Origin of the sequence: Pseudomonas sp. P179 (genome assembly GCF_000478485.2) — a bacterium.
GTDB lineage: Bacteria > Pseudomonadota > Gammaproteobacteria > Pseudomonadales > Pseudomonadaceae > Pseudomonas > Pseudomonas aeruginosa.
On the sequence record NZ_KI517354.1, the window covers coordinates 3357693 to 3414227 of the forward strand.

Consider the following 56535-nt stretch of genomic DNA (forward strand, 5'->3'; position numbering starts at 1 on the left):
ATGACCTTCGCCGAAAGATTCTCGATCAGCTCGACGAAGCCGGTCAGGGCGCTGGCGGCGCGGCCGGGCAGGACCTTGTTGGCGATCATCAGGCGGATCGCCTCCCACATCGACACATCGTTGCCGCGGGCGAATTCGCGGATGCTCTCCACGGTCTTCTCGCCGATGCCGCGTGCCGGCACGTTGACCACCCGTTCCAGCGCCGCGTCGTTGCCGCGGCCGTCGAGCAGGCGCAGGTAGGCCATGGCGTTCTTGATCTCGGCACGCTCGAAGAAGCGCTGGCCGCCGTAGATGCGGTAGGGAATCTTCTCCCGCAGCAGGGCTTCCTCCAGCACCCGCGACTGGGCGTTGGAGCGGTAGAGGATGGCGATCTCGCTGCGCGCCAGGCCGCCCTTGAGCGCGCTCTCGATCGACTCGACCACGTAGCGCGCCTCGTCGTGCTCGTTGAACGCGGCGTACAGGCTCAGCGACTCACCGTCCTCGCCGTCGGTCCACAACTCCTTGCCCAGGCGTCCCTGGTTGTTGGCGATCAGGGCGTTGGCGGCCTTGAGGATCGACGCGGTGGAACGGTAGTTCTGCTCCAGGCGGATCACCTCGGCGTCGGCGAAGTCGTCGCTGAACTGCTGGATGTTCTCGATCCGTGCGCCACGCCAGCCGTAGATCGACTGGTCGTCGTCGCCGACCACCATCAGGCTGTCGCCGCCCTTGGCGAGAATCCGCAGCCAGGCGTACTGCACGGCGTTGGTGTCCTGGAACTCGTCCACCAGGATATGGCGGAAGCGCCGCTGGTAGTGCTCGAGCACGCCGGGATGGTCGCGCCAGAGGTCCAGGGCGCGCAGCAGCAGCTCGGAGAAGTCGATCACCCCGGCGCGGGCGCAGGCCGCCTCGTAGGCTTCGTAGATCTTCAGCATGGTGGCGAGGAACAGGTCGCCGCCGGGCTGGATGTGTTGCGGCCGCAGGCCCTCGTCCTTCTGCCCGTTGATGAACCACTGGGCCTGGCGCGCCGGCCAGCGCTGCTCGTCGAGGCCGAGTTCGCGGATCACCCGCTTGACCAGGCGTTGCTGGTCGTCGCTGTCGAGGATCTGGAAGTTCTCGCTCAGCCCGGCCTCGCGCCAGTGCGCGCGCAGCAGGCGATGGGCGAGGCCGTGGAAGGTGCCGACCCACATGCCCGCCGGATTGATCCCGAGCAACTGCTCGATGCGGTGGCGCATCTCCGCCGCCGCCTTGTTGGTGAAGGTCACCGACAGGATGCTGTAGGGCGAGGCGTGCTCGACCTGGATCAGCCAGGCGATCCGGTGCACCAGCACGCGGGTCTTGCCCGAGCCGGCGCCGGCGAGGACCAGTTGGCGGCCCAGCGGCGCGGCCACGGCCTGGCGCTGCGGGTCGTTGAGGGAGTTCAGCAGGAGGGAGAGGTCGTCGTTCATCGCGGCATTCTACCGGGGCGGGGAAAAGCCGGGCAAACCGGGCCGCCATTCGGCGCAGGCCGGCGCAGCGTCGGGCCTGGCCGCGGAAAAATGCTCTATCCCGGCCTTGGGCAGCCTGCCCCTGCTCGGTTATGCTCCGGCCACTTCAAGGCAAACCACTACAAGAACAAGCGCCTATGACCGTCCATGTCGAGCCCTTGGCGCTGCCGGGCGGCAGCACCGATGTACTGCGGCTCTACGCCCGCGAAATCGCCATCGAGCGTACCCGGCTCCTTTATCTCGGCTCGCGCACGCCGACCCTGCTCATGCTGCTCGGCGGCGTGACCAGCGCCTGCCTGGTGTGGGGCAAGGTCAGCAGTTGGCTGCTCGGCGGCTGGCTGGTCTGGCTGGTGTTGCTCGCCGTCCTGCGCCTGCTGCAGGTCGCCGCCTTCCAGCAGGCCGACAGCCGTCGCCAGGCCAGCCGCCACTGGCGGCGGACCTTCCTGTGCGGCGCCGGCGCCTCGGGCCTGACCCTGGCGTTCGCGGTGATCATGCTGGTCCCGGCCGATGCCTTCCTCCAGCAGGTGCTGGTGTTCGGCCTGGTGGCGGCGGCGATCCTCTCCGCCAGCGTCGCCTATGCGGTGAGCCTGCCGGCCTTCCTCACCTTCGCCTTGCCGGGCCTGCTGCCATCCATCGTTTTCCTGCTGTTGCAGCCGCATAGCCTGTTGCAGGGCTGGGGCGTGCTCGGCCTGATCCTGCTGGTGGCGCTGCTGGTGGTCGCCGGGCAGATCCACCGGCTGGTGCAGGGCGCGCTGCTGCGACGCTTCCAGACCCAGGCGCTGAACCTGCACCTGGAACGCGTCAATGCGGAGGCCGAAGCGCTCAATCGCAAGCTCGCCCAGGAGGTCGGCCAGCGGCGCCTGGTCGAACGCGAGCTGCGCGCCGCCCGCGACGCCTTGCAGCGCCGGGTGGAGGCGCGCACCGAGGAGCTTGGCGCGACCAGCCAGGCGCTCAGCCAGAGCGAGGCGCGCCTGGCCATGGCCCTGGAGGCCAGCGAACTGGGGTTGTGGGACTGGGACCTGGAGAGCGGCCGGGTCCAGCATTCCTATCTCGAGGCGGTCTTCAGCGACGCCGGGGACGGTCCCGAGGACTATCGCAGGCTGATCGAAAGCATCCACCCCGGCGACCTGCCGCGCATCCGTCGCGCCCTCGCCGAACATCTCAAGGGGCGCAGCGAGCTGTACCGGGTGGAGTACCGCGTGCGCGACCGGGAGGGCGGCTGGCGCTGGCTGGAGGATCGTGGCCGGGCCATGGCTCGCGACCCGCGGGGACGGGTGACGCGGATGCTCGGCACGCGCAGCGACATCAGCGCGCGCAAGCGCCTGGAAGAGCAGCAGCAACTGGCCGCGACAGTGTTCGAGGCGGCCAGCGAGAGCATCGTGATCCTCGATCCGGCCTACAACCTGCTGGCGGTCAACCAGGCCTTCAGTCGCATCACCGGCTATCGCCGCGAGGACGTGGTCGGGCGCAACGCCAGCCTGCTGGTGAATACCCCCGAGGCCCAGCGCCACTACCGGCAGATCCGCGCCGAGCTGCGCCAGCACGGGCAGTGGCAGGGCGAACTGGTGGATACGCGGAAGAATGGCGATCCCTATCCCCAATGGCTGCAGCTCAACCTGCTGCGCGACGGCAATGGCGAGGCGACCCACATCGTCGGTTTCTTCACCGATCTCAGTGCCCGCCGCGACGTCGAGGAGCGCCTGCGTCACCTGCTGCACTACGACGAACTGACCGGCCTGGCCAACCGCCGGTTGTTCCGCGAGCGGCTGCACGAGGCGGCCCAGCGGGCGCGCCAGGAGGAGGGCGGGCTGGCCCTGCTGCTGATCGACCTGGACCGCTTCAAGCTGCTCAACGACAGCCTCGGCCACGAGGTCGCCGACCAGTTGCTCAGGGAGATGGCCCAGCGCCTGCGGCGCACCGCGCCGGAAGCCAACACCCTGGCGCGTCTGGCCGGCGACGAGTTCGCCATTCTCCTCGATGGCGGCACCGGCACCGCGGCCCTGTCGCGCCTGGCCGAACGCCTGCTGGTCCAGTTGCGCCAGCCGGTGAGCGTGCTCGGCCACGAGCTGATCCTCGGCGCCTCGCTGGGGATCAGCCTGTTTTCCGAGCAGGCACGGGAAATCTCCGTGCTGATGAGCCAGGCGAACCTGGCGATGCAACATGCCAAGCAACTCGGCGGCAATACCTTCCAGTTCTTCCGCGACAACCTGCAGGACAGCACCCTCGAACGCCTGCGCCTGGAAACCCGGTTGCGCAAGGCGGTCGAGGAGGGCCAGCTGGACGTGCATTACCAGCCCAAGCTGTGCCTGGCCAGCGCCCGCCCGGACTCGGTCGAGGCGCTGGTGCGCTGGCACCATCCGGAGGAGGGCATGATCCCGCCGTCGACCTTCATCGGCCTCGCCGAGGAGTGCGGGTTGATCGGCGAGATCGGTGAATTCGTCCTGCGCCGGGCCTGCCTGCAGGCCGCCGAGTGGAGCCAGCGGGGCCTGAACCTGCGGGTCTCGGTGAACCTCTCGGTCCACCAGTTGCGCCAGGGCGACCTGCTCGACGTAGTGCGCTCGGCGCTTGCCGACAGCGGCCTGCCGGCGGCGCAACTGGAGCTGGAGTTGACCGAAAGCCAGTGGCTGGACGCCCTCGATAGTGTCCTGGCGACCTTCCGCCAGTTGCGCGAGATGGGGGTGAAGCTATCGGTCGACGACTTCGGCACCGGCTATTCCTCGCTCAGCTACCTGAAGCGCCTGCCGCTGGACTACCTGAAGATCGACCAGTCGTTCGTCCGCGACCTGACCCAGAACAGCGAGGATGCGGCGATCATCCGGGCGATCATCGCCATGGCCCACAGCCTCGACCTGAAGGTGGTCGCCGAAGGCGTGGAAACCATCGAACAGCGGGACTTCCTGGTGGCCCAGCGTTGCGACGAGCTGCAGGGCTACCTGATCGGCCGGCCGTTGCCGGCCCATGCCCTGGAGGAAGGTTTGCGCCAGGCTCGTTGAACGCGATCCGGCGGAGTATGCTGTAGCACTTTCGACTCCCACGAATTAAGGACGATTCATGCGCTCGAAGCCGCTTCTTCCCGCCCTCCTGCTGGTGGGCGCCGGTCTCTCCCCGCTGGCCCAGGCCAGCAGCGACGACTCCTGCTATCCCGATTGGTCGCTGGTCGGCGGCGGTGTCTGCGATACCCTGCCGTTCCTCGCCCCGGGCAACGACACCCGCGCCAACCTGCGCCTGCTGCTGGCCGACGCCGGCCACTGGCGGCTGGTGGAGGCGCCGCCGTCGGAGGAAGAGAAGCTCGAAGGCTACGGCCTGGTACCGTTCGGCCTGTTCCGCCTGCTGCCCGGCGACGGCAGCCAGCCGCCCGCGCCGCCGGCGGCGAGCGAGGCCGAGACACCGCCGCCTGCGCCAGCGCCCTCGCCGCTCGCCGAACTGGCCCGGCAGATGGGCGCCGAAGCGCTACCGGAAAAGATCGCCGGCGCCGAATTCTTCGAGGGCGAGGGCAGCCGCTGCCGCAGCAACGACCAGGACAGCGCGCTGGCGTTTCTTCGCCAGGTGCGTGACGCCGGGCTGGGCGAGGCGGAGACCAAGGCCCTGGCCAACAGCCGCCTGGACCTGCTCGGTGCCTGCGGCTGGGAACAAGAGGAACTGGGCGGTGTGCTCGCGCAAGGCGTCGAGTCGGCCGCAGGCAAGGCCTTCGCCACGTACCTGGAGGCTGCGGCCAACTTCTACAGCGGTCGCTTCGACGAAGCCGAACAGGGCTTCAAGGCGTTGCAGGACGTGTCGCAGCCCTGGCTGAAGGAAACCGCCCTGTACCTGCAGGCGCGCACCCTGCTCAACGCCGCCCAGCAGAACGCCTTCGACGACATGGGCTTCCCCGAGCTGCAGAATGTCGACAAGGCTCGCCTGGAACAGACCCGCAGCGCCCTCGAGGCCTACCTGCAGGCGTATCCGAAGGGGCTCTACGCCGCCTCGGCCAAGGGCTTGCAACGGCGCGTGCACTGGCTGGCCGGCGACCAGAAGCTGCTGGCCCAGGACTATGCCGCGCAATTCGCCGAAGCCGAGCAAGGGCAGCGCAACATGGCCCTGGAAGACCTGGTCCAGGAGGTCGACAACAAGCTCCTGACCGGTATCCAGCTCGGCGACATCCAGACTCCGCTGCTGCTGGCGGTGGCCGACCTGGTGCAGATGCGCGCCCACGATCCGTCGACCCCGCGCAGCTTCACCTGGGAAACGCTGCAGGCCCAACAGGCCAGCTTCGCCGCGCATCCCGAACTGTTCGCCTACCTGCAGGCGGCCTATCGCTTCTATGTCGACCAGGATCCGGCGAAGACCCTCGAAGCGCTGCCGCAAAAGGTCGGCAGCCTCGACTACGTCGGCTTCAGCCAGCAGACCCTGCGCGGGCTGGCGCTGGAGCAGCAGAAGGACTGGAAAGCCGCCGAGGCGCTCTGGCTGGAACTGTTGCCGCAGGCCGCGCAGCCGTACCAGAAGGGCCAGTTGCAGCTGGCCCTGGCGCTCAACTACGAGCGCAGCGGCCAGTTGGAAAAGGTCTTCGCCGAAGGTTCGCCGGTCCAGGAGCCGCTGCTGCGCAGCATCCTCCTGCGCAACGTCGCCGACGCCGCGCTGTTGCGCCGCCAGGCCAAGCAGGGCGCGACGGCGGAAGAGCGCGATACCGCGCTGTTCACTCTCCTTTACAAGGACCTGCGCCGCAGCCGCTTCGCCGACTTCGGCAAGGACTTCGCGCTGCTCGGCGAAACCCCCTCGCAGACCAAGCTGGGCACCAGCCTCGGCTATGTCTACGGCGCCGGTAACAGCCTGGAGCTGTTCCGCTGGAAGGGCGACAAGGCCGAGTCCGGCTACGTTTGCCCGGCCATCGCCGAGTCGGCTGCGGCGCTGGCCGCCGATGACAAGGACCCGAAGGGCCTGAACTGCCTGGGCGAATTCATCCTGCGCAACGGTCTCGACGGCATGCCGCTGGACAGCCAGCCCGAGGCCAACGAGCTGGGCGGCACCCCGAGCGGCTTCAAGGGCGAGGTGTACTCCCGGCTGGATGGCTATCGCCTGGTCATGGACAACCCCAAGGCTCCGCGCGAAGACAAGGCCTACGCGCTGTTCCGCGCGATCAACTGCTTCGCCCCGGCCGGCTACAACACCTGCGGCCAGCAGGACATCCCGCAGGCCGAGCGCAAGCAATGGTTCCGTACGCTCAAGTCGACCTACGCCGACAGCTCCTGGGCCAAGGAACTGAAGTACTACTGGTGAGGCGCTGGCGAGCCTGGCTGGCGGGCCTGTTGCTGGGCCTGCCGCTGTTGCCGTCCGTCGAGGCCGCGGTGCGCGCCGAGGACTACGGCGCCTTCTGGCTGTGGAGCGGCGTCGCGCCGCAGCCGGTGCTGGCGCGGGCCGAGACGCTGTACATCCTGCAGGGACAGATCAGCCAGTCGCGCCGGCGCCCCGGCGAGGGCGTGCGGCTGATCGCCCAGGGCATCTCGGTGCCGCGCCTGGCGCGGGGTGAGGTCTGGGTGGTGTACCGCGCCCATACCCTGCGCTGGACGCCGCAGATCTACCAGGCCGTGCTGAACCAGGTGCAGCGCTGGAAGCGTGCCGGCAACCCGGTGGTCGGCATCCAGATCGACTTCGATGCGCGTACCCGCTACCTCGACGAGTACGTCGATTTCCTCCGCGACCTGCGCCGGCGCCTGCCCCGCGAATACCGCTTGAGCATCACCGGGTTGCTCGACTGGGGCAGCAACGCCGAGCCGGCGGCGATCAACCGGCTCAAGGGCGTGGTCGACGAAGTGGTGGTGCAGACCTACCAGGGGCGCCACAGCATTCCCAACCACGCCGCCTACCTCCCGCGGGTCAGCCGCCTGCAACTGCCGTACCGGATCGGCCTGGTCCAGGGCGGCGACTGGCAAGCCCCCGACTACCTGGAAAAGAGCCCCTGGTTCAGGGGCTACGTGGTGTTCCTGCTCAACCCTCAGTGAGCGCAGCCGCAAGCGCCCTTGCCGGCACACCCGCCGCTGCGTTCGGCCTGCGGCTGGCGGGTATCCTGGCCGGGCTGGAGATCGCGCATCAGTAGCGCGTAGCACAGGTCCAGGCCTTCCGGCAGCGCCAGGTAGACCACGTGGCCATTGCCCGGCGCCACCTCGATGGCCTCGCCGGCGGCGTTGCGCAGGTCCTCCACGCGCAGGCTCAGGTTGCCTCGCGGAGTCATCAGTTCGACGCTGTCGCCGCGCTGGAAGCGGTTCTTCACCTCCACCTCGGCCAGTCCGTCGCGGCGTTCGCCGGTGAGTTCGCCGACGAACTGCTGGCGCTCGGACAACGAATGGCCGTGCTGGTAGTTCTGGTACTCGTCGTGCACGTGGCGGCGCAGGAAGCCCTCGGTGTAGCCGCGGTGGGCGAGGGACTCCAGGGTGTCCATCAGGCCGCGGTCGAACGGCTTGCCGGCCGCCGCGTCGTCGATCGCCTGGCGGTAGACCTGGGCGGTGCGCGCCACGTAGTAGTGGGATTTGGTGCGGCCCTCGATCTTCAGCGAGTGCACGCCGATCCGCGCCAGCCGCTCGACGTGCTGCACGGCGCGGAGGTCCTTGGAATTCATGATGTAGGTGCCGTGTTCGTCCTCGAAGGCGGCCATCGGTTCGCCGGGACGGTTGCCTTCCTCGAGGAGGAACACCTGCTCGGTCGGCGCGCCGCGTCCCAGGGTCGGCTCCCGCGCCACCACGTTGCCCAGCTCGTCCTCGCGGCCCTCCACCGCCTTGTATTCCCAGCGGCAGGCATTGGTGCAGGTGCCCTGGTTGGGGTCGCGGCGGTTGATGTAGCCGGACAGCAGGCAGCGCCCGGAATAGGCCATGCACAAGGCGCCGTGGACGAACACTTCCAGCTCCATGTCCGGCACCTGCTGGCGGATTTCCTCGATCTCCTCCAGCGACAGCTCGCGGGAAAGGATCACCCGGGTCAGGCCCTGCTGCCGCCAGAATTGCACCGCGGCCCAGTTCACCGCGTTGGCCTGCACCGACAGGTGGATGGGCATCTGCGGGAAATGCTGGCGAACCAGCATGATCAGGCCGGGATCGGACATGATCAGCGCATCCGGACCCATGGCGACCACCGGCTCCAGGTCGCGCAGGAAGGTTTTCAGCTTGGCGTTGTGCGGGGCGATGTTGACCACCACGTAGAAGCGCTTGCCAAGTGCGTGGGCCTCGGCGATGCCTTCGGCCAGTTGGGCGTGGTCGAAATCGTTGTTGCGCACCCGCAGGCTGTAGCGCGGCTGCCCGGCGTAGACGGCATCGGCGCCGTAGGCGAAGGCATAGCGCATGCTTTTCAGGGTGCCGGCGGGGCACAGCAGTTCGGGGCGGAGGGTGGTGGCGGTCATGGTTCGGGCTCGCAACGACGTGGGCGCGCGACTCTAGCCGAGCGCGCGCCGGGCGATCCTGAGCCGGATCAATGTCCGCGTCATTCCAGCCAGCGTCGACCCTGCAGTTCCAGCAGCAGTTGCGCCTGTTCCGGGCCGTTGCTGCCGGCCGGGTAGGGCCGCGGGCTCTGGTAGTGCTCGCGCCAGCCGGCGAGGATCGGGTCGACCCAGCCCCAGGCGGCCTCTACCTCGTCGCGGCGCATGAACAGCGTCGAGTCGCCCTCGATCACGTCCAGCAGCAGGCGCTCGTAGGCGTCCCAGCGCCGCTTGTTGCGGCTGAGGGCCTCGGCCAGGTTGAGGTCCAGCTCCACCGGTTCCAGTTGCATGCCCTTGCCCGGGGTCTTGGCCATCAGTTGCACGCTGATCCGCTCCTCCGGCTGCAACCTTATCCACAGGCGGTTGGCCGGCCCGCCGCCGCCGTCGATCAGGCTGTGCGGCACCGGCTTGAACTGGATGACGATTTCCGAGCACTTGCGCGCCATGCGCTTGCCGGTGCGCAGGTAGAACGGCACCCCGGCCCAGCGCCAGTTCTCGACCTCGGCCTGGAGCGCGACGAAGGTCTCGGTATCGCTGTCGTTGTCGACGTTCTTCTCGAAGTAGTACGCCGGCACCTCCTGGCCGCCGATCCTGCCGGCGGCGTACTGGCCGCGTACCGTCTTGTCCTGCACGTCGAGCCCGGAGATCGGCTTCAGCGCCTGCAGCACCTTGAGCTTCTCGTTGCGCACAGCCTCGGCGTCGAAACGCACCGGCGCCTCCATCGCCACCAGGCAGAGCAACTGGAGCAGATGGTTCTGCACCATGTCGCGCATCGCCCCGGCGTGGTCGTAGTAGCCGCCACGGTTCTCCACGCCAAGGGTCTCGTTGACGCTGATCTGCACATGGTCGATGTGCGCCGCGCGCCAGACCGGCTCGAACAACGCATTGGCGAAGCGCAGGGCCATCAGGTTCTGCACGGTTTCCTTGCCCAGGTAGTGGTCGATGCGGAACACCCGCGACTCGTCGAACACCCGGCCGATGGACTGGTTGATCGCCCTCGCCGAGTCCAGCGAATGGCCCAGCGGTTTTTCCAGCACGATGCGCGCTTGCGGCCCGGCGAGGCCGGCGATGGAGAGGTTCTGCGCGATCGGCGCGAACAGGCTCGGCGAGGTCGCCAGGTAGTGCACCAGCACCCGGCCCTCGCTGCTCTTCAGGTGCCGCGCGAGACGGCCGAAGTCGGCGCTCTGCGAGGCGTCCATGGCCAGGTAGTCGAGGCGCGCGGCGAAGCCTTTCCATTGTTCGGCGGCGAACTCGCTGCGCGCCACCACCGCGCGGACGTTGCGCTCGGCGAGGGCGAGGAAGGCGGCGTTGTCCAGCGCGCTGCGGGCGAGGGCGAAGATCCGTGTATCGGCCGGCAGGCGGTCCTCCCGGTGCAGGCGATAGAGCGCCGGCAGCAGCTTGTGCAGGGCCAGGTCGCCGGTACCGCCGAAGACCAGGATGTCGCAGGACGTTGGAGTGGCTGGTGTACTCAAGGCAAGCTCCCGACGGCGTTGGCTGGGCGTGGCTGACTGTTTGTAGTATAACTACAAGGTTACTACAGAGAATCGAGCCCAGCCTGTGAACCTGCTGCAGCACATAGCCCAGTCCCGCCAACAGCTCCGCAAGTCGGAACTCAAGGTCGCCGATCACGTTCTCAACGATCCGGCGTCGGTCATGCACAGCTCCATGGCCGAACTGGCCCATGGGGTCGGGGTCAGCGAGCCGACCATCGTGCGCTTCTGCCGCGCCATCGGCTGCAGCGGCTTCCAGGACCTCAAGCTGAAGCTGGCGCAGAGCCTGGCGGCCGGCGCCAGCTTCGGCCAGTTCTCGATCCATGAGAGCGACTCGGTGGCCGACTTCAGCCTGAAGATCTTCGACACCACGCTGCACAGCCTGATGGAAGTCCGCGAGCACCTGGACACCCACGCCCTGGAGCGCGCCATCGCCGCCATCGCCCACGCCCAGCGCGTGGAGTTCTACGGCTTCGGCGCTTCCGGCGCGGTGGCCTCGGATGCCCAGCACAAGTTCTTCCGCCTGCTGCTGTCGGCGGCGGCCTACTCCGACCCGCACATGCAGGCGATGTCGGCGGTGACCCTCAAGCCCAGCGACGTGGCCATCTGCATTTCCCAGTCGGGTCGCTCGAAGGACCTGCTGATCACCGCCAACCTGGTGCGCGAGGCCGGCGCCACGCTGATCACCCTGTGCCCGAGCCAGACCCCGCTGGCCGACCTGGCCACGGTCAACCTGGCGATCGACGTGCACGAGGACACCGACATCTACACCCCGCTGACCTCGCGCATCGCCCACCTGGTGGTGATCGACGTGCTGGCGATGGGCGTGGCCATGGCCCGCGGCCCGGACCTGGTCAACCACCTCAAGAGCGTCAAGCGCAGCCTGCGCAGCCTGCGCCTGTCGCCGAAGGTGATGAAGAACCAGGAAGAGCGCGGCGAGCCGTCCTGAGGCGCCGCCGGGAAGGCATAACGCAGTCTTCACCGGCTTGCCGCCAAACCGTCACATTGCTGCGCGATGCTCGCGACTCCAGCCAGTCGGCCATGGGAGACGCGAGATGCCCCGTCATAGCGATGCCAATGCCCAGCACGTGGATTCGAAAACCCGCCGCAAGCTCGAAGACCAGCGGCGCATGCAATTCCGCCGGGCGATCGAGGACCACTGCGAAGAACTGCGCCTGCGCCAGGAACTGGCCGACTACCCCGATCTGGTAGCCGCCGCCTACCTCAGCTCGAACCGCCAGGGCCGGCGAAGCGCCCAGCGAGCTGGCTGATCAGCGCCCGCTCCTCGCGGACGAAGGCGACGAACGCCTGGGCCACCGGGCTCAGGCGCTTGCCCTTGGCGTGCACCAGGCACCAGCTGCGATAGAGCGGCAATTCCTCCACCGGTAGTTCGCGCAGCAGGCCGTTGGCCAGTTCCTGGTGCGCCGCATGGCGCGGCAGCAGGGCCAGGCCGAGGCCGGCGATCACCCCTTCGCGCAGGGACTCCAGCGAGGCGATCTCCTGGATCTGCGAGAAGTGCGCGCGGCGTTGCTGGAAGAACTCCTCGCAAGCCTTGCGGGTGCCGGAGCCCGGTTCGCGGACCAGTAGCGGGAAGGGCTCCAGGTCCTTCAGGGCCAGCTTCGCGGCGTTGCACAGCGGATGGTCCGGCGGCGCCACGGCGATGATCGGGTTGTTCAGGAAGGGCAGGAACTCCAGGGCCATGTCCTGCGGTACCAGGGACATGATCACCAGGTCGTCGCGGTTGTCGGCCAGGCGCTTGATCACCTGGGTGCGGTTGACCACCGTCAGGCTCAGGCTGACTTCCGGATGCAGGTTCTGGAACGCCTTGAACAGGTGCGGGGTGATGTACTTGGCGCTGGACTCCACCGCCAGGCGCAACTGGCCCTGCAGCGAGCCCTTCAGGTCCGAGAGCTGCATGTCCAGGCTTTCCAGGCGCTGGAACAGGTCGGTGCTGGTCTTCAGCAGGGCTTCGGCGGCATCGGTCAGGTAGAGCTTCTTGCCGACGTACTCGAACAGCGGCTGGCCGACCAGCTCTTCCAGTTGGCGGATCTGCAGGCTGACCGCCGGCTGGGTCAGGGCCATTTCCTCCGCCGCCCGGCTGTAGGAGCGGCTCTCGCATACGGCACGAAAAACCTGAAGCTGCCGTAATGTCATACGCATCAACGACTTACGCATTCCAGTCACACTCTGACCGAGATCGGTCGGGCGACTATAAAGCTTTTCTAATGGCTATCCCAATAATTATTGATTTTTGTTAATCACCCTCACGGGGGTAGGGTAAAAGCGCGACCGGGAGCTGCCTGCCGGTCATGCAGCGACCGGAATATCCGGATCGACCGTACCAGGTTCCCAACCCCGAAGAGGGAGACCTCCGTGATCAAGAAGATCCTGATCGCCAACCGCGGCGAGATTGCCGTCCGCATCGTGCGCGCCTGCGCCGAGATGGGCATCCGCTCGGTGGCCGTCTACTCCGAGGCCGATCGCCACGCGCTGCACGTCAAGCGCGCCGACGAAGCCCACAGCATCGGCGCGGACCCGCTGGCCGGCTACCTCAACCCGCGCGCCCTGGTGAACCTGGCGGTGGAAAGTGGCTGCGACGCCCTGCACCCCGGCTATGGCTTCCTCTCGGAAAATGCCGAGCTGGCGGAAATCTGCGCCGAGCGCGGTATCAAGTTCATCGGCCCGTCGGCGCAAGTGATCCGCCGCATGGGCGACAAGACCGAAGCCCGCCGCAGCATGATCGCCGCCGGCGTGCCCTGCACCCCCGGCACCGAAGGCAACGTCGCCGATCTCGCTGAGGCCCTGCGCGAAGCCGAGCGGATCGGCTACCCGGTGATGCTCAAGGCCACCTCCGGCGGCGGCGGTCGCGGCATCCGTCGCTGCAACAGCCGCGAGGAGCTGGAACAGGCGTTCCCGCGGGTGATCTCCGAGGCGACCAAGGCCTTCGGCAGCGCCGAAGTATTCCTCGAGAAGTGCATCGTCAATCCCAAGCACATCGAGGCGCAGATCCTCGCCGATTCCTTCGGCAACACCGTGCACCTGTTCGAGCGCGACTGCTCGATCCAGCGCCGCAACCAGAAGCTCATCGAGATCGCCCCGAGCCCGCAGCTCACCCCCGAGCAGCGCGCCTACATCGGCGATCTGGCGGTGCGCGCGGCCAAGGCGGTGGGCTACGAGAACGCCGGCACCGTGGAGTTCCTGCTCGCCGACGGCGAGGTGTACTTCATGGAGATGAACACCCGGGTCCAGGTGGAGCACACCATCACCGAGGAGATCACCGGCATCGACGTGGTCCGCGAGCAGATCCGCATCGCTTCCGGGCTGGAGCTGTCGGTCAAGCAGGACGACATCGTCCATCGCGGCTACGCCCTGCAGTTCCGCATCAACGCCGAGGACCCGAAGAACAACTTCCTGCCCTCGTTCGGCAAGATCACCCGCTACTACGCCCCCGGCGGCCCCGGCGTGCGTACCGACACGGCGATCTACACCGGCTACACCATCCCGCCGTACTACGACTCGATGTGCCTGAAGCTGATCGTCTGGGCGCTGACCTGGGAAGAGGCCCTCGATCGCGGCCTGCGCGCCCTCGACGACATGCGCGTGCAGGGGGTCAAGACCACCGCGCCGTACTACCAGGAAATCCTCCGCAACCCGGAATTCCGCAGCGGCCAGTTCAACACCAGCTTCGTCGAAAGCCACCCGGAACTGACCCAGTACTCGATCAAGCGCAACCCGTCGCACCTGGCCATCGCCATCGCCACCGCCATCGCGGCCCACGCCGGCCTGTAAGGGAAGGAGCAGAACATGAGCAACACCATCCAAGCGAAGAAGACCGGCGTCACCGATACCATCCTGCGCGATGCCCACCAGTCGCTGCTGGCGACCCGCATGCGCACCGAGGACATGCTGCCGATTTGCGACAAGCTCGACCGCGTCGGCTACTGGTCGCTGGAAGTCTGGGGCGGCGCCACCTTCGACGCCTGCGTGCGCTTCCTCAAGGAAGACCCGTGGGAACGCCTGCGCAAGCTCAAGGCGGCGCTGCCCAACACCCGCCTGCAGATGCTCCTGCGCGGGCAGAACCTGCTCGGCTACCGCCACTACAGCGACGATGTGGTGCGCGCCTTCGTGGCCAAGGCGGCGGTCAACGGCATCGACGTGTTCCGCATCTTCGACGCGATGAACGACGTGCGTAACCTGCGCGTCTCCATCGAGGCGGTGAAGGCCGCCGGCAAGCACGCCCAGGGCACCATCTGCTACACCACCAGCCCGGTGCACACCATCGAGGCCTTCGTCGCCCAGGGCAAGGCGATGGCCGACATGGGCGTCGACTCCATCGCCATCAAGGACATGGCCGGCCTGCTCACCCCCTATGCCACCGGCGACCTGGTCAAGGCCCTGAAGGACGCCCTGCCGCTGGACGTGGTGGTGCATTCCCATGACACCGCCGGTGTCGCCAGCATGTGCCAGCTCAAGGCCGTGGAAAACGGCGCCGACCGTATCGACACGGCGATCTCCAGCATGGCCTGGGGCACCAGCCACCCGGGCACCGAGTCGATGGTCGCGGCGCTGCGCGGTACCCCCTACGACACCGGCCTGGACCTGGAGCTGATCCAGGAGATCGGCATGTACTTCCACGCGGTGCGCAAGAAGTACCACCAGTTCGAGAGCGAATTCACCGGCGTGGATACCCGCGTGCAGGTCAACCAGGTGCCGGGCGGGATGATTTCCAACCTGGCCAACCAGCTCAAGGAGCAGGGCGCGCTGAACCGTATGGGCGAGGTGCTCGAGGAAATCCCGCGGGTCCGCGCCGACCTCGGTTTCCCGCCGCTGGTGACGCCGACTTCGCAGATCGTCGGCACCCAGGCGTTCTTCAACGTGCTCGCCGGCGAGCGCTACAAGACCATCACCAACGAAGTGAAGCTGTACCTGCAGGGCCGTTATGGCAAGGCCCCCGGCGAGGTCAACGAGCAACTGCGGCGCCAGGCCATCGGCAGCGAGGAAGTCATCGACGTGCGCCCGGCCGACCTGATCAAGCCGGAGCTGAACAAGCTGCGCAGCGAGATCGGCAACCTGGCCAGGTCCGAGGAAGACGTACTCACCTACGCGATGTTCCCGGACATCGGGCGCAAGTTCCTCGAAGAGCGTGAGGCCGGCACCCTGAAGCCCGAGGAACTGCTGCCGATTCCCACCGGCAAGGGCGTCGCCGCCGCTGGCGCGGAAGGCACCCCGACCGAGTTCGTCATCGACGTGCACGGCGAGACCTACCGCGTCGACATCACCGGGGTCGGCGTGAAGAGCGACAACAAGCGGCACTTCTACCTGTCCATCGACGGCATGCCGGAAGAAGTGGTGTTCGAGCCGCTCAACGAATATGTCGCCGGCTCCGCCAGCGGCCGCAAGCATGCCAGCGAGCCGGGCCACGTCAGCACCACCATGCCGGGCAACATCGTCGACGTGCTGGTGAAGGAAGGCGATAGCGTCAAGGCCGGCCAGGCGGTGTTGATCACCGAGGCGATGAAGATGGAAACCGAGGTCCAGGCCGGCATCGCCGGTACGGTCAAGGCGATCCACGTGGCCAAGGGCGACCGGGTCAACCCGGGCGAGATCCTGATCGAGATTGCGGGCTGACCGCGACAGACGGTTAAAGTCCCTGGGGGAGCATGATGCTCCCCTTTTTTTATCGGCATCGGTTGCCGCGTCGGCCGGCTGTTCGCCCTGCCAGGGTGCGCCCGGCGCGCGCGCCGCCTAGAATGCCGCCTCTGCCCAACGGCGCGTCGCGCCGCAGGCGCTGACTATCGGGAAGTCCAGGTGTCGTCCTCTCCAGCTCAAACGCCCAGCCGCCGGCCCTCGCTGCTCGGCGGTTCGATGATCATCGCCGGCACCGCCGTCGGCGCCGGAATGTTCTCCCTGCCTATCGCCATGTCCGGCATCTGGTTCGGCTGGTCGGTGGCGGTGTTCCTGCTCACCTGGTTCTGCATGCTGCTGTCGGGGATGATGATCCTCGAGGCCAACCTCAACTACCCGGTGGGCTCGAGCTTCTCGACCATCACCCGCGACCTGCTCGGCCAGGGCTGGAATGTGGTCAACGGGCTGAGCATCGCCTTCGTCCTCTATATCCTCACCTATGCCTATATCTCCGGCGGCGGCTCGATCATCGGCTACACCCTGTCCAGCGGCCTCGGCGTGACCCTGCCGGAAAAGCTCGCCGGGCTGCTGTTCGCCCTGGCGGTGGCGCTGGTGGTGTGGTGGAGTACCCGCGCGGTGGACCGCATCACCACGCTGATGCTCGGCGGCATGATCATTACCTTCGGCCTCTCCATCAGCGGCCTGCTCGGGCGCATCCAGCCGGCGATCCTGTTCAACAGCGGCGAGCCGGACGCGGTCTACTGGCCCTACCTGCTGGCGACCCTGCCGTTCTGCCTGACTTCCTTCGGTTACCACGGCAACGTGCCGAGCCTGATGAAGTACTACGGCAAGGACCCGCAGCGGATCAGCCGTTCGCTGTGGATCGGCACCCTGATCGCCCTGGCCATCTACCTGCTGTGGCAGGCCAGCACCCTGGGCACCATCCCGCGCGAGCAGTTCAAGGGCATCATCGCCGGCGGCAGCAACGTCGGCACCCTGGTGGAATACCTGCACCGGATCACCGCGTCGGATTCGCTGAACGCGTTGCTCACCACCTTCTCCAACCTGGCGGTGGCCAGCTCCTTCCTCGGCGTGACCCTCGGCCTGTTCGACTACCTGGCCGACCTGTGCAGGTTCGACGACAGCCACTTCGGGCGCTTCAAGACCGCGTTGCTGACCTTCGTCCCACCGACCATCGGCGGGCTGCTGTTCCCCAACGGCTTCATCTACGCCATCGGTTTCGCCGGGCTGGCCGCGGCGTTCTGGGCGGTGATCGTTCCGGCGCTGATGGCGCGGGCCTCGCGCAAGCGCTTCGGCAGCCCGCTGTTCCGCGCCTGGGGCGGCACGCCGGCGATCGTGCTGGTGCTGCTGTTCGGCGTGGCCAACGCGGTCGCGCACATCCTGGCCAGCCTGCATTGGCTGCCGGAGTACCGTTGAGCGACCGGCAGTCCCTGCCAGGGGCTAGTCGCGCAGCGCCTCCAGCGTCTGCCGCTGGCGGCCTTCGGCGTCGAAGTTGGAAGGATCGAGCCAGCGCTCGAACGCCGCCTGTCGCGCCGGCCATTCGCTGTCGAGCAGGGAGAACCAGGCGGTGTCGCGGTTGCGCTGCTTGACCACCATGTGCTGGCGGAAGGTGCCTTCGTAGGTGAAGCCCAGGCGCTCGGCGGCGCGCATCGAACGGGCGTTGCCGGCATTGCACTTCCACTCCAGGCGGCGGTAGCCGAGGCGGCCGAGGGCGAGTTCGGCGAGCAGGTAGACCGCCTCGGTAGACCCCGGTGTGCGCTGCATCGGCGCGCCGAAGGCGATATGGCCGATTTCGATGACGCCATCCTTCGGCGTGATCCGCAGGTAGCTGAGCAGGCCGACGGCGCGCTGCGTGCGCCGCTCGCGCACGGCGAAGAACAGCGGGTCGCGGCTGGCCGCCTGGCCGGCCAGCCAGGCGTCGAACGCCGGGCGCTCGGCGAACGGGCCGTAGGCCAGGTATTCCCACAGCAACGGGTCGGCGCCAGGCCCTTGCAGGGCGTCCCACAGGTCGTCGCCGTGGCGTTGCGGATCGAGCGGTTCGAGCTTGACGAAGCGGCCGTCGAGCGGGGCGTGGGGTGGAGTGGCGACGGGGCGCCAGTTCAAGGGTTCGCGCATGGTGGGCCTCAGAGAATCCTGCGGTACTGAAGGAAACCGGACTTGTCGGCGATGCGCTCGTACAGCTTCATCGCGTCGCTGTTGCTCTCGTGGGTCAGCCAGTGCACCCGCGAACAGCCAGCGGCGCCGGCCTCGGCGTAGACATGCTCGATCAGCCGGCGCCCTATGCCTTCGCCGCGCAGGCCCTCGGCGACGAACAGGTCCTGCAGGTAGCAGTAGTCGCCGACGGTCCAGCAGGAGCGGTGGTAGATCCAGTGCACCAGGCCTACGGCGCGCTCGTCGAGCCAGGCGAGGGCGGCGTTCATCGGTTCGTCGGCGTCGAGGAAGCGCTGCCAGGTGGCGTCGCTGGTAGCGGCGGCGATCTCGGTCTTGTAGAAGCGCTGGTAGCCCTCCCACAGCGGCAGCCAGGCGGCGTGGTCGCCGGCGCCGACGGGACGAATCTGCAGGGACGTGCTCATGGCTCGGTTCCATGTCCGGGTAAAGGTGCCTCCAGACTAGGCCGGGAAATGGTCCGCTAGAAGATCCATTGCTGGTCAATTCCACAGGTCCAATCCACACTGGCGCTTTCTTCCCTCCGAGACCGCCATGGCCACCGTACTGCCCTTCGACGCCGCCGGCATCCACCTCGACCCCGCCCAGGGCCTGGCCCGCCAGCTCTACGCCGCGCTGCGCGAACGGATCCTCGACGGCCGCCTCGGCAGCCGCACGCGGATGCCCGCCAGCCGCGAGCTGGCCCAGGCCCTGAAGGTCTCGCGCAACACCGTGGTGCGGGCCTATGAACAGTTGCACGCCGAGGGCTATATCGACGGGCGCACAGGCGACGGCACCTACGTTGCCGAGTTGCAGGAAATCCCAGGCAGGGCCCCCGCCGTCGCCCCGAGCGCTCCCGCGCCGCGCGGCCCGGCGGCCCTGGCGCCGCCACCGGAAGGCGCGCCGCGAGCGTTCCGCGTCGGCGTGCCGGCCTTCGACCTGTTCCCCTTCGACACCTGGGCGCGGCTACAGGCGCGCTTCTGGCGCAACCCACCGGCGGACTGCCTGGGCTACGGCGACCCGGCCGGCGAGGCGCGCCTGCGCGAGCTGATCGCCGCCTACCTGCGCAGCGCGCGCGGCCTGCGCTGCGAGGCGGAACAGGTGATCGTCACCCATGGCGCGCAGCAGGCCATCCGCCTGTGCGCCCAGGTGTTGCTCGAGAACGGCGATCCGGTGGCTGTGGAAAACCCTGGCTACCGCGCGGCGCGCCTGGCCTTCGCCGCGACCGGCGCGGTACCGCACGGGATCGACCTCGACGCCGAGGGGCTGCGCAGCGACCGGCTCGCGGGCATTGCCGGCTGCCGCCTGGCCTATGTCACGCCGTCACACCAGTACCCCACCGGCGTCACCCTGTCGCTGGCGCGGCGCCTGGAGCTGCTGGAGTGGGCCGAGCGCGCCGACGGTTGGATCGTCGAGGACGACTACGACGGCGAGTATCGCTACAGCGGTACGCCGCTGGCGCCGCTGGCCGCGCTGGACCGACAGGGCCGGGTGCTCTACGTCGGGACCTTCTGCAAGATCGCCTTCCCGGCGTTGCGCCTGGGCTACCTGGTGGTCCCGCCGGCGCTGGTCGAGCGCTTCCGCCAGCGGCGGGCCATCGAGGTACGCCATTCGGAGGTGGGCACCCAGCGGGTCATGGCCGACTTCATCGCCGAGGGGCATTTCCAGCGCCACGTCCGCCGCATGCGCCGCGCCGCCCGCGCCCGCCGCGACGCCTTGCTGCGGGGCTGGCCAGAGGCGCCGGGTTGCCAGCCGTTGCCGGCGGTGGAGGCGGGGCTGCACCTGTGCGTGCGGGTCGACAGCCTGGCGCGGGAGCGGGCCCTGATCGCCGCGGCGGCAGCCGCCGGGGTGGAAGTCAGCGCCTTGAGCGACTACTGGATGGACGACTCCAGCGTTGCGCCAGACGACCGCGCGGGCCTGGTGCTGGGCTTCGCGGCAGTACCCGAGGTGCGTATCGACGAGGCGCTGCGGGCGTTGCGCAAGGCCTGGCGGCGGGAGGCCCTGGTTGGACCCGTCGTCGCGACTGACTAGAATGCCCCCGGATCACCCTCGCGCCCAGGAGTAGCCATGAGTGTCGCCCTTTCCGCCGCGCCCGAGCGCAAGCTCGCCGCCCCCCTGATCGCCTTCGCCCTGCTGGTGCTCGGCGGGCTGTTCCTGTTCAACGCGGTCAGCGCGCGCCAGGCCATCCTCTTCATCGTCGGCGGCGCCCTGGGCCTGACCCTCTACCACGCCGCCTTCGGCTTCACCTCCGCCTGGCGGGTATTCATCCGCGAACGGCGCGGCGCCGGGCTGCGCGCGCAGATGGTGATGCTGGCGCTGGCGGTGCTGCTGTTCTTCCCGGCGCTGGCGGCGGGCAGCCTGTTCGGCCAGCCGGTGAGCGGTTTCGTCTCGCCGGTCGGTACTTCGGTGATCGTCGGCGCCTTCATTTTCGGCATCGGCATGCAACTGGGCGGCGGCTGCGCCTCCGGCACCCTGTTCACCGTCGGCGGCGGCAACGCGCGGATGCTGGTGACCCTGCTGTTCTTCATCCTCGGCTCGCTGATCGCCACCCAGCATGTCGGCTGGTGGTTCGCCCTGCCGTCGCTGCCGCCGATCTCGCTGGTCGCCGAACTGGGCCTGGCACCGGCGCTGGTGTTGAGCCTGGCGGTGTTCATCGGCATCGCCGGGGTCACGGTACGCATGGAGAAGGCCCGCCACGGCACCCTGGAAACCCCGCCGAGCGCCGAATGGCGGGGTTGGCGGCGCTTCCTCCGCGGCCCCTGGCCGCTGGTCTGGGGCGCGTTGGCGCTGGCGCTGCTCAACTTCCTCACCCTGTACCTCGTCGGACGCCCCTGGGGCATCACGTCGGCCTTCGCCCTGTGGGGCGCGAAGATCGCCCAGGGCGTGGGCCTGGACGTCGGCGCCTGGGCCTTCTGGCAGACGCCGGCGAACGCCAAGGCGCTGGCCGCGCCGCTGTGGGAAGACATCACCAGCGTGATGGACATCGGCATCGTCCTCGGCGCGCTGCTCGCCGCCGGCCTGGCCGGACGCTTCGCGCCGAACCTGGACATCCCGCGCCGTTCGCTGGCGGCGGCGGTGATCGGCGGGCTGCTGCTCGGCTACGGCGCGCGCCTGGCCTATGGCTGCAACATCGGCGCGTATTTCAGCGGGATCGCGTCCGGCAGCCTGCATGGCTGGTTGTGGTTGGTGGCGGCGTTTGCCGGCAACAGCGTCGGGGTACGGGTATTGAGGCCCTATTTCTTCCCGGAGGAGCGGCGGGAGCAAGGGTTGACGGGGTGTTGAGAGGGGATATGTCTTCGTAGGACGTATGACGCGGACGTTATCCACAGGTGAGCGCAGCCACACAACACCTCGGCAACGGGGAAGATCTGCGGGCCGTCTTGAGCGGTGAAAAAAAGAAGGGACACCGCAGGTCGCCGTGTCCCTCAGAGTGTAGAGAGGGAAAGTTGGTATCCCTCTCGACCGGTGAGCGTGGCGCCGCGGCTGGGCCGGGGCGCCGGGTATAAAAGAAGGGATGAAGGGTATCCATCCCTAAAGGTCGAGGGGGTAGTACTCCCCCTCTACCGGTGAGCCTTCTTCGATCGGCTGCGCTGCGGCCCGGCTGCGTCGATAGCCGGACCTGGGCGCGCTCGATCTCGTATCGGATCAGGCGCGCAGTGGAATCAGGCGCGGCGCGATCATGTTTTCCGGCAGCAGGATGTCGGCCAGGGTGGCTTCGTCCAGCAGCTTTTCCTCGCGTACCAGTTCCAGTACGCCGCGGCCGCTCTCCAGGGCGGTCTTGGCGATCCGCGTGGAGTTCTCGTAGCCGATGTACGGGTTCAGCGCGGTGACCAGGCCGATGCTGTGCTCGACCAGTTCGTGGCAGCGCTCGACGTTGGCGGTGATGCCGGTGATGCAGTGCTCGCGGAGCATGTCCATGGCGCGTTGCAGCAGGCGGATCGAGTCGAAGATCTTGTAGGCGATCAGCGGCTCCATCACGTTCAGTTGCAACTGGCCGCCTTCGGCCGCCAGGGTCAGGGCGAGGTCGTTGCCGATCACTTCGAAGGCGACCTGGTTGACCGCTTCCGGGATCACCGGGTTGACCTTGCCCGGCATGATCGAACTGCCCGGCTGGCGCGGCGGCAGGTTGATCTCGTTGATGCCGGTGCGCGGGCCGCTGGAGAGCAGGCGCAGGTCGTTGCAGATCTTCGACAGCTTGACCGCGGTGCGCTTGAGCATGCCCGAGAACAGCACGAAGGCGCCCATGTCGGAGGTGGCTTCGATCAGGTCGGCGGCCGGCTTCAGCGGCTGCCCGCTGATGGCGGCCAGGCGCTCGACGGCGAGCTTCTGGTAGCCGGGGTCGGCGTTGATGCCGGTGCCGATGGCGGTGCCACCGAGGTTCACTTCGGTGAGCAGCTCCGGCGCCAGGCGACGCAGGCGGTCGAGGTCTTCGCCGAGGGTGGTGGCGAAAGCGTGGAATTCCTGGCCGAGGGTCATCGGCACGGCGTCCTGCAACTGGGTGCGGCCCATCTTCAGTACGCCGGCGAATTCGACGCCCTTGGCGGCGAAGGCCTGGATCAGGCTGTCGAGGCTGGCCAGCAGGGTGTCGTGGCCGAGCAGCAGGCCCAGGCGGATGGCGGTCGGATAGGCGTCGTTGGTCGACTGCGCCATGTTCACATCGTTGTTCGGGTGCAGGTACTTGTACTCACCCTTGGTGTGGCCCATGGCTTCCAGCGCGATGTTCGCGATCACTTCGTTCGCGTTCATGTTGGTGGAGGTGCCGGCGCCGCCCTGGATCATGTCCACCACGAACTGCTCGTGGAAATCGCCGCGGATCAGGCGGGCGCAGGCCTCGCTGATGGCGGCGTGCTTGTCTTCCGGGAGATGGCCGAGCTGACGGTTGGCGTCGGCGGCGGCCTGCTTGACCATGGCCAGGGCAACGACCAGCTTCGGGTAGTGCGACAGCGGCACCCCGGAGAGGCGGAAGTTGTTCACGGCGCGCAGGGTCTGGATGCCGTAGTAGGCGTCAGCGGGCACTTCGAGGGTGCCGAGCAGGTCTTTCTCGATACGGGAAGATGCAACGGGGGACATGACGGGATTTGTCTCAGAGGGACACGGCCAGTGCCGCGATGCCCACTAGACTAAGGATGTGACGATTTCGTGGCCAATGCTGTTAAACGCTGCCTCATGCACAAACGGCATAATGTTGGATGTGACGCTGGTATGATGGCGGACGTGTCATCGCATTACCGGAGCCTTTCCCGTCGTGAACCTCGAACTGAAGTGGCTGGAGGATTTCATCGCCCTGGCCGGCACCCGCAGCTTTTCCCAGGCGGCGGAGAAACGCTTCGTCACCCAGCCGGCCTTCAGCCGGCGCATTCGCAGCCTGGAGGACGCCCTCGGCCTGACCCTGGTGAATCGCCAGCGCACGCCGGTGGAACTGACCGAGGCCGGGCAGCTGTTCCTGGTCACCGCGCGCAGCGTGGTCGAGCAGCTCGGCCAGGTGGTGCGCCACCTGCACCACCTGGAAGGCGGGCAGGGCGAGGTGCTGCAGTTCGCCGCCGCCCACTCGCTGGCGCTGGGCTTCTTCCCGCAGTGGATCGCGCGGCTGCGCAACGAGGGGCTGAACATCGCCAGCCGGCTGATCGCCACCAACGTCGGCGAGGCGGTGCATTCCCTGCGCGAGGGTAGCTGCGACCTGATGCTGGCGTTCTACGACCCTGACGCCGCGTTGCAGATGGACCCGGAGATCTTCCCCTCGCTGCACCTGGGGCGCACCGAGATGCTGCCGGTTTGCGCGGTGAACGCCGAGGGCCTGCCGCTGTTCGACCTGGAGAACGGCCAGAGCGTGCCGCTGCTCGCCTACAGCGCCAGCGCCTTCCTCGGCCGCGGGGTCAACCTGCTGCTGCGCCAGCGCAACCTGCGCTACACCACGGTCTACGAGACGGCGATGGCCGACAGCCTGAAGAGCATGGCGCTGCAAGGCATGGGCGTGGCCTGGGTGCCACGGCTGAGCGTGGTCAACGAACTGGAGCGCGGTGAGCTGGCGATCTGTGGCGGGCCGCAATGGTTCGTGCCGCAGGAAATCCGCCTGTACCGCTGCGCGCTGGTACGCAAGGCGGCGATCCGCCTGCTCTGGCGCAAGCTGGAAGGCGGGCTGGGCAGCGTCGAGTAGACAGGCAAGGGCGGCGCCGGGACGCCGCCCCGCAGGTCACATCTCGAGGACGATGCGCCCCTCGATCTGCCCGGCGCGCATCTGGTCGAGGATCTGGTTGATGTCGTCCAGCTTGCCCGGATGGATGGTCGCCTTGACCAGGCCTTCGCCGGCAAAGTCGAGGGCTTCCTGAAGGTCCGCGCGGGTGCCGACGATGGAGCCGGCGATGTGCAGGCCCTTGAGCACCACGTCGAAGATCGGCGTCGGGAAGTCACCCGGCGGCAGGCCGACCAGGGCGATGGTGCCGCCGCGGCGCGCCATGCCGATGGCCTGGCCGAAGGCGCTATTGGATACCGCGGTGACCAGCACCCCGTGGGCGCCGCCGATGTCGCGCTGGAGCACCTCCACCGGGTCTTCCTGCCGGGCGTTGACCGTCAGGCTGGCACCGAGCTTGCGCGCCAGTTCCAGCTTGGCGTCGTCGATGTCGATGGCGGCGACGTGCAGGCCCATGGCCCTGGCGTACTGCACGGCGACGTGGCCGAGGCCACCGATGCCGGAGATCGCCACCCACTGGCCGGGGCGCGCGTTGGTCTGCTTGAGCCCCTTGTAGACGGTGACGCCGGCGCAGAGGATCGGCGCGATTTCAGCGAATTCGACGTTTTTCGGCAGAATTCCGACGTAGTTCGGGTCGGCCAATACGTATTCGGCATAGCCGCCGTTCACCGAGTAGCCGGTGTTCTGCTGGCTCTCGCAGAGGGTCTCCCAGCCGGTCAGGCAGTGCTCGCAGCAGCCGCAGGCGGTGTACAGCCAGGGGATGCCGACCCGGTCGCCTTCCTTCACTCGGGTCACTCCGCTGCCCACCGCGGCGACGTAGCCGACGCCTTCGTGACCGGGAATGAACGGCAACGGCGGCTTCACCGGCCAGTCGCCCTCGGCGGCATGCAGGTCGGTGTGGCAGACGCCGGAGGCTTCGATCTTCACCAGTACCTGCCCGGGGCCGGGCAGCGGAACCTTGACTTCCTCGATCCGCAGCGGCGCGCCGTAGGCGTGCACGACCGCGGCTTTCATGGTCTGTGGCAGGGTCATGGTCATCTCCTTGGACGGGGCTGAGCGCCTGTCGCGGCGCCTTTGACGGGCACCGCGACAGGCTGCGGAACCGGCGCGGCCGCCGCTCCCTCGGAGCGCGCCGCGACAACCAGTCTGGCCGCTCGTGGCAGGCGCGCATTGAGTTGCGGCAAGTTTCCCGCCATGGCGCGAAAAAACGGGACGGACGGTAGCCCCCGGCGCGCGCCCGGCCTGCCTTTGCGGTATACTGCGCCGCCTTCGAACCGGCACTGCCCGCCGGCTCGGCCCAGTACAAGCCACGCCCCTCGACGAAGCGTGGCTTGTTGGTTTCTGACGCGCCGGACGGCGCATTTGAGAGAGGCACGACGATGAGCGCACTGGTTGGCGTGATCATGGGTTCCAAATCGGACTGGAGCACCCTCAGTCACACCGCGGACATGCTGGACAAGCTGGGCATCCCCTACGAAGTGAAGGTGGTTTCCGCCCACCGCACCCCGGACCTGCTCTTCCAGTACGCCGAGGAAGCCGAAGGCCGCGGCCTCGAAGTGATCATCGCCGGCGCTGGCGGCGCCGCCCACCTGCCGGGCATGTGCGCGGCCAAGACCCACCTGCCGGTACTCGGCGTGCCGGTACAGTCGTCGATGCTGTCGGGTGTCGACTCGCTGCTCTCCATCGTGCAGATGCCCGCCGGCGTACCGGTCGCCACCCTGGCCATCGGCAAGGCCGGCGCGGTCAACGCGGCGCTGCTCTCGGCGAGCATCCTCGGCGCCAAGCACCCGCAGTACCACGAGGCGCTGAAGCAGTTCCGCGCCAACCAGACCGAAACCGTGCTGGACAATCCCGACCCGCGCGATGCGTGAGACAGGCTCTGAGAAGGTAAGGCTCGAACCATGAAAATCGGTGTCATCGGTGGCGGCCAGCTGGGCCGCATGCTGGCCCTGGCGGGAACCCCGCTGGGCATGAACTTCGCTTTCCTCGACCCGGCGCCGGACGCCTGCGCGGCCTCCCTGGGCGAGCACATCCGCGCCGACTACGGCGACCAGGAGCACCTGCGGCAACTGGCCGACGAGGTCGACCTGGTGACCTTCGAGTTCGAGAGCGTGCCGGCGGAAACCGTGGCCTTCCTCTCCCAGTTCGTGCCGGTCTACCCGAACGCCGAGTCGCTGCGCATCGCCCGCGACCGCTGGTTCGAGAAGTCGATGTTCAAGGACCTCGGCATTCCCACTCCGGACTTCGCCGACGTCCAGTCCCAGGCCGACCTTGATGCCGCCGCAGCCGCCATCGGCCTGCCGGCGGTGCTCAAGACCCGCACCCTGGGCTACGACGGCAAGGGCCAGAAGGTCCTGCGCCAGCCGGCCGACGTGCAGGGCGCGTTCGCCGAACTGGGCAGCGTGCCGTGCATCCTCGAGGGCTTCGTGCCGTTCACCGGGGAAGTCTCGCTGGTGGCGGTGCGCGCTCGCGATGGCGAGACGCGTTTCTACCCGCTGGTGCACAACACCCACGACAGCGGCATCCTCAAGCTCTCCGTGGCCAGCAGCGGGCATCCGTTGCAGGCGCTGGCCGAGGACTACGTCGGCCGCGTGCTGGCCCGGCTCGACTACGTCGGCGTGCTGGCCTTCGAGTTCTTCGAGGTGGACGGCGGCCTGAAGGCCAACGAGATCGCCCCGCGCGTGCACAACTCCGGGCACTGGACCATCGAAGGCGCCGAGTGCAGCCAGTTCGAGAACCACTTGCGCGCCGTCGCCGGCCTGCCGCTGGGCTCGACCGCCAAGGTCGGCGAGAGCGCGATGCTCAATTTCATCGGCGCGGTCCCCCCGGTGGCTCAGGTGGTCGCCGTCGCCGACTGCCACCTGCATCACTACGGCAAGGCCTTCAAGAACGGCCGCAAGGTCGGCCACGCCACCCTGCGTTGTGTCGACCGGGCGACGCTGCAGGCGCGCATCGCCGAGGTCGAGGCGCTGATCGAGGCGTGAGCGATTGCCGCCCGCCCATCCTTGGGTTGGCGGGCGGCACTGAACCCAAGGCTTTTCTACACTGTCCCATGGCAGGCGCAATACATGCGCATACACCCGTAAGGAGGGACTGTCATGGGATTAATCGGAACCATCATCGTCGGACTGATCGTTGGTCTCGTTGCACGCTTTCTGAAGCCAGGTGACGACAGCATGGGCTGGATCATGACCATCCTGCTCGGCATCGGCGGTTCGCTGCTGGCCACCTACGGCGGCCAGGCGATCGGCTTCTACCAGGCTGGCCAGGCGGCCGGTTTCATCGGCGCGGTGGTCGGCGCCGTCGTACTGCTGGTCATTTACGGCCTGATCAAGAAGAATTGATGGCTCTGGCCGGCCCCCGCGGGGGCCGGCGTTTCCTCACTTCGCCGGTATTCCCGCCATCATGCGCCGCTTCCCGTTCGCCCGCCTGTTGCTGCTCGCCCTGTTGTCCTCACCCCTGGCCCACGCCGAACTGCCCGAGACCGACTGGCTGGAACTGATGCCGCCGGCCGACCGCAAGGCGCTGGAAGAAATGCCCGACATCATCCACGACACCCCGGAGGCCGCCGGCACCTTCACCAGCAAGGGGGGCCTGAAGCAGTCGGACCGAAAGATGCCGGCGGTGATGTATTCGGCCAAGACCGTCGCCAGCCTGGATGGCAAGGCGATCCGCCTCGGCGGCTACCCGGTGCCGCTGGAGAACGACGCCAAGGGCCGCGTCACCGAATTCTTCCTGGTGCCCTATCCGGGCGCCTGCATCCACGTGCCGCCGCCGCCGCCGAACCAGATCGTCCTGGTGCGTTATCCACAGGGGCTGGAGCTGACCGATATCTACACCCCGCTGTGGGTCAGCGGCACGCTGAAGATCGAGCAGGTGAGCAATGACCTGGCCGATGCCGCCTACGCCATCGACAAGGCGCGGGTGAAGGTGGTGGAGGAAGCGGACCTGTAGGGCCGGCACCTGCGCAACGGTCCATGGCGGACGATGCGAGCCGCGCCGTCCGCTCGCCGACCCGCTCAGGGTCGTTTCAGCGGCTCGCTCCAGATCTGCACGCCAAAGCTTTCGCTGCGCCCGGGGGCGACCACCATGAGGTCGTCCCAGACCCGCCCGGTCTCGATGCAGAGCATCTGCTGCCAGGCGTCGTCGGCGAACTGCGAGAGACGCCGGGACTTGTCCACCCAGGGGTTCCAGACCACCGCCGAGCGCGAGTCGAGGGCGTGCAGGTGGATGCTGCGTTCCCAGCGCGGGTCCTTGATCAGCAGGTCGCGTTCGAGACCGAGGTAGATGCGATCCAGTTCGCCCTTGACCCGTACCGCGCCGTGCTGAGTGCGTTCTTCCCAGTTCTCCAGGGTCTCGATGTAGCGCGCGCCTTCCAGGCCCTCGATGGCGATCTCGCGGCTGTCGCTGACCGCGAAGTAGGTGTGCAGTGCCTGGCTGAGCACCAGCGGCTTGCTGCCGAGGTTCTCGCTGGTGAGTCGCAGGGTCAGGCGCTCGCCGAAGCGGAACAGCATGCGCAGCGCCGCCGGGTGCGGCCAGCCGGGGAGGCCATCGGGGGCGTCGAGGCGGAAGCTGACGCAGAGGTCGCCGTCCTCCTCGGCGATGTCGTCGATTTCCCAGTCGACTGCCCGGACCAGCCCGTGGGCGGGCGCCTTCAGGCCATCTTCCACCTGGCCGCGGACTTCCTGCGGGTTGCGCTCCAGCGGACCGAACCACGGCCAGCACACCGGCACCCCGCCGCGTACCGACTGCCCGCGCCGGTAGCCGGCCTCGTCGCTGAGCCAGACCAGCGGCGGCTGTTCGTGGGGCTGGTAGCTGAGCAGTTGCGCGCCCTGCTGGGCGATCAGCGCCTCGCCATGGGCGGTGTGGATGCGCCAGCAGGCCAGGTCGTCGACCTGTACCTGTTCGACGCGGTTGATCGGGCTATCGGTGTTCATGGCGGTCTCCGGGAGGCGAATGGATGGCAGCAGTATCACCGATCCATTTTATCGCCGGCAGTTCCCCCGGATAGCGCCAACGACGACGCGGCCCGTGGGCCGCGTCGGTTGTTGCCGGAGGTTCAGGCCGCGCGGAACAGGTTGTGTGGGTCGATGACGAATTTCTTCGGCACCCCGGCGTCGAACTCGCCATAGCCTTTCGGCGCATCGTCGAGGGTGATGACTTCCACCCCGACGATGTCGGCGATCTTGATCCGGTCCCACATGATCGCCTGCATCAGCTGGCGGTTGTACTTCATCACCGGGGTCTGGCCGGTATGGAAGCTGTGCGACTTGGCCCAGCCCAGGCCGAAGCGGATGCTCAGGGCGCCGTGCTTGGCGGCCGCGTCCACCGCGCCCGGGTCTTCGGTGACGTACAGGCCGGGAATGCCGATCTTGCCGGCGACCCGGGTGATGCCCATCAGCGAGTTGAGCACGGTGGCCGGGGCTTCCTGCTGCGAGCCCGAATGGCCGTGGCCGCGCGCCTCGAAACCGACCGCATCGACCGCGCAGTCGACCTCCGGCTCGCCCAGCAGAGCGGCGATCTGTTCGTGCAGCGGGGTGTCCTTGGACAGGTCGGCGATCTCGAAGCCCTGTTTCTTGGCGTGGGCCAGGCGGGTCGGGTTGACGTCGCCGACGATCACCACCGCCGCGCCGAGCAGGCGTGCCGAGGCCGCCGCGGCCAGGCCGACCGGACCGGCGCCGGCGATGTAGACCGTGCTGCCCGGGCCGACGCCGGCGGTGACCGCGCCGTGGTAGCCGGTGGGGAGGATGTCCGAAAGGCAGGTCAGGTCGCGGATCTTCTCCATCGCCGCTTCGCGGTTGGGCAGTTTCAGCAGGTTGAAGTCGGCGTAGGGCACCAGCACGTATTCGGCCTGGCCGCCGACCCAGCCACCCATGTCGACGTAGCCGTAGGCGCCGCCGGCCCGCGCCGGATTGACCGTCAGGCAGACGCCGGTGTGCTGTTCCTTGCAGGTACGGCAATGGCCGCAGGCGACGTTGAACGGTACCGAGACCAGGTCGCCGATCTTCATGGTTTCCACGCCACGCCCGATCTCCACCACCTCGCCGGTGATCTCGTGGCCCAGCACCAGGCCTTCCGGCGCGGTGGTGCGGCCGCGCACCATGTGCTGGTCGGAGCCGCAGATGTTGGTGGAGACCACCCGCAGGATCACCCCGTGGTCGATCTGCCGGCCCTGCGGGTCCTGCATCTTCGGATAGGGAATGTTCTGCACCTCGACCTTGCCCGGGCCGAGATAGACCACACCACGATTGCCAGACATACGCGTTTCCTCTTTGTCGTTGTGGGTACAAATGCGCGGCGTCCACGGCCGCGCGGCTTTGCACTGGAAAGTCGTCTGTTGCGCGACAGGGCCGGAGAATGCTGGCAGCCGGCGGGCTGTCGGTGTTGCTCGGGTCGCGAGGCCGTGGGAAGCGCCCCTCTCCCTGGCCCTCTTCCTTCAGCGAGGGTTGGGAAGAGAGGGCGCGCTTACAGCACCACGGTCCGATTGGCGTTGAGGAATACCCTCCGCTCGATGTGGTAGCCCACCGCCCGCGCCAGGGTCAGGCACTCGATGTCGCGGCCCTTGGCGATCAGGTCCTCGGGGTAGTGGGCGTGGTCGACCGTCTCGACGCCCTGGGCGATGATCGGCCCTTCGTCGAGGTCGTTGTTGATGTAGTGGGCGGTGGCGCCGACCAGCTTCACGCCCTTCTGGTAGGCCTGGTGGTACGGCTTGGCGCCCTTGAAGCCGGGCAGCAGGGAGTGATGGATGTTGATCGCCCAGCCGTCCAGGCGCCGGCACAGTTCCGGCGACAGCACCTGCATGTAGCGAGCGAGGATCACCAGCTCGGCGCCACTCTCTTCGAGCACCTGCCAGACCCTGGCTTCCTGGGCCGGCTTGTCGTTCGGGTCGAGCGGGAAGTGGTGGTAGGGAATGCCGTGCCAGCGCGCCAGCGGCTCCAGGTCCGGGTGATTGGAAATCACCGCCACCACGTCCATCGGCAACTGGCCGATGCGCTGGCGGTAGAGCAGGTCGTTCAGGCAGTGGTCGGCCTTGGAAACCATGATCGCCACCTGGCTGCGGTAGCCCGGCGCGGTCAGCTCGGTACGCATGCCGAACGGTGCCACCCGTTCGGCCAGTCCGGCGCGGAAGGAGGCTTCGTCGAAGCCGTCGCCGGCGCGGAACTCCACGCGGATGAAGAAGCGTTGCGCCAGGCGGTCGTCGAACGAGTGGTGCTCGGTGACGTAGCAGCGCTGCTCGAAGAGGTAGCGCGTCACCACGTCGACGGTGCCCAGCAGGCTGGGACTGTCGGCGGTGAGGATCCAGGTGTCGGGGGTACGGCTCATCGCGAGGCTCCGGGTCCGGTATCCCCTCTCGGGGAGAGGGGAAGGCTGCTCATGCCGCTACCTGCAGGCCGTATTCGGCGCTGGCGTCCTGCAACCAGAGCCAGAAGTAGTCGGCGAAGCTGCGGCGCACGACCAGCTCCCAGGTGTCCTCGCCGGTATGGCGGATCACGCATTGCGACTTGGCGAAGATGCTGCCGACCGCCTTGCCCACCGGGAAGTTGCTCGGATGCACGTCGTAGCTGGTGGATTTCATCAGCAGTTCGCGGACGTTCGCTCCGCTCAGTTCGAGCAGCGTCTGCCCGCCGCTGACGTTGACCACCGCGTAGTGCAGCTCCTCGCCCAGGGCCTGGCGCAGGCGCTGTTCGACGGCGTATTCCTCGCCGCCGGGGACGATCAGCAACCATTCGTCCGGGGCCAGCCATTGCATCGAGGTCTCGCCGCTGGCGACCAGGGTCAGGGCCACCGGCAGTTCCAGGCCGAGGGCCTGGTGCACGGCGGCGGCGAAGGCCGGGTCGGCGGCATCGCCGCGCAGCACCAGGTGGCCTAGCAGCTTCTTCTCGCGCAGGACGATACCGGCCTTCGCGGCGGTCTTGCCGGCGAGCTTGTGCAGCTCGGCATGGTGCAGCGGCGATTCGGCGTGGACGCCGGGTTCGGGGCGTTGCTGGTAGACGTTTGCCTTGCTCATTCGTTTTCACCTTGGGGCGCCGCGCGCCCTGGTAGCCTGTCTGCCTTCTCCCTTCGGGAAGAGGGCCGGGGAGAGGAGCGCATCCCTCTCCGGTCAATCCACGTTCTGCCGCTCCCCTTTGGGGTCGTAGAACACCGAGGAGCAGATCTCCGCCTCGATGAAGCGGCCGTCCGCCAGCGGCGCGTAGACCTTCTGGCCCATGCGCTTGAGGCCGCCTTTCACCACCGCCAGGGCGAAGCCGTGGCCGAGGCTGGCGCTCATGTAGCTGGAGGTGACGTGGCCGACCATCTTCATCGGGATCGCCTGCTGGGTGTCGAACACCAGTTGCGCGCCTTCGGGCAGTACCTCCTGCGGGTTGCTCGGCCTGAGTCCGACCAGTTGCTTGCGATCCTCGCGCAGGCAGTCGGCGCGGTTCATGCCGCGCCAGCCGATCCAGGAGAACGGCTTGCTGCGGCCCACCGCCCAGCCCATGTTGAGATCGTCCGGGGTGACCGAGGCATCGGTGTCCTGGCCGACGATGATGAAGCCCTTCTCGGCGCGCAGGACGTGCATGGTCTCGGTGCCGTAGGGCGTCAGGCCGTACTTCGTGCCGTGCTCGGCGAGCGCTTCGAGCACGCCCATGGCGTAGTCGGCCTGGACGTTCACCTCGTAGCTCAGCTCGCCGGTGAAGGAGATGCGGAACACCCGCGCCGGCACCCCGGCGACCTTGCCTTCCTTCCAGGTCATGAAGGGGAAGGCATCCTTGTCCAGGTCGATGTCGGTGACTTCGGCGAGCAGCTTGCGGCTGTTCGGGCCGGACAGGGTGAGGGTCGCGTAGTGGTCGGTGACCGAGGTGAAGTACACCTTCAGCTCCGGCCATTCGGTCTGGTGGTACAGCTCCAGCCACTCCAGTACGCGGGCGGCGCCGCCGGTGGTGGTGGTCATGACGAAGTGGTTGTCGGCCAGGCAGGCGGTCACGCCGTCGTCGAAGACCATCCCGTCTTCCTTGCACATCAGGCCGTAGCGCGCCTTGCCGACGTCGAGCTTGGTCCAGGCGTTGGTGTAGACCCGGTTGAGGAACTCCCGCGCGTCCGGGCCCTGGATGTCGATCTTGCCCAGGGTCGAGGCGTCGAGCAGGCCGACCGCCTCGCGCACCGCGCGGCATTCGCGGGCCACGGCGGCGTGCATGTCCTCGCCGCGGCGCGGGAAGTACCACGGCCGCTTCCACTGGCCGACGTCTTCGAACTCGGCGCCGTTCTTCACGTGCCAGGCGTGCAGGGCGGTGAAGCGCACCGGTTCGAACAGGTGCCCGCAGTGGCGGCCGGCGACGGCGCCGAAGGTCACCGGGGTGTAGTTCGGACGGAACATGGTGGTGCCGGTGTCGGCGATGCTCTTGCCCTGGGCCCGCGCGGCGATCGCCAGGCCGTTGATGTTGCCCAGCTTGCCCTGGTCGGTGCCGAAGCCCAGCGCGGTGTAGCGCTTGACGTGCTCGATGGACTCGAAGCCCTCGCGGCAGGCCAGTTCGATGGCGGCGGCGGTGACGTCGTTCTGCGGATCGACGAACTGCTTCGGTGCGCGTGCCGTGGGCTTCTCGTGGGGCACCTGGAACAGCGCGACTGACGCTTCCTCGCGGCGCGGCTGGACCTTCGGCAGGCTGCCGGCGGCGGTCTTGTAGCCGGCGTCGAGGGCGGCGCGACTCCCGGCCTGGTAGCCGTCGGCGAGCACCTCGGCGAGCCCGAACACGCCGTTCACGGCGCCGGCGCAGATGCGCTTCTGCAGGCCTTCGCCGGGGACGAAGGCGAGGATTTCCTCGCGCCATTCCGGCTTGCCGCCCAGGTGCGAGGCCAGGTGCACGACCGGGCTGTAGCCGCCGGAGCTGGCGATCAGGTCGCAGTCCAGCCATTCGCCGCCGCTGGCGCGCATGGCCTGCAGGTCGATCCGGGCGACCTTGGCGCCGCTGACCCGCTTGCCGCCGCGAGCCTCGATCACCGAACTGCCAGTGATCACCCGCATACCGCGTTGGCGTGCTTCCTCGACCCACTCGCCGCGCGGATTGGCCCGGGCGTCGGCGATGGCCACCACTTGCAGGCCGGCTTCCTGCCAGTCGAGGGCGACGCGGTAGGCGTAGTCGTTGTTGGTGGCCAGCACCAGTTTCTTGCCCGGTGCCACGCCGTAGCGCCGTACATAGGTGGAAACCGCGCCGGCGAGCATGTTGCCGGGCAGGTCGTTGTTGCCGTAGACCAGCGGCCGCTCATGGGCGCCGGCGGCCAGTACCACGCGCTTGGCGCGTACGCGGTGCACGCGCTGGCGGACCTGGCCGAGCGGGGCGACCTCGCCGAGGTGGTCGGTGCGCCGCTCGTGGATGGTGAGGAAGTTGTGGTCGTGGTAGCCGTTGACCGTGGAGCGCGGTAGCAGGATGACTTCCGGCAGGCCTTGCAGCTCGGCCACGGCGTCCGCGACCCACTCGGCGGCGGGCTTGCCGTCGAGGGTCTCGCGGGTGTCCAGCAGGCTGCCGCCGAACTCTTCCTGCTCGTCGGCGAGAATCACCCGCGCGCCGCTGCGAGCGGCGGCGAGGGCGGCGGCCAGGCCGGCCGGGCCGCCGCCGACCACCAGCACGTCGCAGTGGTGGTTCATCCAGTCGTAGCTGTCCGGATCGACCTCGGTCGGCGCGCGGCCCAGGCCGGCGGCCTTGCGGATGTACTTCTCGTAGGTCATCCACATCGACTGCGGGTACATGAAGGTCTTGTAGTAGAAACCAGGCGGCATCAGCTTGCCGCCGACCTTGCCGAAGATTCCCATCAGGTCGTTCTGCACGTTCGGCCAGCCGTTGGTACTGGTGGCCACCAGGCCGCCGTAGAGGGCCTGCTGGGTGGCGCGTACGTTGGGGATCTGGGTGGCTTCGCGGGAGCCGATCTGCAGGATCGCGTTGGGCTCCTCGGCGCCGGCGGCGACGATGCCGCGCGCCCGCGAGTACTTGAAGCTGCGGCCGACGATGTCGACGCCGTTGGCCAGCAGCGCGGCGGCCAGGGTGTCGCCGGCATAGCCCTGGTAGTGCTGGCCGTTGAAGCTGAAGGTCAGCGGGCGGTTGCGGTCGATGCGGCCGCCGCTGGACAGGCGATTGATCTGGCTCATGCCGGTTCCCCTTGTACGGCGGGTTTCTTCTCACCGTCGGCGACGACGCTGGGCTGCTCGCCGATCAGGTAGGTCTCGAGGATCTCGTAGGTCACCGTATGGCGGGTGACGTTGAAGTACTTGCGGCAGCCGGCGGCGTGCACCCACAGCTCGTGATGGAGGCCGCGCGGGTTGTCGCGGAAGAACATGTAGTCGCCCCATTCCTCGTCGCTGCAGGCGTTCGGGTCGAGCGGGCGCGGGATGTGGGCCTGACCCTTGGCGTGGAATTCCTCTTCGGAACGCAGTTCGCCGCAGTGGGGGCAGAAGATATTCAGCATTTTGTAGCCTCCGGAAACTGTTCTTGCCGGTTGACCGGCACCCTCTCCCTGAAGGGCGAGGGGCAGCGGATTTCGCCCTTCGGGCGGCTTTTGTCAGTGCGCCACTGCCGCCGCGCCGTGCTCGTCGATCAGCGCACCGCTGTGGAAGCGTTCGATGGAGAAGGGCGCGGCCAGCGGATGCGGTTCGCCCTTGGCCAGGGTGGCGGCGAAGACGTTTCCGGAGCCGGGAGTGGCCTTGAAGCCGCCGGTGCCCCAGCCGCAGTTGAAGAACAGGTTCTGCACCGGAGTCTTGCCGATGATCGGGCAGGCGTCCGGGGTGGTGTCGACGATGCCGCCCCACTGGCGGTTCATGCGTACCCGCGAGAGCACCGGGAACATCTCGACGATGGCTTGCAGGGTGTGCTCGATCACCGGGTAAGAGCCGCGCTGGCCGTAGCCGTTGTAGCCGTCGATGCCGGCGCCGATGACCAGGTCGCCCTTGTCCGACTGGCTGATGTAGCCATGCACGGCGTTGGACATGATCACGCTGTCGATGATCGGCTTCAGCGGCTCGGAGACCAGCGCCTGCAACGGGTGCGACTCCAGCGGCAGGCGGAAGCCGGCGAGCCTGGCCATGTGCCCGGAGTTGCCGGCGGTGACCACTCCGACACGGCGCGCGCCGATGAAGCCGCGGTTGGTCTCGACGCCGATCACCGCGCCGTCCTGCTTGCGGAAGCCGGTGACTTCGGTCTGCTGGATCAGGTCCACGCCGAGGGCATCGGCGGCACGGGCGAAGCCCCAGGCCACCGCGTCATGGCGGGCGACGCCGCCGCGACGCTGGATGGTCGCGCCCATGATCGGGTAGCGGGTGTTCTTGCTGCAGTCCAGGTAGGGAATCTCCTCCGCCACCTGCTGCGCGTTCAACAATTCGCCGTCGACGCCGTTGAGGCGGTTGGCGCTGACCCGGCGCTCGCCGTCGCGCATGTCCTGGAGGGTGTGGCAGAGGTTGTAGACCCCGCGCTGGGAGAACATCACGTTGTAGTTGAGGTCCTGGGACAGGCCCTCCCACAGCTTCATCGCGTGTTCGTAGAGCAGCGCGGACTCGTCCCACAGGTAGTTGGAGCGCACGATGGTGGTGTTGCGCGCGGTGTTGCCGCCGCCCAGCCAACCTTTCTCGACTACCGCCACGTTGCTGATGCCGTGTTCCTTGGCCAGGTAGTAGGCGGTGGCCAGGCCGTGCCCGCCGCCGCCGACGATGACCACGTCGTAGACCGGCTTCGGCGTGGGCGTGCGCCACATGCGTTGCCAGTTCTCGTGATGGCTCAGTGAATGCTTTAACAGGCCGAAGCCGGAGTAGCGTTGCATGTGGATGCTCCTGAACTGTTGCTCCCTCTCCCGCGGAGAGGGTTGGGCCGGGGCGCGTCGGGCTCCCCGACCGTCTTCGGGGGGCTCAGCGATAGACCGGGAAGTCCGCGCAGAGACCGGCGACCTGGGTGGCGACCTTGGCTTCCACGTCGGCATCGCCGAGGTGGTCGAGGATGTCGCAGATCCAGCCGGCCAGTTCGCGGCTCTGCGCTTCCTGCAGCCCGCGGGTGGTGATGGCCGGGGTGCCGATGCGGATGCCGGAGGTGACGAACGGGCTCTGCGGATCGTTCGGCACGGCGTTCTTGTTCACCGTGATGCCGACCCGGCCGAGGGCGGCGTCGGCTTCCTTGCCGGTCAGGCCCTGGCGCACCAGGCTGATCAGCATCAGGTGGTTGTCGGTGCCACCGGAAACCACGTCGTAGCCGCGCCCGATGAACACCTCGGCCATCGCCTTGGCGTTGCGGATCACCTGCGCCTGGTAGTCCTTGAAGCCCGGCTCCAGCGCTTCCTTGAAGCACACCGCCTTGGCCGCGATCACGTGCATCAGCGGGCCGCCCTGGGCGCCGGGGAATACCGCGGAATTGAGCTTCTTCTCGATCTCCTCGTTGGCGCGCGCCAGGATCAGGCCGCCGCGCGGGCCGCGCAGGGTCTTGTGGGTGGTGGTGGTGACCACGTCGGCGAAGGGGATCGGGTTCGGGTAGAGGCCGGCGGCGACCAGCCCGGCGACGTGGGCCATGTCGACGAACAGCAGCGCGCCGACCTTGTCGGCGATGGCGCGGAAGCGCGGGAAGTCGAGGGTCTTGGAGTAGGCGGAGAAGCCGGCGACGATCATCTTCGGCTTATGCTCCACGGCCAGGCGCTCGACTTCGTCGTAGTCGATCAGCCCGGTAGCGGTGTCCAGGCCGTACTGCACGGCGTTGTACAGCTTGCCGGAGGAGGACACCTTGGCGCCGTGGGTGAGATGGCCGCCGTGGGCCAGGCTCATGCCGAGGATGGTGTCGCCGGCGTTGAGCAGCGCCAGGTACACCGCGGCGTTGGCCGAGGAACCGGAATGCGGCTGGACGTTGGCGTAGTCGGCGCCGAACAGCTGCCTGGCGCGGTCGATGGCCAACTGCTCGACCTTGTCGACGTGTTCGCAGCCGCCGTAGTAGCGCTTGCCCGGATAGCCCTCGGCATATTTGTTGGTCAGGCCGCTGCCCTGCGCCTGCATGACCCGCTTGCTGGTGTAGTTCTCCGAGGCGATCAGTTCGAGATGGTCTTCCTGGCGGGCCTCTTCGGCGTCCATCGCGGCGAGCAGTTCGTCGTCGTAGCCGCGGATCTGGTCATGCTTGCTGAACATCGCTGGGTCTCCCTGCGGCGCCGGAACCGCGCCGGAATGGCTGCAACGGGACACGCGGTCCCTTTGCCAGCGATGGTATGACCGGCCCTGCCGGCCCAGATGCCTATGCACGCCACGGGGAGGTGCGTTTGCGACATGGCGGTGGGATTCGGCAACCGATGCGGAACGCCCCGGGCTGGCGCTAAACTGCGTGCTCTTCGTCTTGCGAGAACACCATGAAACGCCCGCTGATCTTCCTTTCCGCCGTGCTGCTCGGCGCATCCCTGCAAGGGTGCGGGGGCGGCGATGAAAAGCAGGCCGCCGCGCCTGCGCTGCCGGCCGATTCCTGCACCGGCCATGAACTCGAAGTGGCCTTGCCGCCGGCCGGCAAGCCACTGTTCGGCTACGACTTCCTCTCCCGCCAGTGCGGCTACAACGATGCCACCGTGGTCTTCGGCGCCGCCGACGGCAGCAAGCGCCTGGAGATCGTCCTCACCGACACCGGCCTGCCGGCGCCGCCGACCGAGGGCGACGCGGTGTCCTATCGGGCGGCGCAGGACAAGCTGCGCGAGATGACCCAGACCAACCTGACCCTGCTCCACAAGACCCGCGAGACCGCCCTTAAGAACGGCACCGCCGAGCGCTTCGGCGGCGAGGACTACCTGCCGCTGATCGATACCACGCGGATGGGCGACCCGCTGGGAGTGATGGTCCCGGCCAAGGGCGAGGAGGGCGTCTCGACCCTCAGCGGAGTGATCAAGAACCGCTACGTACTGACCCTCAGCACCCGCGACACGCCCAATGGCGGCAGCGCCACGGCGATGCGCCAGGTGCTGGTGCCGTTCGTCGAGCAGATGAAGCTGACCAAGCTACCCTGACAGACTGTGCCGGCACGTACCCGTGCCGGCACGACCGCATGGAGCCCCACAAGGGCTCGGCAACCGTTCCAGAGGCCCACATGACCGATCACACCCAACAGTTCGCCAGCGACAACTATTCCGGCATCTGCCCCGAAGCCTGGGCGGCGATGGCCGAAGCCAACCGCGGCCACGAACGCGCCTATGGCGACGACCAGTGGACCGCGCGTGCTTCGGACTACTTCCGCCAGTTGTTCGAGACCGATTGCGAAGTGTTCTTCGCCTTCAACGGCACCGCCGCCAACTCCCTGGCCCTGGCTGCGCTGTGCCAGAGCTACCACAGCGTGATCTGCTCGGAGACCGCCCACGTCGAGACCGACGAGTGCGGCGCGCCGGAGTTCTTCTCCAATGGCTCCAAGCTGCTGCTGGCGCAGACCGAGGTCGGCAAGCTGACCCCGGCGTCGATCCGCGACATCGCTCTCAAGCGCCAGGATATCCACTATCCGAAGCCGCGCGTGGTGACTCTCACCCAGGCCACCGAGGTCGGCACGGTGTACCGCCCGGACGAGCTGAAGGCGATCAGCGCCACCTGCAAGGAGCTCGGCCTGCACCTGCACATGGACGGCGCGCGCTTCTCCAACGCCTGCGCCTTCCTCGGCTGCTCGCCGGCGGAGCTCAGCTGGAAGGCCGGGGTCGACGTGCTCTGCTTCGGCGGCACCAAGAACGGCATGGCGGTGGGCGAGGCGATCCTGTTCTTCAACCGCGACCTGGCCGAGGACTTCGACTACCGCTGCAAGCAGGCCGGCCAACTGGCCTCGAAGATGCGCTTCCTCGCCGCGCCCTGGGTCGGCGTACTGCAGGACGATGCCTGGCTGCGCTACGCCGATCACGCCAACCGCTGCGCGCGCCTGCTGGCCGAGCTGGTGGCCGACGTTCCCGGCGTCAGCCTGATGTTCCCGGTAGAAGCCAACGGCGTGTTCCTGCAGCTTTCCGAGCCGGCGATCGAAGCCTTGCGCGCGCGCGGCTGGCGCTTCTACACCTTCATCGGTGAAGGTGGCGCGCGTTTCATGTGTTCCTGGGATACCGATATCGAGCGGGTCCGCGAACTGGCGCGGGACATCCGCCTGGTGATGGGCGCCTGAGTCCGCTCTCGGTCGCCCCCATGGCGCGGGGCGGCCGCTCTTTCCCCAAATTCTGTGGATAACTCTGTGGGCTAACTGTTCGGGAGCTATGCAAAAGTGCTCCCTGGAACGTCCTTCCTGTCTCCGCCCGAGACGCCGAAAGCCTTTATCCACGCGGCTCCACTCCAGTGGCGGGATAACCTGTCCAATCCACAAACACTGTGGAACCGAATGTGAATAACGTGTTCGCAGTCGCTTCCGGGCAGCGCCCCGCCGGGCTCTCCGGAGGCTGGTCGGTTTTTGAGCGAAAACAGCCGTTTGTGAACAGAGGATGACGGTTCGGGTGAAACGCGCTGACGAAACGGTGACGGGTATTGTCCCCTCCGGGCCCATGCAAGCCTGTGGATAGAAAAGACGGGGAGCGAAGTGGGCGCAAAAGTCGAAAACACCCTGCGTGGACGTAACGGCTTGAGGAAAAAGACAAAATTCTTCCGTTCCGAAGTCGCTGGGACAATGGAAGCAATCGCCGAGGGGAATTTCCCCCAATTCCTGTTGAGGTCGATGTGAAGAGCCTGTTTATAGAGTGCGGAGAGCCCGGTGGGGCGAGCCTTTCAGGGAATTGATCAAGAATTGACCGGATGTTCTGTCAACAGGTGGCGGGCTTGCTTTAGGGAGCTTGTGTATAAATGCAGGGTTGCCCACAAAAGGCCTGGAAAGTCTTGTGGACAACCTGTATGGATAGCGCCAGAAGCCGCATAGGGCTAAGCCTGCGGTGGATTGATCAATAAACGATCGGTGCGCATGGGAAGAGCCGGACTGCCTGAGAAAGCAGAGATTTTTCTTCATGCTGTGAATATTTTTTTGTTTTTCCCCACGGGAAGTGTAAAGCCCTGTGGAAAAGTTGTTCGCTCACGCTTGGGGGGGCCGTACGGCGGGGTCTCTGGCGTATTGATCGTTAAATGAGCAGGAGAGTGCGGCCAGGCCGAGCGTGCGGCGAAGTGCGATTTACCCGGAAGGAAAGCCGGATGGGCTTGCGGAGCCCTCGCGCCACGGAGGAGGTATTGTCGGTATGTTGTTTCTGGACCCGCAGGACATAGAGGAGGCGATGGATTGCACAACTTGTGGATAAGTCTGTGATCAACCTAGCCTGGAAAGGGCTTCCCGGAGGCAGGGACGGGCTGAATAGCCGGCCCTGAAATGCACTTGAATTTGTAGAATTTATCTTTTATTTCAAATGCTTGAGTGAACACATGGCGGACATCCAGGCGGCGAAGAAACACCTGTATGGAATTCCAGTCCGAATGTGGACAACCTTGGCGCCCTGGTGTTTTCCAGTATGAGAAGGTCAGCTTCGCCGTGGCTCTGGTGGTTGGCCGGAGCCTTGATTACCCTTGGCTTTTGCCAGGAAAGTGGGATGGATCATGGATGATCGGATGTCAGACAAGCCGCTCGGCCGCTTGTTGCTCGAAGGCCTCGGCGAGATCGCCTGGATCGCCGTGCTGGTGGCCCTTGGCGTCCTCCTTCCGTTGCCGCTGGTAGCGCTGGGTTGGGTGCTGCTGCTGGGCGCCGAGTGGGCCACGGATCGTTGGCGCGGCAAGGTGCCGTATCGCCTGCAACAGGCGCTGTTCTTCTGGGTTCTGGGTGGCGGCATCGCCCTGGGCCAGGCACTGCCGGGCTTCTGGCTGGGACTGGGCGGTGGCTTGCTGGCGGTGATCGGCGGCGTGCTGTTGCAGATCCGCTTCGAGCGCGGCCTGCGCCTGGAGCGCCAGGCTCCGCAAGCGCTGGACGCACCCCTGCCGGCCGGAGGTAGCGCATGGGGCGGCGAAGCGCCCGAGCGGACCCCCGAGGGCGAGGCGATCCGCCTGTTCGACGGCGGCGAGATCGCCATGGGCGGCCCGCTGGTATGCCACTACCTGATGCCCGACGGCTGTTTCATCCCCGACTGCAATCCTTCGGCACGCTTTTCCAGCGATGGCCGCCACTTCGTTTCGCCGATACCGAGCCGAGGCGCGTGGGGCCTGGCGATCTTCGACCGGCAGGAGCGGTTGCTCTACCGCTGTGCCGTGGACAACTTCTGGGAGCTGGACAGCGTCACCGAGCGCGAGGTGATCGGGCGGCACAGTCCGCTGACGTCCAACGCACCGCAGCGCCTCGAGCTGCAGGCGCTCAAGGCCGGCAGCGAGGCCGAGGCCTTCGTTGCCATCGGCGACCTCTGGCTGCCCGAGAGCGAATGGCAGCGCTGGAGCAGGGATCTGCGCGCGCAACCGCTACCGTCCCCGCTTGGCGGGCCCGCGCTGGAAATCCGCCCCTGGCTGCCGGCCAGCCTGCTGGCCCTGGACGATCCTTTCGCGCCGCTGCGCGCCAACCGCGGCGAGCTGTGGATAAACGGCGAGGCCAGCGGCCTCTACCTGTCCCGTGAAGCGCCGCCATTGGCTTGGAGCGATGACGGCCGGGCGCTGGCGCTGCAGGCTGCAGGCGAGCCGCTGGGGCAGGATACCTACTGGCTTTGGCGAGAGGACGGCGGCCTGCGTGCGCTGGGCGCGCCGTGGTCGGCGTTGCCCGCCGAGCCCCATGCCGGCGGGCCCGAACTGCTCGGGCTGGAGGATGGCTGGCTGCGTTTCGGCCTGGACCTGGCGCAACCCTGCCTGACCTACGAACGCTACGGCACGCTGGGTTCGTACAGCCATTCCAGCCTCTACCTTCTGCACGCTCGCGATGCGGACGACCGGCCGCGCTGGCGTGAGGCCGACATGCCGCGCCTGGACCTGTTGCTGCCGCTGGATGGCGCGGCCGGCAGGCCGGGATGCCTGTTGCAGAGCGCACCGCTGGCCGATGGCAGCCGGGCCGTCTGGGAGTGGTTGCGCGACGATCAGGAGGCGGAGCGCGGCGCCTATGCCTTGCGCCTGGGCGACTGGCGCCTGGATGGCGAGTGGACGCTCGACCACCGCGTGTCCGATTGCGGTCGCTACCTGGCCGTGGTGGCCTTCGCCGAGGCGCCGACCCTGCCGCAGCGCCTGGCCATACTCGATAGCCGGGAGCGGCGCCTGGAGTGGCTCGCCGAGCCGCTGGCCGATCTACACCTGCAAGGTTTCATCGATGGCCAGGTGCATTTGCTCCACCTGCTCGGCCGCAACGCCTACCAGCCGCCGGGCGGGCCGGGCGAAGGCGACCCCGGCCTGTTGCGCCGCTTCGACGAAGGCTTGCCCGAGCCCGGCGCCTGGCACGCATTCGGCCGCTTCCACGACGACTGGCGGCATTACTACGAGCAGGCGCGGGTGGCGTTCGATGGCACGGCCTGGCGGCTGTGCCCCACGTCGCGCTGGCTGGACGCAGCGCCGCGGCCCTGGAGCGACGGCGACTTCGTCTTGCCGTCGGTGGGCGCGGAAGACGCCGCCTGGGGCTTCGGTTTCCACTACGAGGGCATGCACCGCGACGAGGACGTGCGCGCCGGGTTCAGCCGCGACGGCTACCTGCTGACCGCGTCGGGCATCGGCTTGGGCAACCTGGCGGCGCCAATGATCTGGTCGGCGGACGGTCGCTACCTGGCGCTGACCCGGCACGTCCAGCGCTACGAGGAAAGCGACCTGGAACGGGACCAGTGGCGCCTGCTGCTGCTCGACGTGCAAGAGCGGACGTTGCGTCGCTACCGCGACGACCTCGGCGAGTACCCGTGCTTCGACAGCTTCGACGACGACCTGTGCTTCCGCTGCGCGGGGACGGGGCGCTACGTGCTGGCCCTGGACTCGCTGCTGAAGGCTCCCGCCGAGCCGCTGCAGGCCTGCGCCGGACGCTGGCTGCCGGCCGAGGAACTGCCGCGGCGGCGCTACTGGGAGCGCCTGGCGTTTCCCTCGCGCCCTCAGTAGTCGATGACCACGTCGCCCTTGGGCACGCTGCAGCAGGAGAGGATGTAGCCTTCGGCGACATCCTCGTCGGTGATCCCGCCGTTGTGCTCCATCTCCACCTCGCCGGCGGTCTTCATTACCTTGCAGGTGCCGCATATGCCCATCCCGCAGGCCTTCGGAATGTGCAGGCCGAGCTTGGCGGCGGCGGCGTGCACGGTTTCCCCGGGGCTGACGCGGATGCTCTTGCCGGTGGCGGTGAATTCCACCTGGTGCTGGTCGGCGACCGGTACCTCCGGCGCCTCGGCGGCTTCCGCGGCCAGTTCCCTGACGTCGGCGCGGACCTCCGGCGGAGTCGGCCCGAAGGCTTCCTCGTGGTAGCGGCTCATGTCGTAGCCGTGGCCCTGCAGCAGGTGCTTCACCGCGCTCATATAGGGCGTCGGGCCGCAGCAGAAGATTTCCCGCTCGAGGAAGTCCGGGGCGATCAGTTCCAGCATGCGCAGGTTCAGGTAGCCACGGTAGCCGGCCCAGGCTTCGCCGAGGCCGTGGCGCTCGCAGATGATGTGCAGGCTGAAGTTGTCGATCCGCGAGGCCATGTGCTCCAGCTCGCGGTGGTAGATGATGTCCTTCGGCGAACGGGCGCTGTGGACGAAGACCATGTCGACGTTGGCGTTGGTGTCGAAGAACCAGCGCGCCATGGACATTACCGGAGTGATGCCGACCCCGCCGGAGAGGAACAGCACCTTGTCGGCCGGGAAGTCGATGGCGTTGAACAGGCCGACCGGACCGTGCACCGGTAGCTCCTGGCCTTCCTTGAGGTTGTCGTGCAGCCAGTTGGAAACCCGCCCGCCCGGCACCCGCTTGATGGTGATGGAGAAGCTGTAGGGCACCGAGGGCGAGCTGGAGATGGTGTAGGAGCGCATCACCGGCTCGCCGTCGATCTCCAGCTCCAGGGTGACGAACTGGCCCGGCTTGAAGAAGAACAGGATCGGCTGGTCGGCCATGAAGCAGAAGGTGCGCACGTCCCAGGTTTCCTGGATGACCTTGACGCAGCGCACGAGGTGCCGGCCGTTGGCCCAGGTCTGGGTGGTGACCGGATTGAGGAAGTTGCTCGACATGATGATCTCTCCGTGCGCACGGGGCCGAACGATGGCCTGATGGGGCGGATTGTGCGCATCGCCGTGGCCGCTCATTTACCTGCCAGCGACATTTACATGCTTATCGCGACCTGCCTGCTGGGACGCGGCCCGGAGCGTCGGAAACGGATGCGGTCATGTCGCCCATGGATAAGGTCGGCGGCGGGCGCGGGCCCACACTCCAGACCAGCCGAGACGAGGGTTTGCATGAACCCCGGGAGGGTAGAGCCCGGACGTGTAGAGCGACTGACCTTCATTCCCGCCACGGCGGGGCCCGTCCATCGGCAGGGCGGGATTCCGGACGCCGCGCCGGGATGAGGAAGGCTGTGAACGCCACCTTGCGTAGCAACCGTATCAGCCACTTTTTCCGCCGCCACCCGCGCGGGGGCGGCATGAGGAGTTACCGATGGACGTCACTTCCACCCTGAGTCTCGGCGATCCCCTGGAACCGGCCCGCAAGGCCACCGCCGACATGCTGCGCAGCCGCGACCACAGCTTCTCGCTGCCGCAGCCCTTCTACTGCGACCAGCGCCTGTTCGAGATCGACATGCAGGAGATCTTCCACAAGGAATGGCTGATCGCCGGCATGACCTGCGAGATTCCCGCCAAGGGCAATTTCCTCACCCTGCAGATCGGCAAGAACCCGGTCCTGGTGATCCGTGGCGCCGAAGGCCAGGTGCATGCCTTCCACAATGTCTGCCGGCACCGCGGCTCGCGCCTGTGCGTGAGCGAGAAAGGCAAGGTGGCCAAGCTGGTCTGCCCCTACCACCAGTGGACCTACGAGCTGGATGGCCGCCTGCTGTTCGCCGGCACCGAGATGGGCGCCGACTTCGACATGAAGGAGTACGGCCTGAAGCCGATCCAGGTGAAGACCGCCGGCGGCTACATCTTCATCAGCCTGGCGGAGAACCCGCCGGCCATCGACGACTTCCTGGCGACGCTCGAGCACTACATGGAGCCGTACGACATGGAGAACGCCAAGGTGGCGGTGCAGACCACCATCCGCGAAGCCGCCAACTGGAAGCTGGTGATCGAGAACAACCGCGAGTGCTACCACTGCAACGGCTCCCACCCGGAACTGCTGAAGACCCTGCTGGAGTGGGACGACGTCACCGACCCGCGCGCCAGCCAGGCGTTCAAGGACCAGGTGGCGGCCTGCACCAGCGCCTGGGACGCCGAGAAGATCCCGTACGCCCATGCCAGCTTCGGCCTGCGCAATCGCATCGTGCGCATGCCGCTGCTGGACGGCACGGTGTCGATGACCATGGACGGCAAGCAAGGCAGCAAGAAGCTCATGGGCCGGATCAAGAACCCCGACCTCGGCTCGATGCGCATCCTGCACCTGCCGCACTCCTGGAACCACTGCATGGGCGACCACCTGATCGTCTTCACCGTGTGGCCGATCAGCGCCCAGGAAACCCTGGTCACCACCAAATGGCTGGTGCACAAGGACGCGGTGGAAGGCGTCGACTACGACGTGGCGCGCCTGCGCGAGGTATGGGACGCGACCAACGACCAGGATCGTCGGCTGGCCGAGGAGAACCAGCGCGGGATCAACTCCGACGCCTACCAGCCTGGTCCATACTCGAAGACCTACGAGTTCGGTGTGATCAATTTCCTCGACTGGTACAGCGAGCGCATGCTGAACAACCTCGGCGAGGAGTCCGCCCACGTGCGCAAGGTGGCCGGCAGCTGAGCCGGACGAGGCGCCCCCTGGCGGGGCGCCGCTGCGGAGGAAAGGTCATGGACAACCTGCTGTTCTACGTCAGTTCCGCTTTCGTCAGCCTGCTGCTGGCCTGGAACCTGTTCGCCTGCTGGCGCCGCCAGCGGCCGCCGGAGAAGTCCCGGCCCTGAGCCCGCGCGCACGCCTTGCCTCCCGCCTCCGCCCCCTGACAGCCTCCCGGCAAAAGGACTAAGGTGGGAGGACTCAACCTGAACGGGCCGCTCAAGGGCGGCCTCTGGAGGCAAGCGTGGAAAACAATCCCCTGTGGGCCGAACTGGGCAAGCACTGGAAACTGGTGGCCCTGCGCGGCGTGGCGGCGCTGGTGTTCGGCGTCCTGACCCTGCTCTCGCCGGCCCTGGCGCTGACCGTGCTGGTGCTGTTCTGGGGTGCCTACGCGCTGGTGGACGGAGCGTTCGCCCTGATCGCCGCGTTCAACATGCGCAGCGATGGGCAGTTCAACTGGCCGCTGGCGCTGGTCGGGGTGATCGGCGTGGCGGCCGGCCTGGTTGCGTTCTTCTGGCCGCAACTGACCGCCATCGGCCTGCTCCTGATCATCGCCGGCTGGGCACTGGCGATGGGCATCTTCCAGATCGTCGCGGCGATCCGCCTGCGCAAGTCGATCCAGAACGAATGGTGGATGATCCTCTCTGGTGCCATCTCGGTGCTGTTCGGCGTGCTGATGATCGCCAACCCCGGCGCCGGGGCGCTGGCGGTGGTCTGGGTGATCGGCGCCTACGCGGTGTTCTTCGGCGTGTTGCTGGTCATGCTCGCGCTGCGCTTGCGCAAGACTTCGACCCTGAAGGCCTGACGCGGTGGCGGCGAAGCCGGCGGAGGAAACGCGCTGGTGCCTGTGGCGCCAGGACGACAACGGCAATGCCTTCGTCATGCGCCGCGACCTGACGCGCGACGAGGCCTGCGCGCTGGTCAAGGACTACCAGGCGCGCGGGCATCGGCAGCTGTATTGGGCGAGTCCGCAGGCGCGCGACTAGCCGGATGCCCCGGCGATCCGCTCGACCAGCGCTTCCAGGCGCTGCTCCACCGCCCGCAGGCGCGGCGACTCGCCGTCGTTCGCGCCGAGCTGGCGGGCGCAGAGATTGAGCGCGGAGAGCACCACCAGCTCGTTGCTGGTGACGTAGGGAAACTTGCGCTTGTTGGCGTCCACTTCCGCTTGCAGCAACGCGGCGGCGTCCGCGAGGGCCCTCTCCTCGCCGGCCGGCACGCGGATCGAATAGTCCCGGCCGAGGATCGACAGGACCTGGACGCCGTCGCGGCTCATGCGCTAACCGGTTGCTGCGCGCTGAGGCGCTCGACCAGGGCTTCCAGGCGGGCCTGGGTGCCGCTCTGCTTTTCTTCCTGCTCGAGCATGGAGAGTTGCAGGGTTTCGTTTTCCTCGGTGGCCTGGCGCAGCTGCTGCTGAAGCTGGTCGTGGCTGTCGCGCAGGGCCTGGTTCTGTTGCAGCAGCTCGGCTACCAGGGTTTCCAGGCGTTCCAGGGTGTTCTCCAGCATGATCTCGTCCCAGTCGTTCAAAGGGCGCGCAGGATAAAGAAAAGCGCCTGCCGAAGCCAGGTCCGTGGTCGGTTGCCAGGCTTCGGCACCCGGCTTCACCAGCGAAAGCTGCCGCCCAGCGAGTAGTGCCCGGGGTCGGCGACGAAGGGATCGCGATCGGTGGCCGGCGGGCAGTTGCGCCGTTTCAGGCAGTCTTCGGCGCGCTCGGCGTAGCTGCGTTCGTCGCCGCTGACGCGGACGTCCGGAAGGATGCCGGAGAAGGAGGGATAGCCCTGGGCGCAGCCGACCAGGAACAGGAACGGCAGGAGAGGGAAGAGGCGTCGGCTCATGGGGATACTCCGATCATTGAGGTTGCTCGACGATGCGGCGGATGGTGCCGCCGCAGATGTCGGTGAAGCAGCGGTCGTAGTCGGAACTGCAGTTGAAGTTGCCGGAGCCGCCGAAGCCGTTGTAGCCGAACGAGGAGGAATAGCCTGGCGCCAGGCATTCCTTGCGCGCCTGCTTCTTGCTCTTGCCCTGGCTGCAATAGTGGTAGCTGCGCCGTTCCGCTTCGCGCAGGCGGTTTTCGTTCTGCCATTCCAGGCGCGCGAGGCTTTCGCACTGGCTCTGTTGCGTGCGGCACTGGGCGACGCAGGTGCGTCCCGCTTCGCTCGGCGGCATCACGTACTGGTAGCGGACGGAGGGGCCGCAGCCCGAGATCAGGGCGAGCGCGAGCGCAACGCCCGAGAGGTTCAGGTGTCTGTTCATGGTTTCTGGTTGGGAAAGGGTGGAGCGGGGATCAGTCGTCCGCGACGTATTCCAGGATGTCGCCCGGCTGGCAGTCCAGGAAGGCGCAGATCTTCTCCAGGGTGTCGAGGCGGATGCCCTTGACCTTGCCGTTCTTCAGCAGGGACAGGTTCTGTTCGGTGATACCGATGGCTTCCGCCAGCTCCTTGGAGCGGACCTTGTTCTTCGCCAGGATGACGTCTAGTCGGATGATGATCATGAGGTCGTCATATGAAGGCTCTTACTTCTTCGTCCAGTTTCCTGGCTTCGCTCATCATCAGGCCGAACGAGCAGAGAAAGATCGCCTTGAGAAACTCGTAGGCCGCTTCGGAAGTGAGTCCTATCGAAACGCTCAGGACACGCTCGCCGTCGGGCAGGTCGAGAGATAGTACAAGACCTTGCAGCGTATTGATAAATGGCTGGAGCAAGAGTGCCAGGAAGGACAGCAGGCCGATGTGCACCAGGGTCCTGGCGTTGCGCTGCGACCAGCGTTCGCCCTTGGCCAGACGGCGGAAGAACAGGCCGGTGAGCGCCAGGCCGAACGCGGAAAGCAGGGTCGGCAGGTAGTCCAGCAGCATCAGCAGCGCCCGGCTGCTCCAGGACAGGACGAAGCCGTCGCTGGCCAGGCGTGGCATTTCATCGCTCCAGGCCTGCAGGTAGCCCTGCTCGCTGAGGCCGGAGAACCAGAGGTGGGTGTTCGCTCCGAGTTCGATGCAGGCCATGCCCCAGGCCAGGATGGCGCAGAGCATGCCGAGCAGATAGAGCTTGTGGTTGCTGAGATGCGTGGACAGCGCCATGCCGGGTTCCCCTGTGTGTTTCGCGTCTGGATGGCGAAACTAGGGAATAAATTATCGTAATACAATAATTTATCGTCACCACGTCATAACTTGTGATCTGGCGCACAGTGCGTTCTGACCCGCTTCAGCGGATCACGCCTTCCTCGCGCAGGAGCTTGAAGATGGCTTCGGCGCCGGCTTCCGCCGAAAGATCCTTGAGTACCTGCCCGGTACCGCCGGAGGCCTTGGCGGTGGCGGCTTTCATTCGCTCGGCGCCGGTCTTCGCCTTGATTACCTTGAGCCGCTTCGGTCGCGGCCGGGCCGGTTGCAGGCTGTCTTCGGCGAGCAGCGGGTCGTCGACCACCTCCACCTCATGGGCCTCGATCTCGCCACGCCTAGCCGGGCCGAAGGCGCTCTGCCGGGCCACCGGCGCGGCATTGTCGACGCTGGCGACGAACGGCAGGCGTACCCGCAGTCGGCGTCGCTGGCCGCGAGGCAGAGCCTGGAGGACCTGAGCGCTGCCGTCTTCGACCTTCTCGACCTCGGCCAGGCCGACCACCAGTGGCCAGCCCAGGCGCTCGGCGAGGAGGAAGGGCAGCATCCCGGAGCCTTCCCCGGTTTCCGCCTGGCTGCCGGTGAGCACCAGTTGCGCGCGGGAGTCGCGCAGGTGCTCGGCCAGTGCGGGCAGGGCGTCGGCGCCGGCCGGCTGTTCCAGCACGGACAAGCGTTCCAGGCCCATGCCGAGATAGCCGCGCAGCGCCTCGGCGTGCGGGTCGCCGGCGTGCAGCACCTGTAGGCGTGGGCCGCTCAGGCGCAGGCCGAGTTCCACCGCGCGGGCGTCCTGTTCGGCACGGCGCGGGCGTCCGGAGGCGGGATGGGCGCCGATGGAGACCAGCGCGACGATGTTCAGCTCAGTCATGGTTCGATACCGATGAAAGGTACGTGGAAGCGGGTTCAGGCCGCATCGCGGGCGGCGCCGTTGCGGTGTGCCTCGGCCAGGCGGATCAGCGCGCGGAGGATTTCCGTCGAGTCGCCGATCACCGAGAGATCGGCGCGCTTGATCATGTCGCAGCCGGCGTCGCGGTTCACCGCCACCACCTTGTCGCAGGCGCCTATGCCCTGCAGGTGCTGGATCGCCCCGGAGATGCCCACCGCCAGGTAGACCCGCGCGGTGACCCAGGTACCGGTGGCGCCGACCTGGCGGTTGCGCGGCATGTGCCCGTCGTCCACCGCCACCCGCGAGGCGCCCTCGGTGGCGCCGAGGACGGCGGCGGCCTGGTGGAACAGCGTCCAGTCCTGCACGCCGTTGCCGCCGGAGAGAATGAATTCGGCCTCGGCCATGGGAATCCGCGCCGGGTCCACGGCCACCGGGCCGAGGTCCTCGATGCGTGGCAGGTTGCGCGCCACCTGCTCGGCCATGTGCAGTTCGCGAACCTCATGGCGGGTCTCGCTGACCGGCTCGGCGCATTCCGCCGCGGCCAGCAGCAGGCGCGGCAGGGCGCGCTGGATGTCCTCGCGGCCGGCGCCGGCGCGGCCGATGCAGCGGCCGTCCTCGACCTGCCAGACGCGACCGGCCGGCCGCTCGCCGAGCGCGGCGGCCAGGCGCCGGCCCAGTTCGCCGCCGCCGTTGCGACTGTCCGGGAACAGCCAGTGGCGCGGGGCGAGCTGGTTCTCCAGGTTGCGCAGGGCGAGTATTCGCTGCTCGGGCGTGTAGCCGTCGTACTCGCCGCCGGAGAGGTGCAGCAGGCGGTCGACGCCGGCGCTGTCGAAGGCGCTTTCCTTGTGTTCGCCGAACACCACGGCGAGCACCGCGCCGTCGTTGCCGGCGAGCTTGCGGGCCAGTCCGAGGAGGTCCTTGTCGTGGCTGGAGAGACGGCCGCCGACCATGTCCGGGACCACCGCGACGAGGAATGCCGGTTGCTCGACCACATGCAGCGGCAACTGCGCTTCCTGCGCTACGCTGGCGCGGCGCACGCCGCTGCCCTGCTGGCCGCCGGAGCGATCGATGCGGCGGATGCCGTTGGGGCCGACGAAGCCGACGGCGTGCGGGTTCTTGCGGATCACGCCGTGGGGGCCCATCCAGCGCACCTCGCCGCCTTGGGCGGACTGCATGGCCGCATGCAGCGGATGCAGGCGGTTGCGGGCGATCCATTCGGCGCGTGGATCGCGACGGACGATATCGTTCATGCGGAATGCTTCCTGTGGCTGCGGCTACCCGATCCTGCGGCCCCCTCCCTGGAGGGAGAGGCCGCTATCCGTGCTGCCCCGGTCAGCAGCGGATTCGATGTGAAGCTCGACACTCTCATCAATGCACCTCCGCCACGGCTTCACGCCGCAACGGCTTTTTTGCCGGCGCTTCCGCCTGTTCTATCAGCGCTTCCGCTACCAGCTCGGCGATGTCCTTGATCTCCGGCCGCGGCGCCACTACGCCTTCGAGCATCGCGGTGCACTGCGGGCAGCCGACGGCCACCAGCTCGGCGCCGGTCTCGCGGATGTCGGCCATGCGCATGTCGGGAATCCGTTGCTTGCCGGGGATGTCGGTGATCGGCGCGCCGCCACCGCCGCCGCAACAGCGCGAGCGGAAGCCGGAGCGTTGCATTTCCTTGACCTCGATGCCGAGTGCGCGCAGCACGTTGCGCGGCGCCTCGTACTCGCCGTTGTAGCGGCCCAGGTAGCAGGGGTCGTGGTAGGTGACGCTGCCGGCCTTGCTGCGGCCCGGTTGCAGCGTGCCGGCGCGCAGCAGTTCGTCGATGAAGGTGCTGTGGTGCAGTACCTGGTAGTCGCCGCCGAGGGCGCCGTATTCGTTCTTCAGCACATGGAAGCTGTGCGGGTCGCAGCTGACGATGCGGGTGAAGCGGTATTTCGCCAGGGTCGCGATATTGCGCCTGGCCAGGTTCTGGAAGGTCGCCTCGTCGCCCAGCCGGCGCGCCACGTCGCCGCTGTCGCGCTCCTCCAGGCCGAGCACGGCGAAGTCCACCGCGGCCGCCTTGAGGATCTTCACGAAGGCGCGCAGGGTGCGCTGGTTGCGCATGTCGAAGGCGCCATCGCCGACCCAGAACAGCACGTCGGCGCTCTTCTTCTCGCTCATCAGCGGCAGGTTCAGGTCGGCCGCCCAGTTCAACCGGCCGCCGGGGGCGAAGCCGCCGGGGTTGTCGGTGGCGATCAGGTTGTCCAGCACCTCGGCGCCCTTGTTCGGTGTGGCGCCTTTCTCCAGGGTCAGGTGGCGGCGCATGTCGACGATGGCGTCGACGTGCTCGATCATCATCGGGCACTCCTCGACGCAGGCCCGGCAGGTGGTGCAGGACCACAGGGTGTCGGCGTCGACCAGGGCCTTGCCATCCAGCGCGACGATCGGCTGGTGCGGGCCGCCGCCGTGCTCGCCCAGCGGTTTGCCTGGATAGGGGCTGCCGGCGAACTTCGCGTCGTTGCCTCCGGCCAGGCCGATGACCATGTCCTGGATCAGCTTCTTCGGGTTCAGCGGCTGGCCGGCGGCGAACGCCGGGCACATCGCCTCGCACTTGCCGCACTGCACGCAGGCGTCGAACCCGAGCAACTGGTTCCAGGTGAAGTCGCTGGGCTTTTCCACGCCCAGCGGCGCCTGCGGATCGGCCAGGTCGAGCGCCTTGAGGCCGGTGGAGCGGCCGCCGCCGAAGCGTTCGGCGCGGCGGTGCCAGGCCAGGTGCAGGGCACCGGCGAAGGCGTGCTTCATCGGCCCGCCCCAGGTCATGCCGAGGAACAGCTCGGACACGCCCCAGGCCACGCCAATGGCGAGGAGGCCGGCGAGGAACCAGCCGCCGAAGCCTTCCGGCAGGATCCCGGCCACCGGCAGGGTGGCGAGGAAGAAGCTCGCGGCGAACGCCAGCAGGCTCTTCGGCAGGCGCATCCAGGGGCCCTTCGACAGCCGCGACGGTGGGTCGAGGCGGCGGCGGGCGACGAACAGCGCGCCGACGAACATCAGCGCCGTGGCCGCCAGCAGGGCGAAGCCGAGGATCCGGCCGTGCAGCCCGAAACCGTGTACCAGGATCGCCAGCAGCGCCGCCAGGACGAAGCCGCCGGCGGTGGCGACGTGGGTCCTGGACATGTACCTGTCGCGCTCTACCACATGGTGCAGGTCCACCAGGTAGCGACGCGGCATCTGCAAGAGGCCGCCGATCCAGTCGACTTTGGCGGGTCGGCCGCGGCGCCACATGAGGAAGCGCTTCGCGGCGCCGAGCACGGCAAGTGCCAGGGCGGCGAAGAGCAGGACGGGGAGGAGGGTGTCGAGCATTTCTGGTCTCCCTGCGGGACGTCAGGCGGCGCTGGATCGGCCTCCTCTCCCGCTTGCGGGAGAGGGGGGCCGGCCGTGCCGGTCGGATGCCACGAGGCGTGTCTTAGAAATCCTTGCACAAGCGCAGCGCGTCATAGATCGCCGCATGGGTGTTGCGCTGGGCCACGCAGTCGCCGATGCGGAACAGCAGGTAGCCTTCTCCGGACTGGCTGAGGCAGGGCTGCGGCTGGATCGCGAACAGCGCCTCGACGTCGATCTGGCCCTTGTTCCGCGAGCCCTGCTTGAGCGCGTAGTAGAGGCTCTCGTCGGGGCGCACGCCGTTTTCCACCACCACCTGGTCGACCACCCGCTCTTCCCGCGCGCCGGTGTATTCGTTCTCCAGCACCGCCACCAGCTTGTCGCCCTCGCGGTAGACCTTCTCCAGCATGAGGTCGCCGGTCATGATCACTTCCTTGGGATACATGCTGCGGTAGTAGGTGGGGAAGGTGGTGCCGCCGATGGCCACGCCCGGCTTGATGTCGTCGGTGACGATCTCCACCTGGGCGCCCTTGTCGGCGAGGAAGTCCGCCACCGACATGCCGCTGAACTCGCAGATGGTGTCGTAGACCAGCACGTTCTTGCCTGGCTCGACCGTGCCGTCGAGCACGTCCCAGCTGCTCACCACCAGGCCTTCGGCGGCGCCCCAGTGTTCGTTCTGCTCGAGGAACGGATGTCCGCCGTTGGCCAGCACCACCACGTCCGGGCGCAGGTCGAGGATGGTCTCGGGGTCGGCCGCGGTGCCCAGGCGCAGGTCGATGCCCAGGCGCGCCAGCTCCAGCTGGTACCAACGGGTGATGCCGGCGATCTGGTCGCGTTGCGGCGCCTTGGCGGCGGTGGTGATCTGGCCGCCGAGCTGCTCCTTCTTCTCGAACAGGGTCACGTCGTGGCCACGCTCGGCCGCCACGCGGGCCGCTTCCATCCCGGCCGGCCCGCCGCCGACCACCACCACCTTGCGCTTCGGTCCGGCGGACTTCTCGATGATGTGCGGCACGCCCATGTATTCGCGGGAGGTCGCGGCGTTCTGGATGCACAGCACGTCCAGGCCCTGGTACTGGCGGTCGATGCAGTAGTTGGCGCCGACGCACTGCTTGATCTGGTCGACCTGACCCATCTTGATCTTGGCGATCAGGTGCGGGTCGGCGATGTGCGCGCGAGTCATGCCGACCATGTCCACGTAGCCGCCTTCGAGGATGCGCGTGGCCTGGTTCGGGTCCTTGATGTTCTGCGCGTGTAGCACCGGCACGTCGACCACTTCCTTGATGCCGGCCGCCAGGTGCAGGAACGGCTCCGGCGGGAAGGTCATGTTGGGGATGACGTTGGCCAGGGTATTGTGGGTGTCGCAGCCGGAGCCGACCACGCCGATGAAGTCGAGCATGCCGGTATCGCTGTAGTACTTGGCGATCTGCTTCATGTCCTCGTGGGACAGGCCGTCCGGGTGGAACTCGTCGCCGCAGATGCGCATGCCGACGCAGAAGTCCTCGCCGACCTCGGCGCGCACCGCCTTGAGCACCTCGAGGCCGAACTTCATGCGCCCCTCGAAGCTACCGCCCCATTCGTCGGTGCGCTTGTTGACCCGTGGGCTCCAGAACTGGTCGATCATGTGCTGGTGCACGGCGGACAGCTCGACGCCGTCCAGGCCGCCTTCCTTGGCGCGGCGGGCGGCCTGCGCGTAGTTGCCGATGACCCGCCAGATCTCCTCCACCTCGATGGTCTTGCAGGTGGCGCGGTGCACCGGCTCGCGGATACCCGACGGCGACATCAGGGTCGGCCAGTGGTAGCCGTCCCAGCGCGAACGGCGCCCCATGTGGGTAATCTGGATCATGATCTTGGCGCCGTGCTTGTGCATGGCGTCCGCCAGGTTCTGGAAGTGCGGGATGATCCGGTCGGTGGACAGGTTCACCGAACTCCACCACTGCTGCGGGCTGTCGATGGCGACCACCGAGGAGCCGCCACAGATGGCCAGGCCGATGCCGCCCTTGGCCTTTTCCTCGTAGTACTTCACGTAGCGCTCGGTGGTCATCCCGCCGTCGGTGGCGTAG

The 56535-nt window shown here is 67.6% G+C and carries 48 protein-coding genes (2 of these 48 running past the window's edge); 21 read left to right on the forward strand and 27 right to left on the reverse strand.

The features are described from left to right. A protein-coding gene (gene uvrD, locus HMPREF1224_RS28045) for a DNA helicase II (protein ID WP_003096872.1) crosses the window boundary here: on the reverse strand, positions 1-1424 show its 5' portion. The gene continues 763 nt to the left of window position 1, outside the view; only the first 1424 of its 2187 coding nucleotides appear in the window; its start codon is at positions 1422-1424; its stop codon lies off the left edge, out of view. A gap of 176 nt (positions 1425-1600) precedes the next feature. On the opposite strand from uvrD, the gene HMPREF1224_RS28050 reads away from it, so the two are divergent. Genes HMPREF1224_RS28050 through HMPREF1224_RS28060 form a run of 3 tightly spaced genes read left to right on the forward strand, consistent with a single transcriptional unit; the run spans position 1601 to position 7438 of the window. Continuing rightward, positions 1601-4456, forward strand: a complete 2856-nt coding sequence (locus HMPREF1224_RS28050) for a putative bifunctional diguanylate cyclase/phosphodiesterase (RefSeq protein WP_003096868.1) — start codon at positions 1601-1603, stop codon at positions 4454-4456. A 58-nt stretch (positions 4457-4514) separates the two neighbouring features. After that, a complete protein-coding gene (locus tag HMPREF1224_RS28055; RefSeq protein ID WP_003158567.1) occupies positions 4515-6716 on the forward strand; it encodes a PA5441 family protein in 2202 nt (733 codons plus the stop codon). Next, complete coding sequence (locus HMPREF1224_RS28060) at positions 6713-7438, forward strand: DUF3142 domain-containing protein (RefSeq protein ID WP_003096864.1); 726 nt, start codon at positions 6713-6715, stop codon at positions 7436-7438. Before HMPREF1224_RS28055 ends, HMPREF1224_RS28060 begins: the two co-directional genes overlap by 4 nt. On the opposite strand, the gene yegQ is transcribed toward HMPREF1224_RS28060, so the two are convergent. Further along, on the reverse strand, positions 7432-8826 hold the full coding sequence (yegQ, locus tag HMPREF1224_RS28065; protein WP_003105560.1) for a prephenate-dependent tRNA uridine(34) hydroxylase TrhP: 1395 nt from the start codon (positions 8824-8826) through the stop codon (positions 7432-7434). The genes HMPREF1224_RS28060 and yegQ overlap by 7 nt on opposite strands. Before the next feature lie 80 nt (positions 8827-8906). Continuing rightward, positions 8907-10373: a glucose-6-phosphate dehydrogenase gene (zwf, locus tag HMPREF1224_RS28070; RefSeq protein ID WP_003096859.1), complete on the reverse strand. Its 1467-nt coding sequence runs from the start codon at positions 10371-10373 to the stop codon at positions 8907-8909. An 85-nt stretch (positions 10374-10458) separates the two neighbouring features. On the opposite strand from zwf, the gene hexR reads away from it, so the two are divergent. Both hexR and HMPREF1224_RS28080 read left to right on the forward strand, forming a co-directional pair. After that, positions 10459-11340, forward strand: a complete 882-nt coding sequence (hexR, locus tag HMPREF1224_RS28075; RefSeq protein ID WP_003096857.1) for a transcriptional regulator HexR — start codon at positions 10459-10461, stop codon at positions 11338-11340. Between the two features lie 106 nt (positions 11341-11446). Beyond that, a complete protein-coding gene (locus HMPREF1224_RS28080; protein WP_003117619.1) occupies positions 11447-11662 on the forward strand; it encodes a PA3496 family putative envelope integrity protein in 216 nt (71 codons plus the stop codon). Here the strand turns inward: HMPREF1224_RS28080 and pycR are convergent. Next, positions 11616-12551: a LysR family transcriptional regulator PycR gene (gene pycR, locus HMPREF1224_RS28085; RefSeq protein WP_003121355.1), complete on the reverse strand. Its 936-nt coding sequence runs from the start codon at positions 12549-12551 to the stop codon at positions 11616-11618. The genes HMPREF1224_RS28080 and pycR overlap by 47 nt on opposite strands. Positions 12552-12764: 213 nt before the next feature. Here pycR and HMPREF1224_RS28090 point away from each other — a divergent pair, with 213 nt between their 5' ends. From HMPREF1224_RS28090 to mtr, 3 genes are all read left to right on the forward strand, one after another. Further along, positions 12765-14180, forward strand: coding sequence for an acetyl-CoA carboxylase biotin carboxylase subunit (locus tag HMPREF1224_RS28090; protein WP_003096848.1), 1416 nt, complete (start codon positions 12765-12767; stop codon positions 14178-14180). Between the two features lie 15 nt (positions 14181-14195). Further along, a complete protein-coding gene (gene oadA, locus HMPREF1224_RS28095) occupies positions 14196-16019 on the forward strand; it encodes a sodium-extruding oxaloacetate decarboxylase subunit alpha (protein ID WP_003096843.1) in 1824 nt (607 codons plus the stop codon). Positions 16020-16199: 180 nt separating this feature from the next. After that, positions 16200-17453, forward strand: a complete 1254-nt coding sequence (mtr, locus tag HMPREF1224_RS28100) for a tryptophan permease (protein WP_003096841.1) — start codon at positions 16200-16202, stop codon at positions 17451-17453. 24 nt (positions 17454-17477) lie between these two features. Here the strand turns inward: mtr and HMPREF1224_RS28105 are convergent, their stop codons facing one another. Further along, complete coding sequence (locus tag HMPREF1224_RS28105; protein WP_003096837.1) at positions 17478-18152, reverse strand: GNAT family N-acetyltransferase; 675 nt, start codon at positions 18150-18152, stop codon at positions 17478-17480. Between the two features lie 8 nt (positions 18153-18160). Then, the gene (locus HMPREF1224_RS28110) at positions 18161-18610 is read right to left on the reverse strand and encodes a GNAT family N-acetyltransferase (protein ID WP_003096834.1); all 450 of its coding nucleotides are present in this window, start codon (positions 18608-18610) and stop codon (positions 18161-18163) included. 127 nt (positions 18611-18737) lie between these two features. Here HMPREF1224_RS28110 and HMPREF1224_RS28115 point away from each other — a divergent pair, with 127 nt between their 5' ends. Both HMPREF1224_RS28115 and HMPREF1224_RS28120 read left to right on the forward strand, forming a co-directional pair. Further along, positions 18738-20213, forward strand: a complete 1476-nt coding sequence (locus HMPREF1224_RS28115) for a MocR-like pyridoxine biosynthesis transcription factor PdxR (RefSeq protein WP_003121353.1) — start codon at positions 18738-18740, stop codon at positions 20211-20213. A 36-nt stretch (positions 20214-20249) separates the two neighbouring features. Beyond that, a complete protein-coding gene (locus HMPREF1224_RS28120; protein ID WP_010793627.1) occupies positions 20250-21464 on the forward strand; it encodes a YeeE/YedE family protein in 1215 nt (404 codons plus the stop codon). Positions 21465-21827: 363 nt separating this feature from the next. On the opposite strand, the gene aspA is transcribed toward HMPREF1224_RS28120, so the two are convergent. Beyond that, positions 21828-23252: an aspartate ammonia-lyase gene (gene aspA, locus HMPREF1224_RS28125; protein ID WP_003096822.1), complete on the reverse strand. Its 1425-nt coding sequence runs from the start codon at positions 23250-23252 to the stop codon at positions 21828-21830. A gap of 175 nt (positions 23253-23427) precedes the next feature. Here aspA and HMPREF1224_RS28130 point away from each other — a divergent pair, with 175 nt between their 5' ends. Then, a complete protein-coding gene (locus HMPREF1224_RS28130; protein WP_003122350.1) occupies positions 23428-24336 on the forward strand; it encodes a LysR substrate-binding domain-containing protein in 909 nt (302 codons plus the stop codon). Between the two features lie 36 nt (positions 24337-24372). On the opposite strand, the gene adhP is transcribed toward HMPREF1224_RS28130, so the two are convergent. Then, positions 24373-25401 (reverse strand): alcohol dehydrogenase AdhP, encoded by a 1029-nt coding sequence (gene adhP, locus HMPREF1224_RS28135; RefSeq protein ID WP_003096816.1) that lies wholly within the window; start codon positions 25399-25401, stop codon positions 24373-24375. A gap of 347 nt (positions 25402-25748) precedes the next feature. On the opposite strand from adhP, the gene purE reads away from it, so the two are divergent. The 4 genes from purE (at position 25749) to HMPREF1224_RS28155 (ending at position 28323) form a co-directional block, all read left to right on the forward strand. Further along, the gene (gene purE / locus HMPREF1224_RS28140; RefSeq protein WP_003106314.1) at positions 25749-26240 is read left to right on the forward strand and encodes a 5-(carboxyamino)imidazole ribonucleotide mutase; all 492 of its coding nucleotides are present in this window, start codon (positions 25749-25751) and stop codon (positions 26238-26240) included. Between the two features lie 30 nt (positions 26241-26270). Next, positions 26271-27353, forward strand: coding sequence for a 5-(carboxyamino)imidazole ribonucleotide synthase (locus tag HMPREF1224_RS28145; protein ID WP_003146811.1), 1083 nt, complete (start codon positions 26271-26273; stop codon positions 27351-27353). A gap of 114 nt (positions 27354-27467) precedes the next feature. Further along, positions 27468-27713 carry a GlsB/YeaQ/YmgE family stress response membrane protein gene (locus tag HMPREF1224_RS28150; RefSeq protein WP_003096795.1) on the forward strand — a complete coding sequence of 82 codons (246 nt, stop codon included), beginning with the start codon at positions 27468-27470 and terminating at the stop codon, positions 27711-27713. 61 nt (positions 27714-27774) lie between these two features. Continuing rightward, positions 27775-28323, forward strand: a complete 549-nt coding sequence (locus HMPREF1224_RS28155) for a DUF3299 domain-containing protein (RefSeq protein WP_010793628.1) — start codon at positions 27775-27777, stop codon at positions 28321-28323. A gap of 65 nt (positions 28324-28388) precedes the next feature. Here HMPREF1224_RS28155 and HMPREF1224_RS28160 read toward each other — a convergent pair whose 3' ends face one another. The 8 genes from HMPREF1224_RS28160 to glyA all read right to left on the reverse strand — a co-directional run bounded on the left by HMPREF1224_RS28160 (position 28389) and on the right by glyA (position 38488). Further along, positions 28389-29345, reverse strand: coding sequence for a D-hexose-6-phosphate mutarotase (locus tag HMPREF1224_RS28160; RefSeq protein WP_003122353.1), 957 nt, complete (start codon positions 29343-29345; stop codon positions 28389-28391). An 83-nt stretch (positions 29346-29428) separates the two neighbouring features. Continuing rightward, positions 29429-30628 carry a formaldehyde dehydrogenase, glutathione-independent gene (gene fdhA / locus HMPREF1224_RS28165; protein WP_003096788.1) on the reverse strand — a complete coding sequence of 400 codons (1200 nt, stop codon included), beginning with the start codon at positions 30626-30628 and terminating at the stop codon, positions 29429-29431. A 206-nt stretch (positions 30629-30834) separates the two neighbouring features. Then, on the reverse strand, positions 30835-31692 hold the full coding sequence (locus HMPREF1224_RS28170; protein WP_003096786.1) for a formyltetrahydrofolate deformylase: 858 nt from the start codon (positions 31690-31692) through the stop codon (positions 30835-30837). Between the two features lie 49 nt (positions 31693-31741). Next, entirely contained in the window at positions 31742-32377 is a 636-nt protein-coding gene (gene soxG / locus HMPREF1224_RS28175; protein ID WP_010793629.1) for a sarcosine oxidase subunit gamma family protein, read from the reverse strand. Between the two features lie 93 nt (positions 32378-32470). Then, positions 32471-35488: a sarcosine oxidase subunit alpha gene (locus HMPREF1224_RS28180; protein ID WP_010793630.1), complete on the reverse strand. Its 3018-nt coding sequence runs from the start codon at positions 35486-35488 to the stop codon at positions 32471-32473. Then, complete coding sequence (locus HMPREF1224_RS28185; protein WP_003096781.1) at positions 35485-35805, reverse strand: sarcosine oxidase subunit delta; 321 nt, start codon at positions 35803-35805, stop codon at positions 35485-35487. Before HMPREF1224_RS28185 ends, HMPREF1224_RS28180 begins: the two co-directional genes overlap by 4 nt. 93 nt (positions 35806-35898) lie before the next feature. Further along, positions 35899-37149, reverse strand: a complete 1251-nt coding sequence (locus HMPREF1224_RS28190) for a sarcosine oxidase subunit beta (RefSeq protein ID WP_003096779.1) — start codon at positions 37147-37149, stop codon at positions 35899-35901. An 85-nt stretch (positions 37150-37234) separates the two neighbouring features. After that, positions 37235-38488, reverse strand: a complete 1254-nt coding sequence (glyA, locus tag HMPREF1224_RS28195) for a serine hydroxymethyltransferase (RefSeq protein ID WP_003117183.1) — start codon at positions 38486-38488, stop codon at positions 37235-37237. Between the two features lie 215 nt (positions 38489-38703). On the opposite strand from glyA, the gene HMPREF1224_RS28200 reads away from it, so the two are divergent. From HMPREF1224_RS28200 to HMPREF1224_RS28210, 3 genes are all read left to right on the forward strand, one after another. Next, positions 38704-39345 carry a hypothetical protein gene (locus HMPREF1224_RS28200; RefSeq protein WP_003105700.1) on the forward strand — a complete coding sequence of 214 codons (642 nt, stop codon included), beginning with the start codon at positions 38704-38706 and terminating at the stop codon, positions 39343-39345. 80 nt (positions 39346-39425) lie between these two features. Then, positions 39426-40466, forward strand: coding sequence for a threonine aldolase family protein (locus HMPREF1224_RS28205; protein ID WP_003105702.1), 1041 nt, complete (start codon positions 39426-39428; stop codon positions 40464-40466). 1412 nt (positions 40467-41878) lie between these two features. Beyond that, complete coding sequence (locus tag HMPREF1224_RS28210) at positions 41879-44308, forward strand: hypothetical protein (RefSeq protein WP_031628467.1); 2430 nt, start codon at positions 41879-41881, stop codon at positions 44306-44308. Here the strand turns inward: HMPREF1224_RS28210 and gbcB are convergent. Next, on the reverse strand, positions 44302-45402 hold the full coding sequence (gene gbcB / locus HMPREF1224_RS28215) for a glycine-betaine demethylase subunit GbcB (protein WP_003096769.1): 1101 nt from the start codon (positions 45400-45402) through the stop codon (positions 44302-44304). The genes HMPREF1224_RS28210 and gbcB overlap by 7 nt on opposite strands. Before the next feature lie 424 nt (positions 45403-45826). On the opposite strand from gbcB, the gene gbcA reads away from it, so the two are divergent. From gbcA to HMPREF1224_RS28230, 3 genes are all read left to right on the forward strand, one after another. Then, complete coding sequence (gbcA, locus tag HMPREF1224_RS28220) at positions 45827-47116, forward strand: glycine-betaine demethylase subunit GbcA (protein WP_003096766.1); 1290 nt, start codon at positions 45827-45829, stop codon at positions 47114-47116. A gap of 274 nt (positions 47117-47390) precedes the next feature. Further along, a complete protein-coding gene (locus HMPREF1224_RS28225; protein ID WP_003096765.1) occupies positions 47391-47951 on the forward strand; it encodes an HdeD family acid-resistance protein in 561 nt (186 codons plus the stop codon). 4 nt (positions 47952-47955) lie between these two features. After that, entirely contained in the window at positions 47956-48132 is a 177-nt protein-coding gene (locus HMPREF1224_RS28230; RefSeq protein WP_003096763.1) for a hypothetical protein, read from the forward strand. Here the strand turns inward: HMPREF1224_RS28230 and HMPREF1224_RS28235 are convergent. The 10 genes from HMPREF1224_RS28235 to dgcA all read right to left on the reverse strand — a co-directional run. Then, positions 48129-48419, reverse strand: coding sequence for a cell division protein ZapA (locus tag HMPREF1224_RS28235; protein ID WP_003105708.1), 291 nt, complete (start codon positions 48417-48419; stop codon positions 48129-48131). The two genes, HMPREF1224_RS28230 and HMPREF1224_RS28235, sit on opposite strands and share 4 nt — an antisense overlap. Next, a complete protein-coding gene (locus tag HMPREF1224_RS28240) occupies positions 48416-48649 on the reverse strand; it encodes a hypothetical protein (protein ID WP_003105710.1) in 234 nt (77 codons plus the stop codon). Before HMPREF1224_RS28240 ends, HMPREF1224_RS28235 begins: the two co-directional genes overlap by 4 nt. Before the next feature lie 95 nt (positions 48650-48744). Beyond that, positions 48745-48978, reverse strand: a complete 234-nt coding sequence (locus tag HMPREF1224_RS28245; protein ID WP_003146710.1) for a hypothetical protein — start codon at positions 48976-48978, stop codon at positions 48745-48747. A gap of 13 nt (positions 48979-48991) precedes the next feature. Then, on the reverse strand, positions 48992-49396 hold the full coding sequence (locus HMPREF1224_RS28250) for a hypothetical protein (protein WP_003114450.1): 405 nt from the start codon (positions 49394-49396) through the stop codon (positions 48992-48994). 31 nt (positions 49397-49427) lie between these two features. Further along, a complete protein-coding gene (locus HMPREF1224_RS28255) occupies positions 49428-49634 on the reverse strand; it encodes a helix-turn-helix domain-containing protein (RefSeq protein WP_003096753.1) in 207 nt (68 codons plus the stop codon). 7 nt (positions 49635-49641) lie between these two features. Next, positions 49642-50211, reverse strand: a complete 570-nt coding sequence (locus tag HMPREF1224_RS28260; RefSeq protein WP_003096751.1) for a hypothetical protein — start codon at positions 50209-50211, stop codon at positions 49642-49644. A 124-nt stretch (positions 50212-50335) separates the two neighbouring features. After that, positions 50336-51109 carry an electron transfer flavoprotein subunit beta gene (locus HMPREF1224_RS28265; RefSeq protein ID WP_003105716.1) on the reverse strand — a complete coding sequence of 258 codons (774 nt, stop codon included), beginning with the start codon at positions 51107-51109 and terminating at the stop codon, positions 50336-50338. 35 nt (positions 51110-51144) lie between these two features. Then, complete coding sequence (locus tag HMPREF1224_RS28270) at positions 51145-52377, reverse strand: electron transfer flavoprotein subunit alpha (RefSeq protein WP_010793632.1); 1233 nt, start codon at positions 52375-52377, stop codon at positions 51145-51147. Positions 52378-52495: 118 nt separating this feature from the next. Further along, positions 52496-54457 (reverse strand): dimethylglycine demethylation protein DgcB, encoded by a 1962-nt coding sequence (gene dgcB / locus HMPREF1224_RS28275; protein WP_003114447.1) that lies wholly within the window; start codon positions 54455-54457, stop codon positions 52496-52498. Between the two features lie 103 nt (positions 54458-54560). Then, a protein-coding gene (gene dgcA / locus HMPREF1224_RS28280; RefSeq protein WP_003107280.1) for a dimethylglycine demethylation protein DgcA crosses the window boundary here: on the reverse strand, positions 54561-56535 show its 3' portion. 86 nt of this gene lie beyond the right edge of the window; the window shows 1975 of its 2061 coding nt (coding positions 87-2061); its start codon lies off the right edge, out of view; its stop codon occupies positions 54561-54563.

What these genes read in the sequence shown, in the direction of transcription:
- HMPREF1224_RS28050 (WP_003096868.1), top strand. Translation starts at nt 1,601, where the DNA reads ATGACCGTCCATGTCGAGCCCTTGGCGCTGCCGGGCGGCAGCACCGAT.
- HMPREF1224_RS28055 (WP_003158567.1), top strand. Translation starts at nt 4,515, where the DNA reads ATGCGCTCGAAGCCGCTTCTTCCCGCCCTCCTGCTGGTGGGCGCCGGT.
- yegQ (WP_003105560.1), bottom strand. Translation starts at nt 8,826, where the DNA reads ATGACCGCCACCACCCTCCGCCCCGAACTGCTGTGCCCCGCCGGCACC.
- HMPREF1224_RS28080 (WP_003117619.1), top strand. Translation starts at nt 11,447, where the DNA reads ATGCCCCGTCATAGCGATGCCAATGCCCAGCACGTGGATTCGAAAACC.
- pycR (WP_003121355.1), bottom strand. Translation starts at nt 12,551, where the DNA reads ATGCGTATGACATTACGGCAGCTTCAGGTTTTTCGTGCCGTATGCGAG.
- oadA (WP_003096843.1), top strand. Translation starts at nt 14,196, where the DNA reads ATGAGCAACACCATCCAAGCGAAGAAGACCGGCGTCACCGATACCATC.
- HMPREF1224_RS28105 (WP_003096837.1), bottom strand. Translation starts at nt 18,152, where the DNA reads ATGCGCGAACCCTTGAACTGGCGCCCCGTCGCCACTCCACCCCACGCC.
- HMPREF1224_RS28110 (WP_003096834.1), bottom strand. Translation starts at nt 18,610, where the DNA reads ATGAGCACGTCCCTGCAGATTCGTCCCGTCGGCGCCGGCGACCACGCC.
- HMPREF1224_RS28115 (WP_003121353.1), top strand. Translation starts at nt 18,738, where the DNA reads ATGGCCACCGTACTGCCCTTCGACGCCGCCGGCATCCACCTCGACCCC.
- HMPREF1224_RS28120 (WP_010793627.1), top strand. Translation starts at nt 20,250, where the DNA reads ATGAGTGTCGCCCTTTCCGCCGCGCCCGAGCGCAAGCTCGCCGCCCCC.
- aspA (WP_003096822.1), bottom strand. Translation starts at nt 23,252, where the DNA reads ATGTCCCCCGTTGCATCTTCCCGTATCGAGAAAGACCTGCTCGGCACC.
- adhP (WP_003096816.1), bottom strand. Translation starts at nt 25,401, where the DNA reads ATGACCCTGCCACAGACCATGAAAGCCGCGGTCGTGCACGCCTACGGC.
- purE (WP_003106314.1), top strand. Translation starts at nt 25,749, where the DNA reads ATGAGCGCACTGGTTGGCGTGATCATGGGTTCCAAATCGGACTGGAGC.
- HMPREF1224_RS28145 (WP_003146811.1), top strand. Translation starts at nt 26,271, where the DNA reads ATGAAAATCGGTGTCATCGGTGGCGGCCAGCTGGGCCGCATGCTGGCC.
- HMPREF1224_RS28150 (WP_003096795.1), top strand. Translation starts at nt 27,468, where the DNA reads ATGGGATTAATCGGAACCATCATCGTCGGACTGATCGTTGGTCTCGTT.
- HMPREF1224_RS28155 (WP_010793628.1), top strand. Translation starts at nt 27,775, where the DNA reads ATGCGCCGCTTCCCGTTCGCCCGCCTGTTGCTGCTCGCCCTGTTGTCC.
- fdhA (WP_003096788.1), bottom strand. Translation starts at nt 30,628, where the DNA reads ATGTCTGGCAATCGTGGTGTGGTCTATCTCGGCCCGGGCAAGGTCGAG.
- HMPREF1224_RS28170 (WP_003096786.1), bottom strand. Translation starts at nt 31,692, where the DNA reads ATGAGCCGTACCCCCGACACCTGGATCCTCACCGCCGACAGTCCCAGC.
- soxG (WP_010793629.1), bottom strand. Translation starts at nt 32,377, where the DNA reads ATGAGCAAGGCAAACGTCTACCAGCAACGCCCCGAACCCGGCGTCCAC.
- HMPREF1224_RS28180 (WP_010793630.1), bottom strand. Translation starts at nt 35,488, where the DNA reads ATGAGCCAGATCAATCGCCTGTCCAGCGGCGGCCGCATCGACCGCAAC.
- HMPREF1224_RS28185 (WP_003096781.1), bottom strand. Translation starts at nt 35,805, where the DNA reads ATGCTGAATATCTTCTGCCCCCACTGCGGCGAACTGCGTTCCGAAGAG.
- HMPREF1224_RS28190 (WP_003096779.1), bottom strand. Translation starts at nt 37,149, where the DNA reads ATGCAACGCTACTCCGGCTTCGGCCTGTTAAAGCATTCACTGAGCCAT.
- glyA (WP_003117183.1), bottom strand. Translation starts at nt 38,488, where the DNA reads ATGTTCAGCAAGCATGACCAGATCCGCGGCTACGACGACGAACTGCTC.
- HMPREF1224_RS28200 (WP_003105700.1), top strand. Translation starts at nt 38,704, where the DNA reads ATGAAACGCCCGCTGATCTTCCTTTCCGCCGTGCTGCTCGGCGCATCC.
- HMPREF1224_RS28205 (WP_003105702.1), top strand. Translation starts at nt 39,426, where the DNA reads ATGACCGATCACACCCAACAGTTCGCCAGCGACAACTATTCCGGCATC.
- HMPREF1224_RS28210 (WP_031628467.1), top strand. Translation starts at nt 41,879, where the DNA reads ATGTCAGACAAGCCGCTCGGCCGCTTGTTGCTCGAAGGCCTCGGCGAG.
- gbcB (WP_003096769.1), bottom strand. Translation starts at nt 45,402, where the DNA reads ATGTCGAGCAACTTCCTCAATCCGGTCACCACCCAGACCTGGGCCAAC.
- gbcA (WP_003096766.1), top strand. Translation starts at nt 45,827, where the DNA reads ATGGACGTCACTTCCACCCTGAGTCTCGGCGATCCCCTGGAACCGGCC.
- HMPREF1224_RS28235 (WP_003105708.1), bottom strand. Translation starts at nt 48,419, where the DNA reads ATGAGCCGCGACGGCGTCCAGGTCCTGTCGATCCTCGGCCGGGACTAT.
- HMPREF1224_RS28240 (WP_003105710.1), bottom strand. Translation starts at nt 48,649, where the DNA reads ATGCTGGAGAACACCCTGGAACGCCTGGAAACCCTGGTAGCCGAGCTG.
- HMPREF1224_RS28245 (WP_003146710.1), bottom strand. Translation starts at nt 48,978, where the DNA reads ATGAGCCGACGCCTCTTCCCTCTCCTGCCGTTCCTGTTCCTGGTCGGC.
- HMPREF1224_RS28250 (WP_003114450.1), bottom strand. Translation starts at nt 49,396, where the DNA reads ATGAACAGACACCTGAACCTCTCGGGCGTTGCGCTCGCGCTCGCCCTG.
- HMPREF1224_RS28255 (WP_003096753.1), bottom strand. Translation starts at nt 49,634, where the DNA reads ATGATCATCATCCGACTAGACGTCATCCTGGCGAAGAACAAGGTCCGC.
- HMPREF1224_RS28260 (WP_003096751.1), bottom strand. Translation starts at nt 50,211, where the DNA reads ATGGCGCTGTCCACGCATCTCAGCAACCACAAGCTCTATCTGCTCGGC.
- HMPREF1224_RS28265 (WP_003105716.1), bottom strand. Translation starts at nt 51,109, where the DNA reads ATGACTGAGCTGAACATCGTCGCGCTGGTCTCCATCGGCGCCCATCCC.
- HMPREF1224_RS28270 (WP_010793632.1), bottom strand. Translation starts at nt 52,377, where the DNA reads ATGAACGATATCGTCCGTCGCGATCCACGCGCCGAATGGATCGCCCGC.
- dgcB (WP_003114447.1), bottom strand. Translation starts at nt 54,457, where the DNA reads ATGCTCGACACCCTCCTCCCCGTCCTGCTCTTCGCCGCCCTGGCACTT.